The sequence below is a fragment of the Mesorhizobium sp. genome, assembly GCF_005063415.1.
Taxonomy (GTDB): domain Bacteria; phylum Pseudomonadota; class Alphaproteobacteria; order Rhizobiales; family Rhizobiaceae; genus Mesorhizobium.
This window is the reverse complement of the sequence record NZ_SUEG01000002.1, coordinates 1-45,306: the sequence shown is the minus strand read 5'-3', so window position 1 is coordinate 45,306 and position 45,306 is coordinate 1. Positions and strand designations below refer to the sequence as shown.

General features: G+C 62.2%; 38 protein-coding genes and 3 pseudogenes. 27 read left to right on the top strand and 14 right to left on the bottom strand.

From position 1 onward, the window contains the following. From E5W70_RS01270 to E5W70_RS01255, 4 genes and pseudogenes are all read left to right on the top strand, one after another. Positions 1-328, top strand: a pseudogene (locus tag E5W70_RS01270) (ABC transporter substrate-binding protein); the annotation flags it as partial. 18 nt (positions 329-346) lie between these two features. Then, positions 347-1,855 carry a sugar ABC transporter ATP-binding protein gene (locus E5W70_RS01265; protein WP_292653652.1) on the top strand — a complete coding sequence of 503 codons (1,509 nt, stop codon included), beginning with the start codon at positions 347-349 and terminating at the stop codon, positions 1,853-1,855. After that, complete coding sequence (locus E5W70_RS01260) at positions 1,852-2,817, top strand: ABC transporter permease (RefSeq protein ID WP_292653651.1); 966 nt, start codon at positions 1,852-1,854, stop codon at positions 2,815-2,817. The genes E5W70_RS01265 and E5W70_RS01260 overlap by 4 nt, the downstream gene beginning before the upstream one ends. Then, entirely contained in the window at positions 2,814-3,785 is a 972-nt protein-coding gene (locus E5W70_RS01255; protein WP_292653650.1) for an ABC transporter permease, read from the top strand. The genes E5W70_RS01260 and E5W70_RS01255 overlap by 4 nt, the downstream gene beginning before the upstream one ends. On the opposite strand, the gene E5W70_RS01250 is transcribed toward E5W70_RS01255, so the two are convergent. After that, the gene (locus tag E5W70_RS01250; RefSeq protein ID WP_292653649.1) at positions 3,759-4,700 is read right to left on the bottom strand and encodes an amidohydrolase family protein; all 942 of its coding nucleotides are present in this window, start codon (positions 4,698-4,700) and stop codon (positions 3,759-3,761) included. The two genes, E5W70_RS01255 and E5W70_RS01250, sit on opposite strands and share 27 nt — an antisense overlap. A 74-nt stretch (positions 4,701-4,774) precedes the next feature. Between E5W70_RS01250 and E5W70_RS01245 the strand changes: the two genes are divergently transcribed. The 6 genes from E5W70_RS01245 to E5W70_RS01220 all read left to right on the top strand — a co-directional run bounded on the left by E5W70_RS01245 (position 4,775) and on the right by E5W70_RS01220 (position 10,567). Further along, positions 4,775-6,094 (top strand): alanine racemase, encoded by a 1,320-nt coding sequence (locus E5W70_RS01245; RefSeq protein ID WP_292653648.1) that lies wholly within the window; start codon positions 4,775-4,777, stop codon positions 6,092-6,094. A 44-nt stretch (positions 6,095-6,138) separates the two neighbouring features. Continuing rightward, positions 6,139-6,483: a RidA family protein gene (locus tag E5W70_RS01240; RefSeq protein ID WP_292653647.1), complete on the top strand. Its 345-nt coding sequence runs from the start codon at positions 6,139-6,141 to the stop codon at positions 6,481-6,483. Positions 6,484-6,492: 9 nt separating this feature from the next. Further along, positions 6,493-7,503, top strand: a complete 1,011-nt coding sequence (locus E5W70_RS01235; protein WP_292653646.1) for a succinylglutamate desuccinylase/aspartoacylase family protein — start codon at positions 6,493-6,495, stop codon at positions 7,501-7,503. Positions 7,504-7,559: 56 nt separating this feature from the next. Continuing rightward, on the top strand, positions 7,560-8,738 hold the full coding sequence (locus E5W70_RS01230; protein ID WP_292653645.1) for a hypothetical protein: 1,179 nt from the start codon (positions 7,560-7,562) through the stop codon (positions 8,736-8,738). 270 nt (positions 8,739-9,008) lie between these two features. After that, a complete protein-coding gene (locus tag E5W70_RS01225; RefSeq protein WP_292653644.1) occupies positions 9,009-9,260 on the top strand; it encodes a helix-turn-helix domain-containing protein in 252 nt (83 codons plus the stop codon). Further along, on the top strand, positions 9,260-10,567 hold the full coding sequence (locus tag E5W70_RS01220; RefSeq protein ID WP_292653643.1) for a type II toxin-antitoxin system HipA family toxin: 1,308 nt from the start codon (positions 9,260-9,262) through the stop codon (positions 10,565-10,567). The genes E5W70_RS01225 and E5W70_RS01220 overlap by 1 nt, the downstream gene beginning before the upstream one ends. Positions 10,568-10,656: 89 nt before the next feature. Here the strand turns inward: E5W70_RS01220 and E5W70_RS01215 are convergent, their stop codons facing one another. From E5W70_RS01215 to E5W70_RS01200, 4 genes and pseudogenes are all read right to left on the bottom strand, one after another. After that, positions 10,657-11,049: a MarR family transcriptional regulator gene (locus E5W70_RS01215; RefSeq protein ID WP_292653642.1), complete on the bottom strand. Its 393-nt coding sequence runs from the start codon at positions 11,047-11,049 to the stop codon at positions 10,657-10,659. Positions 11,050-11,198: 149 nt separating this feature from the next. Next, a pseudogene (locus tag E5W70_RS01210) lies at positions 11,199-11,333 on the bottom strand (tartrate dehydrogenase); the annotation flags it as partial. Positions 11,334-11,356: 23 nt separating this feature from the next. Then, positions 11,357-11,534, bottom strand: a pseudogene (locus tag E5W70_RS01205) (tartrate dehydrogenase); the annotation flags it as partial. Positions 11,535-11,613: 79 nt separating this feature from the next. Then, positions 11,614-12,087: a phosphatidylglycerophosphatase A gene (locus E5W70_RS01200; protein ID WP_292653641.1), complete on the bottom strand. Its 474-nt coding sequence runs from the start codon at positions 12,085-12,087 to the stop codon at positions 11,614-11,616. Between the two features lie 274 nt (positions 12,088-12,361). On the opposite strand from E5W70_RS01200, the gene E5W70_RS01195 reads away from it, so the two are divergent. Continuing rightward, a complete protein-coding gene (locus E5W70_RS01195) occupies positions 12,362-12,988 on the top strand; it encodes a CDP-alcohol phosphatidyltransferase family protein (protein WP_292653640.1) in 627 nt (208 codons plus the stop codon). A 59-nt stretch (positions 12,989-13,047) separates the two neighbouring features. Here the strand turns inward: E5W70_RS01195 and E5W70_RS01190 are convergent, their stop codons facing one another. Next, positions 13,048-14,067, bottom strand: a complete 1,020-nt coding sequence (locus tag E5W70_RS01190; protein ID WP_292653639.1) for an LLM class flavin-dependent oxidoreductase — start codon at positions 14,065-14,067, stop codon at positions 13,048-13,050. 254 nt (positions 14,068-14,321) lie between these two features. On the opposite strand from E5W70_RS01190, the gene E5W70_RS01185 reads away from it, so the two are divergent. Both E5W70_RS01185 and E5W70_RS01180 read left to right on the top strand, forming a co-directional pair. Further along, positions 14,322-14,555 (top strand): AbrB/MazE/SpoVT family DNA-binding domain-containing protein, encoded by a 234-nt coding sequence (locus tag E5W70_RS01185; protein WP_292653638.1) that lies wholly within the window; start codon positions 14,322-14,324, stop codon positions 14,553-14,555. Next, a complete protein-coding gene (locus tag E5W70_RS01180) occupies positions 14,552-14,956 on the top strand; it encodes a type II toxin-antitoxin system VapC family toxin (protein ID WP_292653637.1) in 405 nt (134 codons plus the stop codon). Before E5W70_RS01185 ends, E5W70_RS01180 begins: the two co-directional genes overlap by 4 nt. A gap of 22 nt (positions 14,957-14,978) precedes the next feature. Here the strand turns inward: E5W70_RS01180 and E5W70_RS01175 are convergent, their stop codons facing one another. The 5 genes from E5W70_RS01175 to E5W70_RS01155 all read right to left on the bottom strand — a co-directional run bounded on the left by E5W70_RS01175 (position 14,979) and on the right by E5W70_RS01155 (position 19,198). Beyond that, positions 14,979-15,185, bottom strand: coding sequence for a hypothetical protein (locus tag E5W70_RS01175; protein WP_292653636.1), 207 nt, complete (start codon positions 15,183-15,185; stop codon positions 14,979-14,981). Between the two features lie 18 nt (positions 15,186-15,203). Next, entirely contained in the window at positions 15,204-16,346 is a 1,143-nt protein-coding gene (locus E5W70_RS01170) for a DegT/DnrJ/EryC1/StrS aminotransferase family protein (RefSeq protein ID WP_292653635.1), read from the bottom strand. A 253-nt stretch (positions 16,347-16,599) separates the two neighbouring features. Continuing rightward, a complete protein-coding gene (locus tag E5W70_RS01165; RefSeq protein WP_292653634.1) occupies positions 16,600-17,523 on the bottom strand; it encodes a carbohydrate kinase in 924 nt (307 codons plus the stop codon). Further along, complete coding sequence (locus E5W70_RS01160) at positions 17,520-17,966, bottom strand: RbsD/FucU domain-containing protein (RefSeq protein WP_292653633.1); 447 nt, start codon at positions 17,964-17,966, stop codon at positions 17,520-17,522. The genes E5W70_RS01165 and E5W70_RS01160 overlap by 4 nt, the downstream gene beginning before the upstream one ends. A 2-nt stretch (positions 17,967-17,968) precedes the next feature. Continuing rightward, positions 17,969-19,198 carry an ROK family transcriptional regulator gene (locus tag E5W70_RS01155; RefSeq protein ID WP_292653632.1) on the bottom strand — a complete coding sequence of 410 codons (1,230 nt, stop codon included), beginning with the start codon at positions 19,196-19,198 and terminating at the stop codon, positions 17,969-17,971. Positions 19,199-19,426: 228 nt separating this feature from the next. On the opposite strand from E5W70_RS01155, the gene E5W70_RS01150 reads away from it, so the two are divergent. From E5W70_RS01150 to E5W70_RS01105, 10 genes are all read left to right on the top strand, one after another. Continuing rightward, positions 19,427-20,443, top strand: a complete 1,017-nt coding sequence (locus E5W70_RS01150; RefSeq protein WP_292653728.1) for a sugar ABC transporter substrate-binding protein — start codon at positions 19,427-19,429, stop codon at positions 20,441-20,443. Between the two features lie 154 nt (positions 20,444-20,597). Further along, positions 20,598-21,659, top strand: a complete 1,062-nt coding sequence (locus E5W70_RS01145) for an ABC transporter permease (protein WP_292653631.1) — start codon at positions 20,598-20,600, stop codon at positions 21,657-21,659. A 2-nt stretch (positions 21,660-21,661) separates the two neighbouring features. Further along, complete coding sequence (locus tag E5W70_RS01140) at positions 21,662-22,444, top strand: ATP-binding cassette domain-containing protein (protein ID WP_292653727.1); 783 nt, start codon at positions 21,662-21,664, stop codon at positions 22,442-22,444. Positions 22,445-22,619: 175 nt separating this feature from the next. Next, complete coding sequence (locus E5W70_RS01135; protein WP_292653630.1) at positions 22,620-25,088, top strand: glycogen/starch/alpha-glucan phosphorylase; 2,469 nt, start codon at positions 22,620-22,622, stop codon at positions 25,086-25,088. A gap of 145 nt (positions 25,089-25,233) precedes the next feature. Then, complete coding sequence (gene glgB / locus E5W70_RS01130) at positions 25,234-27,447, top strand: 1,4-alpha-glucan branching protein GlgB (RefSeq protein WP_292653629.1); 2,214 nt, start codon at positions 25,234-25,236, stop codon at positions 27,445-27,447. Between the two features lie 35 nt (positions 27,448-27,482). Beyond that, on the top strand, positions 27,483-28,748 hold the full coding sequence (gene glgC / locus E5W70_RS01125; RefSeq protein WP_292653628.1) for a glucose-1-phosphate adenylyltransferase: 1,266 nt from the start codon (positions 27,483-27,485) through the stop codon (positions 28,746-28,748). Between the two features lie 3 nt (positions 28,749-28,751). Next, positions 28,752-30,197, top strand: coding sequence for a glycogen synthase GlgA (glgA, locus tag E5W70_RS01120; protein ID WP_292653627.1), 1,446 nt, complete (start codon positions 28,752-28,754; stop codon positions 30,195-30,197). A 3-nt stretch (positions 30,198-30,200) separates the two neighbouring features. Continuing rightward, on the top strand, positions 30,201-31,829 hold the full coding sequence (locus E5W70_RS01115) for an alpha-D-glucose phosphate-specific phosphoglucomutase (protein WP_292653626.1): 1,629 nt from the start codon (positions 30,201-30,203) through the stop codon (positions 31,827-31,829). A gap of 217 nt (positions 31,830-32,046) precedes the next feature. After that, complete coding sequence (glgX, locus tag E5W70_RS01110) at positions 32,047-34,053, top strand: glycogen debranching protein GlgX (RefSeq protein ID WP_292653625.1); 2,007 nt, start codon at positions 32,047-32,049, stop codon at positions 34,051-34,053. Beyond that, positions 34,043-35,671, top strand: a complete 1,629-nt coding sequence (locus tag E5W70_RS01105) for an alpha-glucosidase family protein (protein WP_292653624.1) — start codon at positions 34,043-34,045, stop codon at positions 35,669-35,671. The genes glgX and E5W70_RS01105 overlap by 11 nt, the downstream gene beginning before the upstream one ends. 16 nt (positions 35,672-35,687) lie before the next feature. On the opposite strand, the gene E5W70_RS01100 is transcribed toward E5W70_RS01105, so the two are convergent. Both E5W70_RS01100 and E5W70_RS01095 read right to left on the bottom strand, forming a co-directional pair. After that, positions 35,688-37,472: a pilus assembly protein TadG-related protein gene (locus E5W70_RS01100; RefSeq protein WP_292653623.1), complete on the bottom strand. Its 1,785-nt coding sequence runs from the start codon at positions 37,470-37,472 to the stop codon at positions 35,688-35,690. Position 37,473: 1 nt separating this feature from the next. Continuing rightward, the gene (locus E5W70_RS01095) at positions 37,474-37,953 is read right to left on the bottom strand and encodes a TadE/TadG family type IV pilus assembly protein (protein ID WP_292653622.1); all 480 of its coding nucleotides are present in this window, start codon (positions 37,951-37,953) and stop codon (positions 37,474-37,476) included. Positions 37,954-38,337: 384 nt separating this feature from the next. Here E5W70_RS01095 and E5W70_RS01090 point away from each other — a divergent pair, with 384 nt between their 5' ends. The 4 genes from E5W70_RS01090 (at position 38,338) to E5W70_RS01075 (ending at position 43,753) form a co-directional block, all read left to right on the top strand. Next, a complete protein-coding gene (locus E5W70_RS01090) occupies positions 38,338-39,930 on the top strand; it encodes a peptide ABC transporter substrate-binding protein (protein WP_292653621.1) in 1,593 nt (530 codons plus the stop codon). Positions 39,931-40,097: 167 nt separating this feature from the next. After that, on the top strand, positions 40,098-41,021 hold the full coding sequence (locus E5W70_RS01085; protein ID WP_292653620.1) for an ABC transporter permease subunit: 924 nt from the start codon (positions 40,098-40,100) through the stop codon (positions 41,019-41,021). Then, on the top strand, positions 41,014-42,132 hold the full coding sequence (locus E5W70_RS01080) for an ABC transporter permease subunit (RefSeq protein WP_292653619.1): 1,119 nt from the start codon (positions 41,014-41,016) through the stop codon (positions 42,130-42,132). The genes E5W70_RS01085 and E5W70_RS01080 overlap by 8 nt, the downstream gene beginning before the upstream one ends. Before the next feature lies 1 nt (position 42,133). After that, positions 42,134-43,753 carry an ABC transporter ATP-binding protein gene (locus E5W70_RS01075; RefSeq protein WP_292653618.1) on the top strand — a complete coding sequence of 540 codons (1,620 nt, stop codon included), beginning with the start codon at positions 42,134-42,136 and terminating at the stop codon, positions 43,751-43,753. On the opposite strand, the gene E5W70_RS01070 is transcribed toward E5W70_RS01075, so the two are convergent. Next, complete coding sequence (locus E5W70_RS01070) at positions 43,728-45,002, bottom strand: hypothetical protein (RefSeq protein WP_292653617.1); 1,275 nt, start codon at positions 45,000-45,002, stop codon at positions 43,728-43,730. The two genes, E5W70_RS01075 and E5W70_RS01070, sit on opposite strands and share 26 nt — an antisense overlap. Positions 45,003-45,306 lie beyond the last annotated feature (304 nt).

The window sequence follows — 45,306 nt, the reverse complement described above, 5'->3', positions numbered from 1 at the left end:
TGCCGTGCTCGCGCTCGACAAGCAGGGTCGCGAACAGGTGCCGATCACCGGCGAGAATGCGCGCCAGTTCCTCGAATTGTGGAAGGAAAAGGGCTTGAAGAGCTGGGCGACGATGCAGCCGAACTGGCTCGGCGCTTTCGCCACCTACACCGCCGTACAGGCGCTGGACGGCAAGGATGTGCCGGCTTTCGTCAAGATCCCGCTGCCGGTGATCGACAATTCCAACATCGACGAATATCTCGCCCGGGCTAAGGATTTCCCGGCTGACGGTTACATCTATTCGCCGTACGATGAGGATCTGTTTAAGAAGCTGCTGGCCCAGAAATAAGCCTGAAGGGTGGTAGCATTGACAACCACGGCTACGCTTCTCGCCGCGCGGGGGGTGTCGAAGTCCTTCTTCGGCAACCCCGTCCTGCGCAACGTTTCCATCGCTCTGCAGCCGGGCCGCGTGCATGCGCTGCTCGGCGAGAACGGCGCGGGGAAGTCGACGCTGATCAACCTTTTGTCCGGCGCCCTGCGCCCGGACGGCGGGGCGATCGAGGTTGATGGACGTCCGGTATCGCGCATGAGCCCCGCTCATGCGCGGCACGCCGGCATCGCCGTTGTCCAACAGGAACTCAGCCTGACGGCCAGTCTCTCGATCGCCGAAAATATCGGGCTCGGCGCCTATCCCAAGAGATTCGGCTTGGTCGATTATACCGAACTCGCCGCACGGGCCAGGGCCGCATGCGATCTTGTCGGCCTTCGCGAACCGCTGTCGACGCCGGTGGGGCATCTGTCACTCGGCCGCCGTCAGATGGTGGAGATCGCCAAGGCGCTTTACCGGCGGCCGCGCGTGCTCATTCTCGACGAACCCACCTCATCGCTATCGGCAACCGAGACAAAAACCCTCACGGACCTGCTGGAAAGGCTTCGGGCCGAGGGCATCGCCATTCTCTACATCTCACACCGGCTGAACGAAGTGATGACGCTGTGCCAGCATGTCACCGTACTGAAGGACGGCGCCTGCACGGCGGACCAGTCGCTGGAAGAAACTGATGCCGCCGGGCTGGTGCGGCTGATGGTCGGCCGCGACCCCGGCGATCTCTTTCCACGATGGCGGCCTTCACCATCGCCAGCCAGCGCCATCTCGGTTCGTAATTTTTCGGCCGGCCTGATGCGCGACGTCGATCTCGACATCAGGACGGGCGAGGTGCTTGGGATCGGCGGCCTGGTCGGGCAGGGGCAGGAAGATCTGCTGCTTGGCCTCTACGGCGCGATCCCGGCTAGGACGGCATCCGCGACCGTAAACGGTGCTTCGGGTTTGCCGGGCGGCGTGCCGAGCGCCAATGCGCTCGGCCTCGCCTATGTCCCGGCCGACCGCAAGCGCGAAGGCCTGCACCTGATCCATCCCATCATCACCAACATGATGCTACCAGCCTTCGCAAGGCTGCCGGCGTTGAAGCTGCGCAGCCGGCGTGCCGAGCGCGATATGGCGAGGGGACTCGCCGCCCAGCTTGCCATCAAGGGCGATCTCGACCGCCCGGCGCAGGCACTCTCAGGTGGCAACCAGCAGAAGGTCGCGCTGGCGAAATGGATGCCACACGATCCGCTTGTGCTTCTCCTCAACGACCCGACGCGCGGCGTCGATGTCGAGACCAAGCGTGAGATCTACATGATGCTTCGCAATCTCGCTGCCGCCGGCAAGGCGATCGTCCTGCTCAGTTCCGACACACCCGAACTGGTGCACCTTTGCGACCGCGTCGCCGTGGTCCGCGAAGGCCGCATCAAGGCCATGCTCGAGCGCGAGGCACTGAGCGAGGAAGCCATCGTCTCCGCCGCAATGGGCGCCGAACAGCAGAAAGTTGCGGCATGAGCACGGTTGTATCCTCAAGCCAAGCCGGCGCCCTCTACTGGCCGGTTCAGCTGCGCCGAAATGTTGGCGTGCGCAGCCTGTTCGCCGTGGTTCTGGCGTTCCTCGTTGCCTACGGCGTGTTGTTCCCCGGCCTCTTGACGGCGTCCGGCTTCGCCAAATTCACCCAGAGCTGGTTTCCGCTGGCGCTGGTCGCGATGGCCCAGGCGATCCTCATGCTCACGGGCGGCATCAGCTTGGCGATCGGCGCACTGGTCAGTCTCGGCGCGGTAATCGCCGCGACGACGATGATCGGGCCGCTGGGCGTTGCCGGCGGTACCGCCGCAGTGGCGCTGACCGGTGTCGGCATCGGTGCCGCGACGGGGTTCATCGTCGTGAAGCTTCGGTTGCCGGCCATCGTGGTGACGCTCGCCGGCTCCTTCATCATCGGCGGTGCTGCGTTGCTCATCCTGCCGAGGCCGGGCGGCGCCATTCCGGAGTGGCTGTCGGACCTGCTTGCCGGCAACACGCCGGCGGCATTCGTGTTGTTGGTGCTCGTCGTGCTTTTGTGGAAACTCTATCTCGCCACGCCGCTTGGGTTGAGCCTCTATGCCGCCGGTGAGAATCCGGTCGGCGCCTATCGCTCCGGCGTGCCGGTCGATGGCGCGCGGATCGCGGCCTATGCGATCAGCGGTCTGCTTTGCACAGGCGCCGGCCTGTTCGTCGCCGCGCAAACGGGTTCGGGCGATCCGGTCATAGGCTCGGCCTTCACGCTGAATTCCATTGCCGCCGCGGTGCTCGGCGGAATCGGCTTCCTCGGCGGCCAAGGCACGATGCGCGGTGCGCTTGCCGGCAGCCTGCTGCTCAGCCTGATGATCAGTGTCATGTTCTTCCTCGGCTTCACGCCAGTTGCTCAGTATGTCGCCCAAGGCCTCATCATCATCGGGGCGGTCGCCATTCCGCAATTCCGCAAGGTGCAGCAATGACAGCACGGAAAGAGAGCGCGCGCGGCAGGCGGGCGTTGACGATCCTGCGCAGCCGGCCCTTCCTCACGGTCGCTATCGTTGCCGCGGTGTGGATCGCGGCGAGCTTCGCTTCACGTGGCTTCGGCGCTTATGGTCATTTGCGCTATTTGGTCGAGTTGGGCGCGGTGATCGGCCTGGTCGCGGCGGGCCAGACCTTCGTGGTGATTGCCGGCGGCATCGACCTTTCCGTCGCGGCGATCGTCACGGTCAGTGCCGTCAGCCTCCCGCTGCTCTCATTGCAGGCGGATCCGACCGGGCTCACAGCCGTTCTTGCAGTGCTTGCGTTGACGACCGCGATAGGTCTCGTAAACGGGCTGGGCGTGGCGCTGTTGCGCGTTCATCCAATGATCATGACACTGGCGATGGCGACATTCCTGCAGGGCCTCCTGATCATCATCGCCGGCGGCAGCGCCGTGACCGCCGAGAACCCGCTGGTCCGCTGGCTCGGCAATGCGCGGCCAGCCGGTATTCCGGCAGGCGTGCTTTTGTGGGTGGCCATTTCCGTGATCGTTCTGACCACGATGCATGCGACATCCCTCGGTGCCCGGATTTTCGCGATGGGCGCCAATCCGCTTGCCGCGGCGCTGTCCGGAGTTTCCGTCGCCTCGACCACGCTCGCGGTCTACGGCATCAGCGGCTTCTGTTCGGGACTTGCCGGTATGTTGGTCCTCGGCATGAACGGCCAAGGCTATGTCGGGATCGGAGATCCCTATCTCCTCGCCTCGATTGCCGCCGTGGTGCTCGGCGGCACCTCGATACTGGGCGGGCTCGGCACCTATGCCGGTACTATCCCCGGCGCCATCCTGCTGGTCACGATCACGGCGCTGATCACCGTCGTCAACGCATCGCCCGGCTGGCGCAGTATCCTGTTCGGATCGCTGATTCTGGGGCTGCTGCTTCTCTCAGGCAGGGAGCAGGCCCGCCGATGAAATATCGTGCAGCCGGTAGATACGCCTTGCGTTGCCGAAGAACAGCGCCGTTTGCTCGTCCGCGGAAAGCTCTCCTGCAATGGCTTTGAAGCTGTCATATACTGCATCGAACGACGCATGCAGGCCGGCGACTGGGAAGTCACTGCCGAACATCGCGCGCTGCGTACCGAAACAGTCGATGCAATGCATGACAACCGGCTTCAGGCTGTCGAGTGTCCAGTCATGATCATAGGCGACCAGATCCGATATCTTGATGGCAGCGTTGTCGCACTCCGACAAAAGCCGCAGCCCTTCGCGCCACACCCGCATCCCGTACGCATCGCGATCGATCGGGCTGCCGCAGTGGTTGAGAACAAAGAGCTGGTCCGGAAAGGCCGCTGCGAGGCGCGCCGCACCGGCGAGCTGGCGCGGAAACACCATCAGGTCGAAAACCAGCCGGTGGCGCCCAAGCAGGGACAGGCCGGCACGCCAGGCCTGATCGTCCATGATGCCGTCACGGGCAGCAAAACGGCGGGCAGGATCCGGATCCCAGCTCAGTATGTCGCGCACACCGACGACACGGTCGAATGCCGCCTGCGCCTCGACCAGCGCCGGCGCTTGGCGGCTCGCCAGCGGTATGTGAACGACATAACGGGCGGCCACGCCGCGCGACTTGTCGAGCGTTTCAAGCCACCGCGTTTCGCCGACGCAGTCATCCCCGGTCCAGCCGGCTTCGACATGGACCGTTGCGACGACATTGTGCCGGCCGGCGTCGCGCAAATAATCTTCAGGAAGGTAGTTTCGCCGCAACGGGCCAAGCTCCCCCAGACCGCCGCGTTCGCCAGCCGTTGTGGCGAGCCAGGGGTGCCGGCTGAGGCCGAGATCCCAAAGATGATGGTGGGCATCGATGATCGGTCCGCGGTAAGGTGTTGGCACGCATCTCTCTCATGGTGTGGCCGGAATCGGAAATCGATCCGGACTTCATCCTGTGAAGGAAGGACTAGCATCGGATGACCGAAAGCTCACCCGTACTGTCGCTGGCGACTCGAGAAAATTTCCTCCTCGATGACCGTATCCGCGGCGTGCCGCCTGGCACCCTCGGCTTGGACAGCAGCCTTGTCGCATCTGAGCGCTGGCATCCAGCGCATGGGCGTATGTCGTTGCCGGTGTTGACCGTCGACGAGGAGGCCTTCATCGCCAATCGTGACCTGTTCCTGCGCTATGCGCGAGAACAGGGCGCCCTGATCGCCCCGCATGCCAAGACCCCGATGGCGCCTGATCTTGCCCGGTCGCTGATCGAGGCCGGAGCATGGGGCACGACCGTCGCCGACATAAGGCAGGCCACGGTGATGCTCCGAGCCGGAGTCTCTCGGCTGATCATTGCCAATGAGGTCGGCGGACCAGGTGGTGCGAACCGGCTTGCGGTTCTTGTCAGCGCCTGGCCAAGCGCCGAGTTCTACGTTTTCGCCGATTCGATCGCCGCCGTGAATGCGCTTGCCGAAGCCTGGCGGGCCAATGCGACGCTGCCGCCATTGCGCGTGCTCGTCGAACTTGGAGCGGGGAGGGCAGGCGCCCGGACCACCGGCGAAGCCGAGGCGATTGCCGACGCGATTATAGCAGCCGGCGGCCGGCTGCTGATCGCCGGCGTCGCAACCTATGAAGGTGCCGCGGCGCAGCCCGATCCTGGCGGCACGGATGAGGCGATATCCGCCCTGCTGACAATGACAGCCGACATGTTCCTGCGGCTCCGCGCCCGCGTCGGCGGCGACACCCCGCTGATCGTCACGGCAGGCGGCTCGGTATACTTCGACAAAGTGGTGGCAGCGCTTTCGCCTCTCGTTTCCAGGGACGGCAGCGCGACTCTGGTGCTGCGCAGCGGCGCCATCTTCTTCCACGACCATGGCGTCTACGACCGCTCGCTCGGCGCACTCGATGCCCGCGAGGGCTTTGCAGTCGACGGCTTCAATGCGTCCGCACGAAATTCGTTCCGTCCGGCTTTGCGCCTGTGGGCCGAGGTACTGTCGCGGCCGGAGCCCGCCCTTGCGATCTGCGGGATGGGCATGCGCGACGTGTCGTTCGACCAGGGCTTTCCAATTGTCCTGACCATCTTTCGTGCCGGCAAGCAGCTGCCGATAGCGCGTGCCGAGGTCTTCAAGCTCAACGACCAGCACGCCTTCCTATCAATTGCGTCGGGCGACGACATTGCCGTCGGCGACACCGTTGAATTCGGCATCTCCCATCCCTGCACCTGCCTCGATCGCTATCGCGTGATCTTCGGCGTCGACGCGGCCGGGTATGTCAGCCACGCTTTTCCCACCTATTTCGGCTGACCATCGTCGCGATTTCCAAAAAGAGAACCTCGAAAGGATCTGATATGATCAAGTACTTCCAGTCCGGCTCCCGCATGTCGCAGGCGGTCGTCTATGGCGGCCTCGTGCACATAGCGGGCCAGGTCGCAGAGGATCGCAAGGCCGGCATCGAGGGTCAGACGAGCGAGGTACTCTCCAAGGTCGAGGCGCTCCTGGTCGAGGCAGGCAGCAGCAAGTCGAAGCTCGTGGCGGTCAACATCTTCCTGCCGCAGATTGGCGATTTCGACGCCATGAACAGTATCTACGATGCCTGGGTGGATTCCGCCCGTTTGCCGGCGCGTGCCTGCGTCGAGGCGCGTCTCGCTGATCCTGACCTCCGCATTGAGGTCACCGCCGTCGCGGCTGTGTGAACCACCGCCATGCACACCGGCATCAGCCATTCCCTCGATTTCGATCGGGACGGCAAGACGCTCAGCCATCTGAGCATCCCGTTCTCGATAGACCGTTCGCCATATTTCCAAATCAAGGTCCCGATCTGCCTCATTCGCAACGGTGAGGGTCCGTCGCTGCTTCTTATGGCCGGCAATCACGGCGATGAATATGAAGGCGAGCTGTCCTTGGCGAAGCTGGTCCGCCGGCTCGATCCAGCGCGCGTCAGGGGCCGCGTCACCATCCTGCCGATGGCCAATGTGCCGGCGGTGATGGCCGCCAAACGCTGCTCGCCGCTCGATGGCGGCAATCTCAATCGCGCCTTTCCCGGAGATCCGTCGGGCACGCCGACAAGCCGGCTCGCCAACTTTCTCGAGACAGACCTGTTCCCCCGACACGACATTGTCTTCGACATCCATTCGGGGGGCACTTCGATGGAACATCTGACGACTGCACTCGTCGAGCGCAATGCCGATCCCGAGCGCCACAGGCGCGGCGTGGAGCTGATGCGGGCGCTCTGCATGCCCTATGGGTTCGTGGCCGACAATGGCCAGGCCTCGCCGACCTCCATGGGCGCAGCGCGCCGTGCCGGCGCCATCGGCGTCAGCGGTGAGTTCGGGGGCGGCGGCACCGCCACGGTCGACACGATGGCGATCACCGCTCGCGCGATCGACAATCTGCTGATTGCGCTAGGCCTGGTCGACGGGCCAGTTGTTGGCGCGGAGCCAATGCATTCGATGCCGACGCGACTGCTTTCGCTTTCGCGGCATAGCCAAGGCCTCTACGCCACCCGCCGCGGCTGGTTTGAACCCGCCGTGAGGGTTGGCGACAGCGTGAACGCCGGACAATTGGCTGGCTGGTATCACGATCTCGAAAGGCTCGATCTTGCCGAGGAAGCCTTGCATTTCGTCGAAAACGGCATCGTGCTTTCGCGGCGGCTGCATACAATGTGCGAGGCAGGAGACTGCCTCATGCAAGTCGCCGAACCCGTAGAAGCCTAAAGGGAAACCGCACGGCGTCTGCCTGCTGCGTCACTCTGGAGAACTGAGGATATCTTATGCAGCTTTCCATGTGGACCTACCCCTGGGATGTTCAGGATCTGGGCTTCGAGATGGTCGAACGCGATCTGGTCGAACGCGCCGGGCTCAACATGATCAGCCTTGCTGCCTCGTATCATGCGGGGCGCTTCCTTCAGCCGCGCAGCCCGCGCCGCAAAGCCTATTTCCCGGAGGACGGCACGATCTACTTCAAGCCAACCGCCGCGCGATGGGCCGACCTCGCAATTCAGCCCAAGGTGGCGGACGTGATCTCGCAGGGCGGCGACGTGCTTGGCGAGCTCGTCCGCAGACGAGACGCCAATGGGCTGGGTGTTTCGTGCTGGACGGTATGCCTGCACAATACCCGCGCCGGCATGCTTCATCCGCAGGTGGTTACCCGAAATGCCTTCGGCGATCCCAATTATTACAACCTTTGTCCCTCGCATCCGGATGCGCGCGCCTATGTTCGCGCGCTGGTCGCCGACGTTACGCACACTTACAAGCCGGACAGGATCGAGCTCGAAAGCCCGTCATTCATGAGCTTCGCCCACGAATACCATCACGAGAAAGACGGTGTCGGGCTGACCGCGGAAGATGACTTCCTTCTGTCGCTGTGCTTTTGCCCGTCCTGCCTCGCCCGCGCCGCTTATGCCGGCATTGACGGCCAGGCGGCGCGCAAACTGGTCAGAGGGTGGATCGTCGAGACCTGTGATCGTGCCGTTCCGGCACCGCGTTTTCCGGACTTTCCGAACGGTAGCTTCGATACCTTCCGGCCCTGGCCAGAATTATACGACTTTCTGCTGTGGCGGTTCGAGCCGGTGACCAGCTTGGTTGCCGAGCTGCGCGACGTTGCTGATCCGGGCACACGTGTCCTCATCATTGACCTGAAGGACGGCTGGTTGGGCGGCTGCGATCTGGCAGCTCTCGCCCAGGCTTGCGACGGCGCGATCCTGTGCGCCTACGATATGCAGGCCAGCGATGTCGCAGATCTGATGGCCACTGGCCGTGCCAGGCTCGGAGCAGAGAAATTCCTTGGGACCGGTTACCGGCTGTTCCATCCGGAAATGGCAGGCCCCGACATTCTCGCCGCCAAAGTGAAACCGGCGCTGGCGGCGGGCGTCGACGGCATCAATTTCTACAATTACGGCCTTGTCCCTGCCGCACGCCTCGATTGGGTGAGTGCCGCACGATCTGTGTGAACAATCGATCCACTGTCGATCCAATAGACCTCATTTGCCTCGAGCATTGCGCGTAATGCCGGAGAGTCGCTGGGAGGACTTCCCGCATGGATCCTCGCATCGCCTTTGGCCGGCGGCCAGCAGCCTAACTGAAAGTCGAGGCATGGCTGCGAGAGGCCACGCGGGATGGGAGGGGGTTATACGGTCGAGCGTATCTTCCAGTTTATTCGCGCGAGCGCATATTGAAATTTATCTTCGGAAGCGTATATCTCATAGCTAGAGAGGTACGCTGTGGACCAAATCGCCCGAACGCCCAAGCAACTCGGAGATGCCATCCGCCGGCAGCGCCGCAAACTCGGTCTGAACCAGACCACTGTCGGGGAGCGCACGATGCTGCGCCAAGCGACCATCTCGGCCGTCGAGAATGGTGCGCCCGGGACACAGCTCGGAACGCTTTGCGACATTCTCGCAGCGCTCGACCTTGAATTGGTTGTCCGCTCTCGGACCAGGGCAAAGTCGACCGAGATCGAGGACGTCTTCTGATGGCTCGTCCGCGGCGGCACCTCCCGCTCAATGTCTTCTTGAACAGCCGTCTCGTCGGGCGGCTGAATAGACAATCCAGCGGCGCGATCGATTTTCAGTATGATCCGTCCTGGCTTGACTGGGAGCACGCGCTACCAGTCTCGCTATCTCTGCCTCTACGTGAAGATCGCTATATCGGTGCACCCGTCATTGCCGTCTTCGACAATCTCTTGCCCGACAGCATCCCGATTCGCCGCCGTATGGCGGAGCGTGTTCATGCCCAAGGGATAGACGCCTATGACTTGCTTGCCGCTGTCGGACGGGATTGTGTCGGCGCACTGCAATTCCTGCCAGATGATGTCGAACCGGGCCCCGCCGGTATTGTCGACGGCAAACCCGTTGACGCTACCGAGATTGCTCGTCTCCTCCGCGATCTGGCATCGGCCCCCCTCGGGCTGGGCGAGGATGAGGATTTTCGGATCTCGATCGCTGGCGCTCAGGAAAAGACTGCGCTCTTGTTCTGGAAAGGACGTTGGTACAAGCCGCTGGCGACGACTGCTACAACGCACATCCTCAAGCCACAGATTGGACGCTTGCCAAATGGCATCGACCTTTCCTTCAGTGTTGAAAACGAATTTTTCTGCCTCAAGATGACAGCCGCCCTGGGGCTCCCGTGCGCCGTCGCCGCAATCGAGGAGTTCGAAGGCAATCGCGTGCTCGTAGTCGAACGTTTCGATCGCCGATGGACGAGTGACAACCGTCTCCTGCGCTTGCCCCAGGAAGACTGCTGCCAGGCTTTGTCTGTGCCTCCGTCGCTGAAATACGAATCCGATGGCGGGCCTGGGGTTCCGGCTATCCTTGGTCTGATGAAGGGAAGCGACCAACCGGAGCTAGATCAAGCTGCGGTTCTGAAGGCCGTGGTCGCCTTTTGGCTTCTCGGCGCCACAGATGGGCATGCCAAGAATTTTAGCGTCTTTCTTTCTCCCGGCGGCCGGTTCCGCATGACGCCGCTATATGATGTGATCTCAGCGCAGAGCAGCCTTAATGCGGGACAGATCAGGCGCAACAAAATGAAGTTGGCGATGGCTATAGGCGATGCACGCCACTACCTTATCGATAGCGTCATGCCGCGCCATTTCATCCAGACCGCCGCCAAGGCAGGAATTGGTCCAAAACCCGTCACGGCGATCTTTGACGAGCTGCGCCAACAGGCGCTAACGGCAATTGAACTAGTTTCTGCATCACTCCCAAAGGGTTTCCCTTCGCAAGTCGCAGATGCCATTAGCAATGGGGTCAAAGCTCGCGTGCGCAGACTGGAAGAGGTGTGATGCTGAAGATCGAGGCACAACCAGACTGATAGCCATTGGGACGGCCCAAATGATCTTCCTTAGCAGCAGCAACGCCGCGCGGGATGTAGTCAACCCACGGACTTGCCAGCCTGTAACTTTCTAACCAGGCCAATCAGCTGATTCAGATCAGCGCGTGGAAGCGCAACCATCTCGGCTGGGGGCTTGTGATATCCCGTTGTCAATTCCTCAATGGTTGCAGCACCCTTTGGTGTAAGCTTGACAAGTTTCACACGGCGATCGCTTGGCGACGGGATCCGTTCGGCGAGCCCCGCCTGCTCCAACCGGTCGACCAGCCAAGTCGCCGTCGAAAGGTCGCAGTGCCATTGAGCGGCCAATGCGCCGATCGGCTTGCCCACATCTTTGTCGAGGGTGAAGAGGGCGCGCGAGTCGTTGGGCGTCAGGCCCAATTTCTGTTGGATCGCCAACCGGTCCTGCGCGAACCGCATCAGGAAGTCAAACATCAGGCGCCAGACACCATCGATGAGCGGCGGGAGTGCGGATGCCTCATACGTTCTGGCACGACGTCCTTGCCGATGTGGTCGGCGAGAATGCTGGCGATGCCCAGGCGTTTACTCCTTTTCCTACCCGTTGTCGCCAAGTAGCACCGCGCAACCGCTTCAGTGACCTCGTCGGTGGTGGCGGTTTCGCCGAGGTCGGGCGTGTGCAGTGAGGCGTCCGCGATCACGCGCTCGACGGCGCCCATCAGGCGCTGCGCGGCAGCCGGCTCGCCGAGGTGCTCCAGCATTATCACGTCGACCAGAACGTAGTGCCGTCCTCGGGCATCATCACGCCGTTGAGCTTGTAGTTGTCCGAGCGCCAGTCGAAGTGCTGCACTTCAAAACTCGCCGTCACGCGTGGCGCAGGCGGCCAGCGCACGAAGCCCGGCCGCTACCACTTCCTTGCCGATCCCATCGCCTGGAATGGCCGCCATCCTGTAGCTTCGCATCGGTCCGGTCCCCCCTTGTGGTGCTAAACTCGCATGGACCATCGTGCCGGCCTTTGCGAGTGGAGGCCGAATGTCGCCGTTACCGCAAATGGTCAACCAAACCGTTCAGCAGGAGCAGCAACGCCCCAGCGACGACAGCCGCGGCAGCATCGTCCAGCATGATGCCGGCCCCACCCCTTACCTTGTCATGCATGATACGGATGGGCCAAGGCTTGACGACGTCGAAAAACCGGAAAGCAAGGAAGCCTGCTGCCCACCAGAGTGGGTCGAGTGGCAGCATGGAAAGTGTCACGGCGGCGCCGAAGGTCTCATCTATGACGACGATCTGTGGGTCCTCCGTCCCGGTACGGGAGATGACATGCGATGACGCCCATACGCCGACGGCGAACAGGGCCGTATAGGCAACCACGGTCAGCCAAGGCGATGCAGGTATCAGAGCTGCGGCAACAGCCACTCCAACCATTGCGCCGGCTGTGCCCGGCCATATTGGAGATAAACCCGTGCCAAGAGAGGTCGCGAGCAGGTAGGCAAACTTGGGCGAAAATTTATGCATCGAGTTTCGGCCGGCTTCCGACGGATGGCAAGCAATCATAGTCACATCGTTCGGGTGCGGCCGCCAGACCGCCGGTCGATTTGCGCCGTCAGCTTGGCGAGCACCTTAATCCGCCGGCCGCATCCGCCAAAAAGAAATCGCTGTTGCGTCGGGTTGAGAACGTTGCTGAGCCAGTTCTCCGTCTGCGTTGACCAAGTCGAACGGTGGCGACGGTGGAACAAACCCGCAAATTGCTGGTAAAGCTCGGTGAAACGACATCATCAGAGGAACCGCCATGATCGCCGGTCTCATGAAAAGTCGCATCGACCCGCTATGGGAGCAGGCCGCCGCTCCGCTGATCGGGATCGGCATGACGCCGAACCAGGTTACGGCCAGCGGGCTCGTGCTCGTCGCTTTGTCCTCGGCCGCCTACGTCTACCACCATTCAAGTCTTGCCTTTGGCCTTTGCCTGGCGTTTGCCTTCACCTTCGACGCGCTGGACGGTGCGGTCGCCCGCCGGACAAATATGAGCACTAAGGCCGGTGGCTATTTCGACGCTGTCGTCGACCGCTATCAGGAATTGGCCGTCTTTGCGGCTATCGGCTGGGTCGCCGATCTGTGGGCGATCGCAATGTTCGCGTTCGCCGGCGGGATACTCACAAGTTACGCCAAGGCGCGGACGGCGCTGGAAATCCCTGTGGAAAACCATGGTTGGCCGGATTTCTTTGAGCGAATGGAACGTCTGGTGTTCATTTGCGTGCTGCTCGCTGCCGACGGAGTCGCGAACGCCATGGGCGCGGCTTCGCCCTGGATTCTGGCGGGCGGGTTCGCGCTTTACGCAGTGCTGGCCAACGCGACAGCGCTGCAACGGATCAGCCGCGCATTTGCGATGCTGAAACGAGCCGACGGGAAGCAGCCGTGAGACCGCTAGAACGCGAGCATCGTATCGACCGCCGTGGGCTTTTCCAACAAAGTCGCGCGTCAGCGCCAGCCCAAGCCAGGGGCGACATGGGTCAGGATCGCCTCGATGACGTGGGCATTGTAGTCGACGCCGAGCTGGTTGGGGACGGTGAGCAGCAGCGTGTCGGCCTCGGCGATGGCTTCGTCGCCCTTTAGCTGGTCAATCAGGACGTCCGGCTCGGCGGCATAGGAGCGGCCGAACACGGCAAGCCTGTCTGCCTCGATATAGCCGAAATGATCTCCGCTCTGGTTGCCGCCGAAATAGGCGCGGTCGCGATCGTCGACCAGTGCAAAAATGCTCCGGCTGACCGACACCCGCGGCTCGCGCGTGTGTCCGGCCGCCTTCCAGGCATCGTGAAAAGCCCGGATCTGTTCGGCCTGCTGGATGTGAAACGGCTTTCCGCCTTCGTCGAATTTGAGCGTGGAGCTCTGCAGGTTCATCCCCAGTTTCGCAGCCCATTCTGCGGTGGCGTTTGTGGCGGCGCCCCACCAGATGCGCTCGCGCAGGCCTTCTGAGTGAGGCTCGACGCGAAGCAGGCCAGGCGGGTTGGGAAACATCGGCCGCGGGTTGGGCTGCGCAAAGCCCTTGCCCAGCAACACTTCGAGCAGCACTCCGGTGTGTCTGCGGGCCATGTCGGCATCGCTCTCGCCCTCTTGCGGGGCGTAGCCGAAGTAGCGCCATCCCTCGATCACCTGCTCCGGCGAGCCGCGGCTGATGCCCAGCTGCAGACGCCCTCCGGCGATCAGATCGGCGGCGCCGGCGTCCTCGGCCATATAGAGCGGGTTCTCGTAACGCATGTCGATCACCGCCGTGCCGATCTCGATTCGGCTGGTCTTCGCCCCAACCGCCGCCAGCAGCGGGAAAGGCGAGGCGAGCTGGCGCGCGAAGTGATGCACGCGGAAATACGCGCCGTCCGCACCCAGCTCCTCGGCCGCGACCGCCAGCTCGACGGACTGCAAAAGCGCGTCGGATGCCGTCCGCGTCTGCGATTGCGGCGAGGGCGTCCAGTGCCCGAACGAGAGGAAACCAATCTTCTTCATGAAATAGCCAGCCTAGAGGGAAGACAGGTGCAGACTATGCTTCGGCGCAGAGCAAAGCACTTCAAAAATTTTGCCCTGACGGCAATCTGTCAAAGCCGCGCCGGCCGATTTGGGAGAGAGGGCAGGGGATGAGTTCTGGCAGTGCAGAAGGCCAATGTGCGACCGTAAAATGACGGATGGATACCGATCTAGCGGTTGAAATCCAACACGACGGGTAATACCTTGTTGATTATTGGTATTACCGAGGTTCGAACATGACCACCAAAGTCACAGCCAAGGGACAGGTGACTATTCCAAAGCCGGTCCGCGAACTGCTTGGGATCGTCCCGGGCAGCAGAGTCGACTTCCGCCGCGCCGATGACGGCAACGTCGTGATTACGCGCAGTGACAAGAAGCAGCCCGCGAGCCGCTTCGCGAAATTGCGCGGCCATGCCGGCAAGGGTCTCGATACCGACGCGATCATGGCACTGACGCGTGGCGACGTGTGACGCTGGTCGACACCAACGTTCTGCTCGATCTTGTCACCAATGATCCGAACTGGGCGGATTGGTCGATCGCTCAGCTTGAGGCCCAAAGCCTGAATGGACCGCTGTTGATCAACGATGCTGTCTATGCGGAGTTAGCCGTCCGATACGGGCGCATCGAGGATCTCGACGCGTTTCTTGACAAAGCTGGTCTCGAAATCGCTTCGATGCCACGGGCAGCACTGTTCCTCGCGGGAAAGGTCTTTACCCAATACAGGAGATCGGGCGGGTTGCGCTCCGGCGTGCTGCCCGACTTTTTCATCGGCGCCCATGCCGCCGTCAATGGGCTGCCGCTGCTCACTCGCGATGTTGGTCTCTATCGTACCTATTTTCCATCACTCAAGCTGATCGCACCGAACTCGTGAATAGCCCGCCGAATAGGGTCCGCTAGGAAGGTGCCGCGAACGCGAGCACTATCGCGATGAGGATCAACAGCGGCCCCATCCATTTAAAATGCGTTCCAAAGTTGGTCCACCATGCCTGCTGTTGGCCGGGGCGAGCTTGAGAGGGGTCCGAGAAAAATCCGAAGCCGACGCCAGCCATCCACAGCCCGGCGCAGAACATGATGAACTCGTCGATGTAATCCGCGACCACGCTTCGAAGCTTTCGAATTTATGCCGCCGCTACATGCGCCGAATTCGAGCCGATATAGTTACGGATGGTTTCGATGATCCGGTCCTGGTCGGCCTCGCTCAGATAGGGATGCATCGGCAGGCACAGGATGCGCTTCGGCAGCCCTTCCGAAACGGCAAGGCCGGTCGGCGTGCGCGGATAATCGCGATAGGCAATCTGGCTGTGCAGCGGTTTCACATAGTAGATGACTGACGGAATGCCCTTTTCACCGAGATGTGCCTTGAGCCCGTCGCGTTTCGGCGTTTCGATGGCGTATTGCGCCCAGGCCGAGCGGCCGCCGCCCAGATTGCGCGCCGCCTTGACGATATCGCCGAGACCTTCGGCATAGCGATTGGCGACCGCTTGCCGCGCCACCATCTCGTCCTCGAGGATGGCCAGCTTCTCTATCAGGATCGCCGCCTGAAGCGTGTCGAGCCGAGAGTTGATGCCGACGCGGACATTGTCGTATTGCGTTTCGCCCTTGCCGTGAAAAGCAAACGAGCGCAGCTGTTCGGCCAGCGCATCGTCATTGGTGAACATCGCACCGCCGTCGCCATAGCAGCCGAGCGGCTTTGCCGGATAGAAGCTGGTCGAGCCGACGGTGCCGAACGAGCCGCACATCTTGCCGTCGGCCGAGCCGCCGGTCGCCTGCGCCGCATCCTCGATGACCATCAGGCCTTCGCGATCGGCGATGGCCATGATCGCCTCGTAATCGGCGGCGAGGCCGAACAGGTCGACGGGAATGATTGCCTTCGGCCTCAGCCGGCCCTCCGCCTTGATCATGGCGATTGCCGCCTCGAGGCTGGCGATGTCGATATTGTAGCTGTCGGCATCGACATCGACGAATACCGGTTCGGCCTTGGTCAGCGCCACCACTTCGGCCGTGGCGGCGAAGGTGAAGCTCGGCACGAACACCGCGTCGCCCGGGCCGATGCCGGCGGCAAACAGTGGCAGCAGCAGCGCATCGGTGCCGTTGGCGCAAGCGACCACATGCTTGGTGCCGATATAGGCGGCGAGCTTGTTTTCGAATTCGGTGACCTGAGGTCCGAGAATATAGCGGCCCTCGTCGACAACCCGGTCGATTGCCGCTTTCAGCCTGTCGCGAATGCGTTCGCGCTGCGCGCCAAGATCGATGAACTGCATGTCGGCCTCAAACGGTTTCAGTCAGATAACCGGCCGCTGGTAGCAGACTTGGCACGGCCGAGAAAGCCGCAGGGCAAAACCCTGAATTGCTCAAGTGTCGCAGTCTGTTACCGCTGATTTCCGATCTGCCCTCTTAAACGCGGGGAAATCCGGGCTTCGGCCGGCCTGATACAGGCTTCGCATCCCGCCCGCCAGGCTGGACGAAACATAAAGTGATCGCCGGTGAGCAGTCCATGGGCTGCGCACCAGCCGGTCAAGCGAGTTCATGCCGCCATGGTGGATTGGCGCCGGCCCGCGATACCGTCACCGCTGCGGCCTTGGCGCCGAGCGTCAGCGCCTTTTGGATGGCATCTTCCGGCAGGCTGGCGATTGCCGTCTTCGAGAGCAGACCCTGTTCGTGCAAGGAGGCAAGAATGCCGGCGTTGAATGTGTCGCCGGCGCCGACCGTATCGACCACCTCGACCTTGTCCGGTACGACGGTGACCCGGTGCTGGCTGCTGTAACCGACCGCGCCCTCGCTGCCATGGGTGACGACGATCAGCTTCGGACCGCGGTCCAGCCAGTTGCGGACGACGTCCTCATGCGAGCCGGCTTCGCCGAACCAGTTCAGATCCTCGTCCGACAGTTTCACGATGTCGGCCATCGCCATCATGTTGCGGATGCGCCTGAGGTGCTTGGCCTTGTCCGGAATGAAGTTTGGCCGGATGTTGGGGTCGAGCATCATCACGCGGCGCTCATGCTCGCGTCGCATGAACTCCTCATAGGCCGACCCGGCCGGTTCCGAGATCAGGCTGATGGCGCCGAACAGCATGGCCTCGATCTCGCTGCCGAGTTCTGGCAAATCCTTGATGGTCAGCATGCGCCCGGCGGTGTTCTCGTCGTAGAAGGTGTAGGTCGCCTGGCCGTTGGTGAGGCGCACGAAGGCGAGCGTAGTCGGGCGCGGCGAGGTGTGTGCATAGGTGGAACTGACCTTGCTGGCTCCCAGCGCCTCCCTGAGCTGGCCCCCGAACAGATCCGACGACAGGCCGGAGAAGAAGGCGGCGGGCGCACTGAGCCGGCCAAGCGCAATAGCCGAGTTGAAGACGGCACCGCCGACATAGGGCGCAAAGGCCGGCTCGCCCTGCGTCGTGGTCCGCGGCAGCATATCGATCAGGGCTTCGCCGCAGCAGAGGATCATGAAGTCTTGCTTTCCGGCGGATAGATCACGCCCTTGCGGATGATGATGTTGGCATAAAGCCGCGGCTCGCTCGTCGCGACGATCGCGTGCGCGGCCTTGACCCGTGCATAGAAGTCGGCGCCGGCAAGTGCAACCACCTTGCGGCCCGGCGCACGCCTGGCGCAGATCGCTTCCATCTCGTGGTGAACCGGATCGGCGAGCAGCGGATCGCCTTTGGCTGAGGCGCGAAACAGCGCCCGCGGCACGGCGTCATCGACCGGCAACACGCTCAGTACCGCATCGAGCACGGGGACGAGATGATGACCGTCGGCGCGGATCAGCCGCTGTGCCTGCTGCTCGGCCGGGTAGTTGCCGTCGACCAGGGCGATCTCGTCGCCATGGCCCATGGCGCGCAATATCGCCAGAAACTCCGGGCCGAGCAGCGCCGGGATGCCGATCAGCATGCTCAGGAGCTCCGGGAAATCGTGGTCGAGCCGATGAGGAAGCGCTCCGACAGCGGCAGGCTGGCGCCACCCAGCGCCCGCGCATGGATGCCGACGGTTCCCTCGCGAACGGCCGGCAGCCTCAGGCCTTCGCCGTCGATCCGGCCGATGGCCTGGATAACGGCATCGACAAGCCGCCTGCGCACGGCAAGCGGCATCCATCCGTCGATCACCGCGGCTTCGAAGTCAATGACGGAGGAGGCCGAAACGATGGCATAGGCGAGCGCCTGCGAGGCGCTGGCGATCCAGTCGTCAAGCTCGGCGCCGATCTCGCCCCAGTCCCCCGGTGATGTCCACAGATGCGAGGCTTCGAAGCCGCGCGCGTTGAGCGCCTTTTCCAGCATGGCGATCGACGCCACGTCGATCAACTGCGTCGGCCTGCCGTCCGGCCCGGGCACCGGCATCGAGCCCAGCGCGCCGGCATTGCCCGTTGGGCCGCCAAACAACCGGCCGTTCAGCACGATGCCGCCGCCGGCAAAGGCGCCGATATAGAAATAGACGAAATCGCGTGCCGCACCCGCCGCCTGGCCGAACACGAGCTCGGCGCCGCAGGCCGAGGTGGCGTCGTTCTGCAGGTAGACCGGGAATTCGCATTGCGCCTGGATGTCGGCGCGGATGTCGCGATGGCGCCATTCGTCCATGATTTCGCGCGGTGCACCGGCGGTGTCGGCCCAGTTCCACAATTCGAACGGCATAGCAATGCCAAGCCCGGCAATGCGTTTGTCTTGCGCCGGGGTGAGTTCGCCGCGCATCTTCTTCATGCCGCTTGTGACGAATTCCACCGTCTCGCGCGGGGCAGGGTAGCGGTAGGAATGCTGCAGCATCGAGCGCACATTGCCGAGGAAATCGATCAGCACCAGCTCGGCGCTGCGGCGGCCGATCTTCAGGCCGATGAAATAGGCGCCGTCGGGATTGAGCGCCATGGGTATCGAGGGCTGGCCGATCTTGCCGCGCAACGGCGCCTGCCGAACGAGCAGATCGTCCTCCTCCAGCTCGCGCATGATGACTGACACTGTCTGCGCCGAAAGGCCGGTCATGCGTGCAATGTCGGATTTGGCCAGGCTGCCGTGCTGTCGCACCAGCGACAGCACCAGCCGCTCATTGTGGTCCCGCATGCCGCTTTGATTGGTGCCGCGGTGCAGGCGGCTTTCGGCCGCATCGGGCGAGCCGTGCCTCGTAATGCCGGTCTCCACCCTGTTCCTCCCGTCGTTTCCCCTCAATGCTTTTGGTCTAGAGTGAGTGAACAATCCTGCGTTGTCAATAATAAATAAGAGTGATTTAATTATTGACAGTGCTAGCGGACTGGTGTCTCTTGAGGTCGGCGCCGACACTGGGAGACTTCGTCGGACGCGCTGCAGATGCCGGTTGGCCGGCATCCTAAATGGGTCCATGGGAGGAAAATCGTGACCACGTCAAAACTGTTGAAATCCACCGTGTTTGCCGCGGCCGGACTGAGCCTGATGGCGTTTGCTTCGACGGCATCGGCCGCCGGGGTCGGCGCCTGCTTGATCACCAAGACTGACACCAATCCCTTCTTCGTCAAGATGAAGGAAGGTGCGACGGCCAAGGCCAAGGAGCTTGGCGTCGATCTCAAGACTTACGCCGGCAAGATCGACGGCGACAGCGAGAGCCAGGTGGCTGCAATCGAGAGCTGTATCGCCGACGGCGCCAAGGGTATCCTCATCACCGCGTCCGATACCAAGGGCATCGTGCCGACCGTGAAGAAAGCGCGGGACGCCGGGCTGTTGGTGATCGCGCTCGACACCCCGCTTGATCCGATCGATGCGGCTGACGCGACCTTCGCGACGGACAATCTGGAAGCCGGCAAGCTGATCGGCGCATGGGCCGCCGCGACGCTTGGCGATAAGGCAAAGGATGCCAAGATCGGCTTCCTCGACCTGACGCCGTCGCAGCCCACGGTGGATGTGCTGCGCGACCAGGGCTTCATGATGGGCTACGGCATAGACGTGAAGGACGCCAACAAGATTGGCGACGAGGACGATGCGCGCATCGTTGGCCATGACGTGACGAACGGCAATGAAGAGGGTGGTCGCAAGGCGATGGAGAACCTTCTGCAGAAGGATAACACCATCAACGTCATCCACACCATCAACGAGCCCGCAGCTGTCGGCGCCTACCAGGCGCTCAAGGCCGTCGGTCTCGAAAGCCAGGTGCTGATCGTCTCGGTCGACGGTGGCTGCCCCGGCGTGAAATCGGTGGCCGAAGGCGTGATCGGCGCTACCTCGCAGCAATATCCGCTGCAAATGGCGGCGCTCGGCATCGAGGCGATCGCCACTTTCGCCAAGGACGGGACAAAGCCGAAGCCGACCGAAGGCAAGAACTTCTTCGATACCGGCGTCAACCTTGTCACCGACAAGCCCGCCAACGGTGTGAAGTCTATCGACACCAAGGAAGGCCTTGCCAAGTGCTGGGGCTGAGCCTGGCCTGACCGGCAACAGATCGCGAGCGGCCGGGGCTTGATCCCCGGCCGCTCCGGGTGGACGATGTGCCGATCTAAACGCAAATAGTCCCGGCGGCAGACCGGAAGGCGTGGATGGCGTCGGCGGTTGGCCGAAGCCCAGGGGAGGAAACATGGCTCAAGCACAAGAATTCGAAAAAGTTCTATCGAGCAGCGACACAAGCGTCGCCGCGTTCGACGAGCATAAATCGGCCGTCAAGCGTGCCCAGCATTTTCTGCATTCTACGCCGGCCGCGGTGCCGCTTATCGTGCTGGTTCTGGCGATCATTATTTTTGGCATTACCATCGGCGGGCGTTTCTTTTCATCCTATACGCTGACGCTGATCCTTCAGCAGATCGCCATTGTCGGCATTCTGGGCGCTGCGCAGACCCTGGTGATCCTGACCGCCGGCATCGACCTGTCGATTGGCGTGATCATGGTGATTTCGGCTGTGATCATGGGCAATTGTGCGGTCAGCTACGGTATGCCGGCCGTGCTCGCGGTGGCGATCGGGCTTCTCGCCGGTGGCGCATGCGGCCTGCTCAACGGGGTGCTGGTCGCCTACATGAAGCTGCCGCCCTTCATCGTGACGCTCGGCACCTGGAACATCGTCATGGCCACCAACTTCATCTATTCGGCCAATGAGACGATCCGCGACACCGACGTCGACGTTCAGGCGCCTCTGCTGCACCTGTTTGCCCTGAGCTTTAAGGTAGGCACGGCCGTGCTCACGCTTGGCGTCATTGCCATGGTCGTTCTCGTGTTGGTCCTGTGGTACGTGCTCAACCACACCGCATGGGGCCGCCATGTCTACGCGGTCGGCGACGATCAGGAGGCCGCGAAACTGTCGGGCATCCAGACGAAGAAGGTGCTGATGACGGTCTATGCCCTTGCCGGGCTGATCGCCGCCTTCGCAGCCTGGGTCTCCATCGGCCGCAATGGCTCGATCTCGCCTTCCGCCGCCGTGACCGACTACAATCTTCAGGCTATCACCGCGACGGTGATTGGCGGTATTTCGCTGTTCGGCGGGCGCGGCTCGATCCTCGGCACGCTGTTCGGCGCCATGATTGTCGGCGTCGTCTCGATGGGCCTCAACATGCTGGGCGCCGACCCGCAGTGGAAGGTGCTGCTCACCGGCGTGCTGATCATCGGCGCCGTGGCGATCGATCAATGGATCAGAAAGGTTTCGGCATAGCCATGACCCAGGAACCCATCCTTACCGCCCGCAGCCTGGTCAAGCGCTACGGCCGCGTCACCGCCCTCGACAATGCCGATTTCGACCTCTATCCGGGCGAAATCCTTGCCGTCATTGGCGACAACGGCGCCGGCAAGTCGTCGCTTATTAAGGCGATTTCCGGCGCGGTCGTGCCCGACGAAGGTGAGATACGACTGGAAGGCAAGCCTATTGCATTTAAATCGCCGATGGAGGCCCGCGAGGCCGGCATCGAGACGGTCTACCAGAACCTGGCGCTGTCGCCGGCGCTGTCCATCGCCGACAACATGTTCCTCGGCCGGGAGATCCGCAAGCCGGGGTTCCTCGGCGAATGGCTGCGCATGCTCGACCGCCCGGCGATGGAAAAGCGCGCCCGCGACAAGCTGACCGAACTTGGCCTGATGACCATCCAGAACATCAGCCAGGCCGTGGAAACTCTCTCCGGCGGTCAACGCCAAGGCGTGGCAGTGGCGCGCGCCGCCGCGTTTGGCAGTCGGGTGGTGATCATGGATGAGCCGACGGCGGCACTTGGCGTCAAGGAGAGCCGCCGCGTCCTCGAACTGATCCTCGACGTGAAGAAGCGCGGCCTGCCGATCGTGCTGATTTCACACAATATGCCGCATGTCTTCGAGGTGGCGGACCGCATCCACATTCACCGGCTCGGCCGTCGCCTGTGCATCATCGATCCGAAGCAATATACGATGTCCGACGCGGTCGCCTTCATGACCGGCGCCAAGGTGCCGCCGGAAGCGGCGCTGGCGGCTTGAGCAAGAACTTGAAGCCCATCGCTGAGGGACCCAAACACGCTGTTTTAAAATGCCAAATTGCCGCAGGGCAACCCGGCTCGCGGTCGCCTGAATCGATTGAACATCCGGTGGGATGCATTAGCATTGGCAGAGATGGTGAAAGCCGCATGATCCTGGCAATTTCACGAGAGGCAGCATGACGCGCGCGATGACAACCGAAGCTCCTCTGCCCACGCTCGAAAACCCGGATCCCAAGACGCTCGCCGAGGAAGTCTTGCAGGCCCTCAAATACAGGGTCGGTAAGGGCACCAACGTTGCAACACAGTACGATTGGCTCACCGCCTCGATCAAGGTTGTGCGCGACCGCATCGTCGATCACTGGATGCAGGCGACACAAGAGGCCTACGCCCAGCAGGAAAAGCGCGTCTACTACCTGTCGCTGGAATTCCTCATCGGCCGCCTGATGCGCGATGCCTTCTCCAATCTCGGCCTGATGGACAATATGCGCGAGGCGCTGTCGTCGCTTGGCGTCGACCTCGACATCATTGCCGCGCTCGAACCGGACGCTGCCCTTGGCAATGGCGGTCTTGGCAGGCTCGCCGCGTGCTTCATGGAAAGCATGGCGACCGTCAATATCCCCGCGCATGGCTACGGCATTCGCTACGCCAACGGCATGTTTCGGCAGGAGATCCATGACGGCTGGCAAGTCGAACTGCCCGAGACCTGGCTCGATCACGGCAACCCGTGGGAGTTCGAGCGGCGCGAGCGCTCCTTCGAGGTCGGCTTCGGCGGCTCCGTGGAATCGGTCACCTCGAAGGACGGCCGGCTCGAGCGGCACGTCTGGAAGCCGACCGAACATGTTCTGGCAGTCGCCTATGATACGCCGGTTGTCGGCTGGCGGGCCAACCGCGTCAACACGCTGCGTCTGTGGTCCGGCATGCCGGTCGACCCGATCCTGCTCGACAAGTTCAACGCCGGCGATCACATCGGTGCGCTCGCCGAAAGCAACAAGGCCGATGCGTTGTCGCGCGTCCTTTACCCGGCCGATTCCCACAAGGCCGGCCAGGAGTTGCGGCTCAGGCAGGAGTATTTCTTCTCCACCGCCTCGCTGCAGGACATCGTCCAGCGTCATCTCAGCCAGTATGGCGACCTGCAATCGCTGCCCGACAAGGCGGCGATCCATCTCAACGACACCCATCCGGCGATCGCCGTAGCCGAGCTGATGCGCCTGTTGATGGATGTCCACGGCATGGATTTCGATGAGGCCTGGAGCATCACCAAGCGCACCTTCGGCTACACCAATCACACGCTGCTCCCCGAGGCGCTCGAAAGCTGGCCGGTGCCATTGTTCGAGCGACTGTTGCCGCGTCACATGCAGATCGTCTACGCCATCAACGCCGAGGTGCTGCTCGAGGCGCGCGCCTCCGACCAGTTCTCGGACGAGCAGATCAGCCGCATCTCGCTGATCCAGGAAAATGGCGATCGCCGCGTGCGCATGGGCAACCTGGCCTTTGTCGGCTCGCACTCGATCAACGGCGTCTCGGCACTGCACACGGAATTGATGAAGGAGACGGTGTTTGCCGACCTCCACAGGCTCTACCCGGACCGCATCAACAACAAGACCAACGGGATCACGCCGCGGCGCTGGCTGATACAGTGCAATCCCGGCCTCACGGCACTCACCCGAGAGGCGATCGGCGACGGTTTTCTCGACGACATCAACGAGATAAAGCGGCTTGATCCTTTCGCCGAGGACGCCGCCTTCCGCGACAAGTTCGCCGCCGTCAAACGGGCGAACAAGACGAGGCTTGCCAATCTCGTTGCCGAACGGCTCGGCATCAAGGTCGACCCCTCGGCGCTGTTCGACATCCAGGTCAAGCGCATCCACGAATACAAGCGCCAGCTCTTGAACATTCTCGAAGCGGTCGCGCTTTACGACCAGATCCGCTCGCATCCGGAGCGCGACTGGATGCCCCGCGTCAAATTCTTCGGCGGCAAGGCGGCGCCCAGCTATCACAACGCCAAGCTGATCATCAAACTTGCCAACGACGTCGCCCGGGTCATCAACCGCGACCCGGCGGTGCGCGGTTTGCTGAAAGTGGTGTTCGTGCCGAACTACAATGTCAGCCTTGCCGAGATCATGATGCCGGCCGCCGATCTTTCGGAGCAGATATCGACCGCCGGCATGGAAGCGTCCGGCACCGGCAACATGAAGTTCGCGCTGAACGGCGCGCTGACCATCGGCACGCTCGACGGCGCCAACGTCGAGATCAAGGAATGCGTCGGCGACGACAACATCTTCATCTTCGGCCTGACCACAGAGGAAGTCGCCGAGCGGCGCAACAATGGTTACGATCCGCGCGTCGTAATCGAGGGATCGCCAGAATTGGCGCAGGCGCTTGCCGCGGTTTCGTCCGGGGTCTTTTCGCCTGACGATCCGGACCGTTATCGCGACCTGATCAACGGCCTTTACCAGAGCGACTGGTTCATGGTCGCTGCGGATTTCGATGCCTACGCCGCCACCCAGCGCGACGTCGATGCCGTCTGGCGCAACAGCCCGGACTGGTACGCCAGAGCGATCCGCAATGTCGCCCGCGTCGGCTGGTTCTCGTCCGACCGCACGATCCGCCAATATGCGAAAGACATCTGGCACGTGCCCGCCTGATGTGATTGCATGAGACTAGGAACAATGTGGCCCTAGTGGAGTGATTTGACCTTCGCATCCCTTGGAAGGTCAGGCGGCCTGCGACTGTCGAATTCAAAACTTCACTAGAAACACACACTTGGTGCCCGAGGAGGGACACTGCCTGATGAGCAAGCCGCGCGCGACCGTTGCGACAAGCGGGCCGGACGGACTGGCGCCAGCCGGCGATGTCGCGGCGATTGTCGCCGGCACGCATGGCGACCCCTTCGCAGTGCTTGGCGTGCATGAGGCGGGGAAGGGCTTTGTCGGCCGCTGCTTCGTCCCTCATGCCGAGTTCGTCACCGCCTATACGCTGACCGGCAAGAAGGCCGGCGAGCTGTCGAGACGCGACGATCGCGGCTTCTTCGAGGGCAAACTGTCGCTGCGCAAACGCCAGCCGCTGCGCTATCACGCCAGGAATTCCGGCGGTGACTGGTGGCTGACCGATCCATATTCCTTCGGCCCCGTGCTCGGCCCGCTGGACGATTATTACATCGCCGAAGGATCGCATCTCAGGCTGTTCGACAAGCTCGGCGCCCATCTCATCGACCATGAAGGTGCATCGGGTGTGCATTTCGCCGTGTGGGCGCCCAATGCAAGGCGCGTCTCGGTGGTCGGCGACTTCAACGAGTGGGACGGCCGCAGACACACCATGCGCGACCGCCGCGACACCGGCATCTGGGAGCTATTCATTCCCGACATCGGCGCTGGCCGCCCGTATAAGTACGAGATCATCAGGCGGGATGGCGTGAGATTGCCGCTCAAGGCAGATCCGTTCGCCTTCAAGTCCGAATTGCGCCCGGCCACCGCCTCGGTGACGGCATTGCCGCCGGCGCATGAATGGGGCGACGAGGCGCACCGGAACTACTGGCGCAATGCCGACCACAGGCGCGAAGCCGTATCGATCTACGAGGTCCATGCCGGGTCATGGCGGCTTCACGACGACGGCAGCTTCCTGTCGTGGGACGAGCTCGCCGACAGGCTGATCCCTTACGTGGTCGAGACCGGTTTTACCCACATCGAATTCATGCCGATCTCCGAGCACCCCTATGACCCGTCCTGGGGCTACCAGACGACCGGTCTCTATGCGCCGACTGCCCGCTTTGGCGATCCGGACGGTTTTGCCCGCTTCGTCGACGGTGCCCACCGAGCAGGCATCGGCGTCATCCTCGACTGGGTGCCGGCGCATTTCCCGGTTGACGAACACGGTCTGGCAAAGTTCGACGGTACCGCGCTCTATGAGCATGCCGACCCGCGCAAGGGCTTCCATCCCGACTGGAACACCGCGATCTACAATTTCGGTCGTCGCGAGGTGGTCTCGTTTCTCGTCAACAATGCGCTGTTCTGGGCAGAGAAATATCACGTCGACGGTCTGCGCGTCGATGCGGTCGCCTCGATGCTTTATCTCGATTATTCGCGCAAGGCCGGTGAATGGATTCCCAACGAGAAGGGCGGGCGCGAGAACCTCGAAGCGGTCAGCTTCCTGCAGCGTATGAACAAGGAGGTCTACGGCCACCATCCGGGTGTGATGACCATCGCCGAGGAATCGACCTCGTGGCCGAAAGTCTCGCAGCCGGTGCATGAAGGCGGACTGGGCTTCGGTTTCAAATGGAACATGGGCTTCATGCACGACACTTTGGAATATTTCTCCAAGGAGCCGATCTTCCGCAAGCATCACCACAACGACATCACCTTCGGCCTGGTCTACGCCTTCAGCGAGAATTTCGTGCTGCCGCTGTCCCATGACGAAGTGGTGCACGGCAAGGGCACGCTGCTCAACAAGATGGCCGGCGACGACTGGCAGAAATTCGCGACGCTGCGCGCCTATTACGCCTTCATGTGGGGCTATCCCGGCAAGAAGCTGTTGTTCATGGGCCAGGAGTTCGCACAGCGCCGCGAGTGGAGCGAGGCGCGCGCGCTCGACTGGAACCTGCTCGATTTTCGGCTTCACCGCGGCGTCTGGCAGACGGTGCGCGACCTCAACTATCTCTACCGCTCGCGCCCGGCGCTGCATGCCCGCGACTGCGAGCCGGAGGGCTTTTCCTGGCTGATCGTCGACGACAGCGCGAACTCGGTATTTGCCTGGCTACGCAGCGCGCCGGGCGGCAATCCGGTCGCCGTCATTTCCAACTTCACGCCGGTGCCGCGCGATAATTACCGCGTGCCGTTGCCGCAGGCCGGAAAATGGCGCGAGATCATCAACACCGATGCCACGGACTATGGCGGTTCCGGCAAGGGCAATAGCGGCGGCGTCGAGGCTCGGGCGGAAGGAGGAGGCATTTCGGCGACGATGCTTTTGCCGCCGCTGTCGACGATCATGCTCGAATTCGTCCCGGACTGAGCTATGTCTGGAGCATCTAACCTGGGAGGATTGGAATGGCTGAAATAAAACGAACACAGCCGCTGGCACGCGACGCCATGGCTTATGTGCTGGCCGGCGGCCGTGGCAGCCGGCTCAAGGAACTGACCGACCGCCGCGCCAAGCCGGCGGTCTATTTCGGCGGCAAGACCCGCATCATCGATTTCGCGCTCTCCAATGCGCTCAATTCCGGTATCCGCCGCCTCGGCGTCGCTACCCAGTACAAGGCGCATTCGCTGATCCGCCATCTGCAGCGCGGTTGGAACTTCCTGCGGCCCGAGCGCAACGAGAGCTTCGACATTTTGCCGGCCAGCCAGCGTGTGTCGGAAACACAGTGGTATGAGGGCACAGCCGATGCCGTGTACCAGAACATCGACATCATCGAGGCCTATGGGCCGGAATACATGGTCATCCTGGCCGGCGACCATATCTACAAAATGGACTACGAATTGATGCTGCGCCAGCATGTCGAGGCCGGCGCCGACGTCACAGTCGGCTGCCTCGAAGTGCCGCGCATGGAAGCCACCGGTTTCGGCGTCATGCATGTCGACCCCAAGGACACCATCATCTCCTTCATCGAAAAGCCCGCCGATCCGCCGGGCATTCCCGACAAGCCGGATTTTGCGCTGGCCTCGATGGGCATCTATGTGTTCAAGACCAAGTTCCTGATGGAGCAATTGCGTCGCGATGCGGCAGAGCCCGGCTCGAGCCGCGACTTCGGCAAGGACATCATCCCCTACATCGTCGAGCACGGAAAGGCGATCGCGCATCGCTTCGCCAAATCCTGCGTGCGCTCGACCGCCGAGAACGAGGCCTATTGGCGCGACGTCGGCACGGTCGACGCCTATTGGGAGGCCAATATCGACCTGACCGACATCACGCCGGAACTCGACCTCTACGACCGCGACTGGCCGATCTGGACTTACGCCGAGTTGAAGCCGCCGGCAAAGTTCGTGCATGACGAGGATGGCCGCCGCGGGTCGGCCGTGTCGTCTCTCGTGTCGGGCGATTGCATCGTTTCGGGCGCTTCGCTGAAGCGAAGCCTGATCTTCACCGGCGCGCGCATCAATTCCTATTCGACGCTGGAGGAGGTCGTCATGCTGCCCGACGTCCATGTCGGCCGCAACGCCAGGCTGAAGCGCGTGGTCATCGATCACGGCGTCAGGATCCCGGAGGGGCTGGTGGTCGGCGAGGATCCTGTCCTCGACGCCAAGCGTTTCCGCGTTTCGGAAAAAGGCATCTGCCTCGTCACGCAGGACATGATCAACAGGCTGGGATCGTAGTGCATGCAGGTTCTGTCGGTGGCGCCCGAGATCTTTCCGCTGGTCAAGACCGGAGGGCTCGCCGACGTGACTGGCGCCTTGCCCGTAGCGTTGGCCGGCAACGGCGTCACCATGCGCACGCTCGTCCCCGGCTATCCCCAGGTGATGGGCGCCTTCAGGAAAAAGAAGGCGGTTCAGCAATATTCATTGCTGCAGGGCGGCAAGGCTTCGGTGCATGCCGTCCAGATCGCCGGGCTCGACCTGTTCGTGCTTGACGCGCCGCATCTTTTCGACCGCCCCGGCGGCCCATACGGCAACGCGACCGGCGCCGATTGGCCGGACAATTGGCGGCGGTTCGCGGCCTTGAGCCAGGTAGGCGGTGATATTGCCGGCGGCGCGATCTCAGGCTACCTGCCCGATATCGTCCATGCCCATGACTGGCAGTCGGCGATGACGCTCGCCTACATGCGCTACGGCAAGGCGGTCGGCACGCCGTCGATGATCACCGTGCACAACCTCGCCTTCCAGGGCCAGTTCGGCGCCGGCATTTTTGGCGAGCTTGGCCTGCCGGCACCGGCGATGGCGCTCGACGGCGTCGAATATTATGGCGGCGTCGGCTTCCTCAAGGCCGGCCTGCAGGCCGCCTGGGCGATCACCACGGTCAGTCCTACCTATGCGCAGGAAATCCGCTTGCCCGAATTCGGCATGGGCCTCGACGGCCTGATCAACATGCGCTCCGTCGATCTCCATGGCATCGTCAACGGCATCGATACCGAGATCTGGAACCCGGAAACCGACAAGCATCTGGTCTCCAATTACACGGCAAAGACGCTTAAGGCGCGAATGCCCAACAAGGCCGCGGTCGAGGACCGTTTCAGCCTCGATCGCGATGATAGCCCGATCGTCTGCGTCGTCAGCCGGCTGACCTGGCAAAAGGGCATGGACATACTGGCGGCGGCCGTCGATGGCATTGTCGCGGCAGGTGCACGGCTGGCAATCCTTGGGTCTGGCGACGCTGGGCTGGAAGGCGCGTTGCTTGCCGCCGCAGCCCGCCATCGTGGTCGCATCGGCGTCGTCGTCGGCTATGACGAGGGACTCTCCCACACTATGCAGGGCGGCTGCGACGCCATCATCATCCCGTCGCGCTTCGAACCTTGCGGGCTGACACAGCTTTACGGCCTGCGCTATGGCTGTGTGCCGGTCGTCGCCCGCACCGGCGGCCTTGCCGACACGGTCATCGATGCCAACGAAGCCGCCATCTCGGCCGGTGTGGCGACCGGTTTCCAGTTTGCCCCCGCCAATGCCGGCGCCTTGCTGCACGCCGTCCGCCGCCTTGTCGAGGCGCATGCCAATCCCGCGGTGTGGACGTCGATGCAGCGGCAAGGCATGAAGGCCGACGTGTCGTGGGACAAAAGCGCCGAAAAATATGTCGAACTCTATCGCTTGCTGCTTTCGAAAAGGGCTGCCTGACTGATGATCCGCACTATCGCCACCAAACCCTATCCCGACCAGAAGCCCGGCACCTCCGGGCTGCGTAAAAAGGTCCCGGTGTTCCAGCAGGAGCACTATGCCGAGAACTTCATCCAGTCGATCTTCGACGCGCTGGACGGATTCGAGGGAAAAACCCTGGTGATCGGCGGCGACGGCCGCTTCTATAACCGCGAGGTCATCCAGAAGGCCATCGCCGTGGCCGCGGCAAACGGCTTCGGCAAGGTGATGGTCGGGCAGGGCGGCATCCTGTCGACGCCGGCCGCTTCGCATGTTATCCGCAAATACAAGACCTTCGGCGGCATCATCCTGTCGGCCAGCCACAATCCGGGTGGCCCGCATGAGGATTTCGGCATCAAGTACAATGCCGGCAATGGCGGCCCGGCGCCGGAAAAGCTGACCGACGCGATCTTCGAAAAAACCAAGGCGATTTCGAGCTTCAAGATCGCCGATCTCGGGCCGGTCGACATCGACACGATCGGCACGGTCAAGGCGGCTGACATGACCGTCGAAATCATCGATCCGGTCACCGACTATGCCGAACTGATGGAAAGCCTGTTCGATTTCGATGCCTTGCGGGCGCTGTTCAAATCGGGCTTCCGCATGCGCTTCGATGCCATGCATGCGGTGACCGGCCCCTACGCCAAGGAGATCCTCGAAAGCCGGCTAGGTGCGCCGAACGGCACCGCCCGCAATTTTATCCCGCTGCCGGATTTCGGCGGCCACCATCCCGATCCCAATCTGGTGCATGCAAAACACCTCTACGACGAGATGATGGGGCCGGATGCGCCAGACTTTGGCGCCGCCTCCGATGGCGATGGCGACCGCAACCTGATCATCGGCAAGGGCATTTTCATCACCCCGTCGGATTCGGTGGCCATGCTCGCTGCCAATGCCCATTTGGCTCCGGGCTACAAGGCCGGGCTGAAAGGCATCGCCCGTTCGATGCCGACCAGCGGTGCTGCCGACCGGGTCGCCGAAAAGCTCGGCATCGGCATCTACGAGACGCCAACCGGCTGGAAGTTTTTCGGCAATTTGCTCGATGCCGGCATGGCAACGATCTGCGGCGAGGAGAGTGCCGGGACCGGCTCCAACCATGTCCGCGAAAAGGACGGCCTGTGGGCCGTGCTTTTGTGGCTCAACATCCTTGCCGTGCGCGGCGAAAGCGCCAAGCAGGTCGTCACCCAGCATTGGGCGGCCTATGGCCGTAACTACTATTCGCGCCACGACTACGAGGAGGTCGAGACCGATCGCGCCAATGCGCTTGTCGACGAGCTGCGCGCCAAGCTTGGCTCGCTGCCTGGCGCCAGCGTGCGCGGCATGACGATCGCCAGCGCCGATGATTTCGCCTATCACGATCCGGTCGACGGCTCGGTCAGCAAGAACCAGGGCATCAGGGTGTTGTTCGAAGGCGGCTCACGCGTCGTCTTCCGCCTGTCAGGCACCGGCACCTCGGGCGCGACGCTACGTCTTTATGTGGAGCGCTACGAGCCGGACAACAGCCGCCACGATCTCGACACCCAGGAGGCGCTTGCCGACCTGATTGCGGCCGCCGACGATATCGCCGGGATTCGCAGCCATACCGGCCGCGCCAAGCCGAGCGTGATTACGTGAGCTTGGAGCGGCGCGCCTTTCCTTCTCCCCTTGTGGGAGAAGGTGGATCGGCGCGAAGCGCCGAGACGGATGAGGGGTGTTGGAAGGAATGCCGTCCGCGCCAAGCTGGAGCACCCCTCATCCATCCCCTTCGGCGACACCTTCTCCCACAAGGGGAGAAGGGGGAGCTAACCTGGCAACGCCTCAAACTGTCTACGACCTGCTGCAGTGAGCGCGCGTGAGCCAGCTCGGCGCAACCATCACCAAGGAAGGTATCCGCTTCGCCGCATGGTCCTCGTCGGCTCGGCGCATCTGGGTCTCGATTTTCGACGAACACGGCAACCGCGAGATCGACCGGCTTGAACTCCGGCCCGAGGGCGACCGCGTGCATACGCTTTTTGTTGCCGGTCTCGCTGCCGGCACCCGATACGGGTTCCGCGCCGACGGCGACTACGCGCCGGAACACGGTCTCTGGTTCGATCCCGACAAGCTGCTGGCCGATCCCTATGCCGTCGAGATCGACAGGCCCTATGCCTATGACGGCCGGCTGGCCGCGCGCCGGGGCAATGGGGCCGACACGGCGTCGCTGATGCCGAAGGCCATTGCTGGCGCCTTGCCCGAACCCTTGCCCGCCTTGCCGCCTTTGTTTCGGTCCGGCGGCCTCATCTACGAAGTGCCGGTACGCGCCTTCACAAAGCTGCATCCGGACATTCCCGAGAAGCAACGCGGCACCATTGCAGCCCTCGCTCATCCCCTTGTTATCGAGCACCTGCAAAAACTCGGCGTCGCAGCCATTGAGTTGATGCCGGTGACTGCATCGATCGACGAACGGCATTTGCCGCCGCTCGGTCTGCGCAACGCCTGGGGTTATAATCCCGTGACCTTCATGGCGCTCGATCCGCGACTGGCGCCCGGTGGTCTGGCCGAGTTGCGCGCCACGGTTGCCGCGCTGCGTGAGGCCGGCATCGGCACCATCCTCGACCTGGTGTTCAACCACACCGGCGAAAGCGACCGGCTCGGCCCGACATTGTCGCTGCGCGGGCTCGACAACCGCGCCTACTACCGGCACGAGGCCGACGGCGCTCTGGTCAATGACACCGGAACCGGCAATACGCTCGCCTGCGACCATCCTGTCGTCCGGGAAATGGTCCTCGACGCACTTCGTCACTTTGCCCAGCGCGCCGGTGTCGACGGGTTCCGCTTTGATCTGGCGCCGATCCTCGGCCGCGTTGACGGCGTTTTCGACGCTGATGCGCCGCTGCTGAACGCCATTCGCAACGACCCTGTTCTTGGCGACCGGGTGCTGGTCGCCGAGCCCTGGAACATCGGACCGGATGGCTATCAGCTCGGCAATTTTCCGCCGCCCTTCCTCGAATGGAACGACAGATACCGTGACGATATCCGCCGCTTCTGGCGCGGCGACGGCGGCATGATCGGCACGCTGGCGACGCGGCTTACCGGTTCGTCCGACGTCTTTTCCAAAGCAGGCCAGACAACGAGCCGCAGCGTCAATTTCATCGCTGCACATGACGGCATGACGCTGGCCGATATCGTTGCCTATGAGCACAAGCACAACGAGGCCAATGGCGAACAGAACCGCGATGGTCACGACGACGACCTGTCCTGGAACAGTGGCGTCGAGGGCCAGGCCGACGACCGCGCGATCGTTACGGCCCGTTTCGATGACCTGTGCGCGCTGCTGGCGACGCTCTTTGCCTCGCGCGGCACGATCATGCTGACGGCCGGCGACGAGTTCGGCCGCACGCAACGCGGCAACAACAACGCCTACGCGCAGGACAATGACATCACCTGGCTCGACTGGGCCGGGCGCGACCAGGCGCTCGAGCAGTACACCGTTCTGCTCGCCAAGATGCGTCGTGCCGTGCCGGCGCTTTTGGACGCAAGCTTTCTCACCGGCGAGCCAGCGGCCGGCTCGGAAATGCCAGACGTTGCCTGGCTGACTGAAACCGGCGTGACGCTCGACGAGGCAGCCTGGCACGATGCCAGGCGGCACCGGCTGGTCATGCTTCTCGGTAGCCGTGAGAACAGTCGCCTTGCAGTGATCATCAATGGCGACCGCCGGGCCTGCATGTTCACGCTGCCGGAACGGGCGGGTTTTCATTGGCGCCCAGCCATCGAAACGAATTCTGGCGATATCTCACGGCCGGTGCCTGGGCGAACGGTCATGTTCATGATCGAACGCAGGACCGCGCAGGCGGGCGCAGAGGAGAGCCATGATGGCTGACAATGCCGAAAGGTGGCGCGGCTGCGTCATCTACCAGATTTACCCGCGTTCCTTCCAGGACACGACAGGCGACGGCAGCGGCGATCTCAGCGGCATCACCTCGAGGCTGGCCCATGTCGCATCGCTCGGTGTCGACGCGGTCTGGTTGTCGCCTTTCTTCAAGTCTCCGATGGCCGATATGGGTTACGACGTTTCGGATTACCGCGCCGTCGATCCGATGTTCGGCACGATCGAGGACTTCGACGCCATGATCGCCGAGGCGCACCGGCTCGGCCTGAAGGTGATCATCGACCAGGTCTTGTCGCATTCGTCGGATCGGCACGAATGGTTCATCGAAAGCCGCACGAGCGGTGACAACCCCAAGGCCGACTGGTACGTCTGGGCCGATGCGAAGCCCGACGGCACCGCCCCCAACAACTGGCTGTCGCTTTTCGGCGGCCCCGCCTGGGAATGGGACGCAACGCGCAGGCAATATTACCTGCATAATTTCCTGGCCTCGCAGCCGGACCTTAATTTCCACAATCCGCAGGTGCAGGACGCCTTGCTGGAAACGGTGCGGTTCTGGCTCGACCGCGGCGTCGACGGGTTTCGGCTGGACACGGTCAACTACTATGTCCACGACCGCTGGCTGCGCAGCAACCCGCCTTTGGCGGAAAGCGTCGCCGGCATCAATACGGCAACCAGCACCTATCTTTACCAGGAGCATCTGTTCGACAAGAGCCAGCCGGAAAATCTGGCTTTCCTCAGGCGCTTCCGGGCCTTGCTTGACGAATATGAAGGCCGCGCCGCGGTCGGCGAGATTGGCGACGAAACCCGTTCGTTGCAGACACTCGCCGCCTATACCGGCGGTGGCGACAAGCTCCAAATGTCCTACACCTTCGACCTGCTCGGCCCGCAATTCTCGGCGGCGCATGTGCGTGGCTGTGTCGAGGCCTTCGAGAGTACGGTGTTCGATGGCTGGGTTTGCTGGGCGTTCTCCAACCACGATGTCGTGCGCCATGTCAGCCGCTGGACAAGGCCGGGCGGCGATCCGGACAGGGTGGCGAAATTCTCGATCGCGCTGCTTTCCTGCCTGCGCGGATCGATCTGCCTCTATCAGGGCGAAGAGCTCGGGCTGGAGGAGGCCGAACTGGCGTTCGAGGACTTGCGCGATCCTTTCGGCGTTCGCTTCTGGCCGGCAATCAAGGGGCGGGATGGGTGCCGAACGCCGATGGTCTGGGATGCTGGCGCCGACAATGCCGGCTTTTCGACCGGCAAGCCGTGGCTTCCAATCCCGGCAAGCCATCGCTCCCGGGCGGTCGACGTCCAGGCCGGCGAGCAAACATCCGTCCTGGCGAGCTACCGGGCGATGCTGGCCTTGCGCAAGCAGCATCCGGCGCTGGTTCGAGGCTCGATTCGGTTCCTCGATGCCGAAGGCGACGTCCTTGCTTTCATTCGCGAAGGCGGTGACGAAAAGCTGCTCTGTGTCTTCAATTTCGCCGACGAGCCCGCCGGTTGGCAATTGCCGCCGGATCTGGATGCGATAGAACCGATAGATCTTGGCGGTGCTGACGGGGTCTTGCAGGAAAGAACTCTGTCGCAGCCGCCGCTGGGCTGCTTCCTCGGCCGGATCGGCTGAGCTCTATTTCATCATCTCATTGAACGAGCACGGAGCGCCCGCAAGTCGCGCCGACAACCCGCACATCGGCCTCGCCCACATGCACACCAAGCGCCGCAAGCACGTTATAGACCAGTGCGTCGACAGGCGCCGTCACGCCGTTCAGAACCGTTACCACCGCCGGCTTCACCGTTCCGAGCAGGGCCGTCACGTCCAGCCCGAGGCCCAGCGCATTGACCGAGAGCGAGAGGCCGCTGACCAACGATGTCGTGAGCGATTGCGTCAGGTTTTTTGTGGCGACAGTTTTTATCGTCTTGTTGGCGATATCGGTGCTGTCGAACGTCAATGTGGTCGGATCGTTGTTGGTGATGGCAAGTGATGAAGAACCCTTCACATCGAGCAGATTGAGGGTAAGCAGCAGAAGCTTCACGCTTACTTGTGCAATCGTGGCATCGGAGAACGACTGCGGATTGTTGAAATCGGCGAAGGCCGATGGGTTGTTGTCGGCGTCCCTGGCGGCAAGGTGCAGCGAGGCCACGCCTGGCTGCGCGGCGATCGAGACCTTGATGCTATCCGGCCGGCCCGTCGGGCAGCTGATGTCGGTTAGCTTAGCTTCCGCATAGGCGACTTCGACATGCAGAGGCAGGTTGACGGACAGCAGACTGATGCCGCCGCCGAGATTGGAATTGCCGACGCCGACTGTGGTGACCAGCTTGATTCGTGTCTGCGCGGTGCGCACCACGGTGCCTTTTTCGCCGACGGCCAGCCAGGGTGAATATTGCATCGGTTCACCGATGGCGATGGCGAGCGTGGTGGAGGTAAGTCCCGGAATAGTGGCGCCGAGATCGACCTGGACCTGGTTTGAGCCATTGGCCAGCGAGGCGGCGGCACCCAGCATGCCCATCGCGCTTGCGTCGACGGAAAAGCCAGGAGACTTTTGTCCGAGGCCGAGCTTGCCGATCGAGCCAAGATCGACAAGATGATTGAGGGGTATCTTGACCGTGTTGGTGGCCCTGGACGCGATCGTCTGCAGCACAAGTTTGCTGGCGCTGCCCGACCCGGACGCATTGGCCATGGCGGTCGCGATCTGGCCTACCGTCGCTTTTGACGCCAGCACGTCGGAATAGCTGACACCTGTCAGTTGCAACTGCACGGCAAGGGCATCGACGAACGAAAGCACGTTGACATCGGCCGAGATCAGCGCGTTGTAGTCCATGACGCTGAGCGAGATGTTGGCGCCCAGCAACTTGCTGAGAAGCGCGTTGAGGATGCCGCCATTGACGCTGAGGAGCCTGGACCCGACCGAGAACATCGCTTGCGGGGTCACGCTGGCAATGGCTTCGGTGCCGACAACCGGAGTAGGGATGAGCGAACTGGCGAAATACCGGGCGGGGATTTTTTGCAGAGTGACGCGAACGGCGTTGTAAGGCGTTTTACCGGCCTCGAAGCGCTTGTCGACACCAACGGAGGACACCGCTGAGTATCGGCCGCCGGTGACCGACACGACGGTTTTTCCAACCGTGGGAACGATTGTCTGACCTGGCTTTTGAACAGTGATGCCGGGCATTCGGTTGTCGCTGAGCGTCGTTACTGCCGCGGCTTCCATATTGTTGATGTTCGATGCCGCGGTGATCGCCGCCAGATCGGTCATGGCCTGGGCTTCCCTGCGCTCCGTGTAGATCGAACCTTCGTCAACAGCGAAGGCCGCCAGCCCCAGCGCGAATGGCGCTATCAGCGCCGTCATGACGGCAAAGTTCGCCTTCACGTCACCAAACATCGAGCGCCCGATCCGGTCGATGCTCCTCACCAAGCAATGTGGCATTTCAGATGCCTCCAATCCTGATGGTCGATCTGCGCGAGATCGTGGTTTGCGGCATTGCAAGGCTTGGCAACAGGTTCCAGATCGGCAGGTTGCTGGCATCGTACTGGATCGACACGACGAACTGATTTCCGTCGGCCGTGCTGTCCGTCGCCTGATAGGTCAGCTTGCCGGAATCGACGAACGGGTATCCACTGGCATTGTTTTTGACGAAACTCGCCACCAGCGCCTGGCGCTCGGTTTGGTTCAATCCGGCAATTGCAGTGCGGGCGGCATCGGCGGCGATTTGCTGCAAGGAGTTGCTTGCACCAAAATAGATACCGTATGCAACCATTCCGAGCAGGAGCAGGATAAAGACCGGTGAAAGCAGGGCGAATTCGACCGCAGAAGTTCCAGATTCTTCCCCAATCAGGCGTAGCTTTGTCCTTAATTGGCGTATGTTTTTTGCCGCTAATGAGACAGTTTTACTGTCTGTCTTATTCATTGCCCTTGTCCACGGAACTTAAGAGAGATGTGCCGAACCCGCCCCAATATGTAACCCATGGTTGACTAAAAACTAATTAATACATTCTCGCAAACTGAAATGATCCGCCAGATTATCTCCCACGGACGGGCGTTTTCTGGGCGATGAAACGCAGCCAAGGCCATGATTTCGACCATTGATTGGCAGCTCGCAAGGCGACTGTCCCGGCGCCTTACTTTGGGTGACCCCGAGAGTCTGTTGAAATAAAAAATCTCCACGTTACTGTTTGGCCACCAGCTGCCGGAAAGGGAACCGGCTGCGCGCTCGAAAGGAACCAGCCAATCGGTTTCGGGGCGTCAACACTTAGAGACGTGGCTGAAGGGCGACGTCATTAGGGAGAACTCCATGCTGAAACATGTGCTGAAGGCGACGGTACTCGCCACGACCATGGTCTTGGCCGCCGGTACGTTCTACACGCCGGCTTTCGCCGAAACTGTCTACAACCGCGGGGCCGCCGCCGAAGCGGAGACGCTCGATCCGCACAAGACCTCGACGGTCTACGAAGCCGATATCATACGCGACCTGTTCCAGGGCCTCGTCATGCATGACCAGAAGACGAACCTCATTCCGGGCGCCGCCGAAAGCTGGACGGTGTCCGACGACGGCACTGTCTACACCTTCAAGCTGCGCAAGGGCGGCCTCTGGTCGGATGGCAGCCCGGTGACGGCGGACGATTTCGTTTATTCGTTCCGTCGGCTGGAAGATCCGGCCACCGCTGCCGAATACGCTTCCATGCTCTATCCAGTGAAGGGTGCCGAGGAAGTCAACACCAAGAAGGGCAAGCCGGAGGATATGGGCGTCAAGGCGATTGACGCAAATACCCTCGAAGTCACGCTCAAGGCGCCAACCCCTTACTTCCTGGAGATGCTGACCCATCAGGCGACCTATCCGGTTAACAAGGCGTCTATCGAAAAGCTTGGCGCCGACTGGATCAAGGCAGGCAAGCTGGTCTCCAACGGGGCCTTTACAGCAGCGGAGTGGATTCCCAACGACCATCTGAAGCTGGTCAAGAATCCGAAATTCTGGGATGCCGCGAGCGTCAAGTTCGACGTGGTCAACTACATCCCGACCGAGGATCGGTCGTCTGCGATGAAGCGCTTCGAGGCCGGCGAACTCGACAGCTACGGTGACCTGCCGACCGAACAGCTCGCCGACCTCAAGGCCAAATTCGGCGACCAGGTCCGTGTCGGACCATATCTCGGCACCTACTATTATGCGATCAAGACCGACAAGGCGCCGTGGGACAATGTCGAACTGCGCAACGCCATCTCGATGGCGATCGATCGCGACTTCCTCGCCGAAAAAGTCTGGCAGAATTCGATGCTGCCCGGCTATTCGATGGTGCCTCCGGGCATCGAGGGCTACACGCCGGCACTGGCCAAATACGCCGACATGTCGCAGATCGACCGCGAGGATGAAGCCAAGAAAATCCTGGAAAAGCTCGGCTATACGCCCGAGCATCCGTTGAAGATGGAAATCCGCTACAACACCTCGGAAAACCACAAGAACACCGCTGTCGCCATCCAGGAACAGCTGAAGCCGCTTGGCGTCGAGGTCAGCCTGCTCAACACCGATACCAAGACCCACTACTCGTTCCTCGAGCAGAAGGGCGACTATGACGTCGCGCGTGCCGCCTGGATTGCGGACTACAAGGATCCGGAAACCTTCCTTGGCATCTCCCGCAAGGCCAGTGGCAACAACTATTCCATCTACAACAGCCCGAAATACGAAGAGGCCATGGACAAGGCCGCCGCCGCCGGCGGCAAGCCCGAAGAACGCATGAAGGAACTCGCCAAGGCCGAGCGCATCCTCGTCGATGAGGTCGGCAACATTCCGATCCTCTACTATAGCTACCACGACATCGTTTCCTCGAAGCTGCATGGCTTCGACGACAATGTGATGGACATCCATCCGTCCCGCTTCATCAGCAAGGACTGATCCCTTAGCCAGGCCGTCGCGCAACTCAATGCGCAGCGGCGCTGGTTTGCCATCGCATCGACCCCGGGAACCGGATTCGGTTTTCGACAATGTCGGCGCGAAGATTTGAAGGCTAGAGCGCAATCGTCCAGCTGGACGCGCGCTGCTCTGGATCAAGCGGGGCATCGATGCTGCGTTACGTATTCCGGCGGCTGCTGACCGCCATCCCGACGCTATTCGTCATCGTGACCATAGCGTTCTTCCTGATACGCGTCGCACCGGGCGGACCGTTCAACCAGGAGCGGGGCCTGAGCCCCGAGATCAGAGCTAATCTCGAAGCTCAGTTCGGCCTCAACGACCCGCTCTGGCTGCAGTACCTCCATTATTTAGGCAATCTTCTGCGCGGCAATTTCGGCCCCAGCTACAACATGCCGGATTTCACCGTCGGCGAGCTGTTCAGGGAAGGCCTGCCGATCTCGATCCAACTCGGCGCTTCGGCGCTCGTTCTGGCGCTGCTCCTCGGCAGCGTGCTCGGCACTGTTGCCGCGCTCAACCAGAACAAGCTTGCCGACTATTCGGTGATCGCGCTGGCGACCGCCGGCAGCACCATACCAACCTTTGTCATCGCCCCGGTAATCCAGCTTGTATTCGGATTGACCTGGAAGCTGCTGCCGATCGGTGGCTGGGGCGATGGAGCCCTCATCAACAAGGTCGGCCCGGTGCTGACGCTCGCTCTGCCGCAGATCGCGATCGTTGCCCGCCTGATGCGCGGCTCGATGATCGAATCGCTGCACTCGCATCACATCCGCACCGCGCGCGCTCTCGGCCTGTCCGACTGGTCAGTCGTCGTCAAGCATGCACTGCGCGGCGCCATCCTGCCGATCGTCTCCTTCACCGGTCCGGCAGCTGCAGCCCTTCTCACTGGCTCGATCATCGTCGAGACCATCTTCTCTATCCCGGGCATCGGCCGCCATTTTGTCGTTGCCGCGCTCAACCGTGACTACACACTGGTGATGGGGACGGTGGTGGTCATCGCGCTCTTCACCATTGTCTTCAACCTGATCGTCGACGTCCTCTATGGGGTCGTCGATCCGAGGGTGCGCTATGACTGATATCGCAGTTGCCGCACCGGTCGTCGGCCGGTCCCTGTGGGGTGACGCCTGGGCACGCCTCAAGGCCAATCGCGCGGCCATGTTCAGCCTCTATTATCTTGCCTTCATCGCCGTCATCAGCGTGTTTGGGCCTTATTTCGTGCCGCACCAATACACCACCATCTATGCCGACTATGTCCGCACGCCGCCGAGCTTCTCCGCCTATCCGAAGGCCGACATGATCGAAGGCGCTCTCGACGAGGCCATCAGGCGCATGCGCGTCGACATCAAGGAGTGGCGGCAGGAGGGCAGCCGTGTGTTCGTTACCGTCAGATCGTCCAAGCCGATCGACGACCGCAACATTCGCTACCTTGATCGTTCCGATACCTTCGATGCCACAAAGATCGAGAGCAAATCGCCGGACGGTCTCGAAATGGTGATGAGTGCCGCGATCAGGCAGCAATATTTCCTGTTCGGCACCGACAATACCGGCCGCGATCTCCTGTCCCGAACGCTGATGGCCGGGCGCATATCGCTGGCCATCGGCCTGCTTGCCGGGATTGTGGCCGTGGTCATCGGCGTGCTCTACGGCGCCACTGCCGGCCTCGCCGGCGGCAGGGTCGACGAGGTGATGATGCGTGTCGTCGACGTGCTCTATTCTTTGCCGTTCATCTTCTTCGTCATCATGCTGGTGGTGTTCTTCGGCAGGAACTTCGTGCTGATGTTCCTGGCCGTCGGCGCGGTCCTGTGGCTCGACATGGCGCGTATCGTGCGCGGACAGGCGCTGTCGATCCGCCGGCAGGAATATGTCCAGGCGGCGGAGGCGATGGGCGTCGGCCAGCGCGGCATTCTGCTGCGCCATGTGATCCCCAATTTGCTCGGGCCTGTGGTGATCTACATGACGCTGCTGGTGCCGCAGGTCATCATCCTGGAGAGTTTTTTGTCGTTCCTCGGGCTCGGCGTCCAGGAGCCGATGACCAGCTGGGGCGTGCTGATCTCGGTCGGCGCCCAGAACATCGGCTCGGCCAACTGGCTGCTTTTGTTCCCGGCCTTCTTTCTCGTGTCCACGCTGTTCGCGCTGAATTTCGTCGGCGATGGGCTGCGCGACGCGCTCGACCCGAAGGATCGTTGAGATGGCTGCTCCCGAAACCATCCTCAGCGTCAAGGACCTTCGCGTCCGCTTCCGCATCCTCGATGGTGTGGTGGAGGCGGTGAAAGGCATCAATATCCACGTCAAATCAGGCGAAACCGTCGCCGTCGTCGGCGAATCCGGTTCCGGCAAGAGCCAGACGATGATGGCGGCGATGAGCCTGCTCGCCTCGAACGGCGAAGCCACCGGCACCGTCGATTATCGCGGCCGCAATCTTTTGACCTTGAGCAAGCCCGAGCTCAACAAGATCCGCGGCCGCAAGATCAGCATGATCTTCCAGGAGCCGATGACGTCGCTGGACCCGCTCTATTCGATCGGCAACCAGCTGATCGAGCCGATCCGCAAGCATCGCGGACTTGGCGCCGCCGCGGCGCGCGAGGAGGCGCTCAAGCTGCTGCGGCTGGTCCATATTCCCGATCCGGAGCGGCGGATGAAATCCTATCCGCACGAGTTGTCGGGCGGTCAGCGCCAGCGCGTCATGATTGCCATGGCGCTGGCCAACGACCCCGATATATTGATCGCCGACGAGCCGACGACCGCGCTTGACGTCACCATCCAGGCGCAGATCCTCATGCTGCTCGCCGAACTGCAGCGCAAGCTCGGCATGGCGATCGTCTTCATCACCCACGATCTCGGCATCGTCAGGCGCTTTGCCGACCGGGTCTATGTGATGCGCTATGGCGAAGTGGTCGAGGAGGGCGAGGCGGAAGCGATCTTCGCCAACCCGCAGCACGCCTACACAAAGATGCTACTCGCCGCCGAACCGACCGGCACCAAGGCGCCGCCGCCTCCGAATGCCCCCGTCCTGCTTGAAGGCAGGAACGTCGAGGTGACCTTCAAGATCGGCGGCGGATTTCTTGGCGGAGAACCGCTGATATTGCGCGCTGTCGATCGCATTTCGATCCGGCTGAAACGCAACCAGACCATCGGCATCGTCGGCGAATCCGGTTCGGGAAAATCGACGCTCGGCCGCGCCTTGCTGCGGCTCCTGCCCAGCGACGGCATCATCCGGCTTGGCGACCGCGACATTTCCCACGCCGACCGCCAGGCGATGCGGCCGCTGCGGCGCGAATTGCAGCTGGTCTTCCAGGATCCGTTCGGCTCGCTGTCGCCACGCATGACCGTCGGCCAGATCATCACCGAGGGGCTTCTGGTCCACGAGCCCAATCTGTCGGGCAGGCAGCGCGATCTCCGCGCCGTCGATGCCTTGCTCGAAGTCGGGCTCGACCCAAATACGCGCAACCGCTATCCGCATGAATTCTCCGGCGGGCAGCGGCAGCGCATCGCCATTGCGCGCGCCATGATACTGAAGCCGAAAGTGGTGGTGCTGGACGAGCCGACCTCGGCGCTGGACCGCTCAGTGCAGAAGCAGATTGTCGAATTACTGCGCAAGCTGCAGGCCGACCACGAGCTGTCCTATCTGTTTATCAGCCACGATCTCGCCGTCGTGCGCGCCATGGCCGACTACATCATCGTCATGAAGCAGGGCAAGATCGTCGAAGAGGGGCCGGCCGAGGCGATCTTCGGCAATCCGCAGGCAACCTACACGCAGACACTGATGGCCGCGGCCATCGATATCACGCGATTTCGCCTGAGCGCATAGCCTTGCTGGCGATCTGCCACATATCGACGTCGCACAGCACAGGCCACATGGCGCGGGTATAGCGAAGCACATGTGGGGTGACATCGTCGCCGAGCCCGGCTTCCACGCGGCAGGTGCGGAACGCCTTCTCGATGCGCTTTGTCGGTTCGCCCAGGCTGCCATGGACGACCGGCCCGCAGTCGCAATCGATACGCTTCCAGCGGCGCATATGGGCGATCAGCCGTGGCGGCAGTCGCGCCGGCGGACGCCATTTCTTGCTTTCTTTCGTGTGCTGATCTTTGCAATAGAGCACGCCGCGGCCAAGGTCTGGCCAAGCTCCTGCGGCCTCGCCATCCCAATTGAGTTGCAGGATTGAACGATGTCGACAGCCAGTGTAGAGCCCCACAATGATAAAGCGGCAGAGATGAGCGTAGTGACCGTGCTTCCGGCGCAGCCGCAATGCCACGCGCAGCAGTCCCGCTGCTTCCTCGCGCGTCAGCCAGCGCTCGCGCGCTGCTGGTTTGTCTGGCAAGGTGACGGACGGCTTCGCATCGAGACCGTATTCCTTGGCGCAAAAGTTGATCGCCGAGCGGAGGTCCTCAAGATCGCGACGCGGGCCTGACGTAAAGTCCTTGTCTTGCCACGCCGGGAGTAACGCACGGCGGGTCTCCATCGCCGCGACGTTGAGCTTGGCGATTCGCTCACGCTCTACCCGATTGCGCTCGCGCGAACGGTGCTCGATATAGGCGCGGCAGCGATCTCCACTGATGCTGGCGACCGGCTCGGTGCCGAAGAATTCGTTCAGAAAACGCATCCTGGCGAGAAATTCCTTGCGACCGGCAATCTTGGCCTGGCGCGCTTCGGTATAGGCGGCGAGGATGTCACCGACAGTCAGGCGGCGCGCATCGGTCTTGGAGATCGGCTGCTGATATTTGTCGGCGGTGGCAGGCCCGAGTTGAGGGCGCAGCATACCTGCGCCGCTAGACACCGCTCCCGTGCGGGCATGATGAGGGGTCGTCACGATGGTCTCCTTATTCGCTGCGAACTTGTTTGTCCTGCGGATGGGGATCATTAGAAGAGGCAACAAGACCGGCTCTGCAACAAGCAAAATCGGCGATAGCGCTGCGAGATACAAAGACTTGCGAAATGCGGCGGAGGAATCGCACCGGCTTGGCTTTCCCGCCGGACGATGAGTTTTGGTGAGTTCCCGGAGGGTAGCTGACAGCCGCATCAAAATGGTGGCACGGGCTATCCCATGTTGCGGTTGCAACTGAGGTATAAATCTCACGCCGGCCTTCACGGGACGACTTGGCATTGCGAAGCAGGGGTCAGGTGCCTTGGAAATCTAGCTTTTTGTCGGTGACGAACATCCGCTCGCGTCGGCAGTAGCCGCGATCCGATGCCACTGCGAGCTCCGCTTAGCCTCTCCTCGGCCAAAACCCTCTTTTTGTCGAATCTACAGGCGCAACTTGGAAGAGCGCCTACGGGCCCTGAGCCATGCCTCCCGGGGTGGACAATGTTGAGCGACCCGAGACATAGGTGACGTTTTGTACCGGACACATGGGTAACACTTT

What these genes read in the sequence shown, in the direction of transcription:
- E5W70_RS01260 (WP_292653651.1), top strand. Translation starts at nt 1,852, where the DNA reads ATGAGCACGGTTGTATCCTCAAGCCAAGCCGGCGCCCTCTACTGGCCG.
- E5W70_RS01255 (WP_292653650.1), top strand. Translation starts at nt 2,814, where the DNA reads ATGACAGCACGGAAAGAGAGCGCGCGCGGCAGGCGGGCGTTGACGATC.
- E5W70_RS01245 (WP_292653648.1), top strand. Translation starts at nt 4,775, where the DNA reads ATGACCGAAAGCTCACCCGTACTGTCGCTGGCGACTCGAGAAAATTTC.
- E5W70_RS01240 (WP_292653647.1), top strand. Translation starts at nt 6,139, where the DNA reads ATGATCAAGTACTTCCAGTCCGGCTCCCGCATGTCGCAGGCGGTCGTC.
- E5W70_RS01235 (WP_292653646.1), top strand. Translation starts at nt 6,493, where the DNA reads ATGCACACCGGCATCAGCCATTCCCTCGATTTCGATCGGGACGGCAAG.
- E5W70_RS01230 (WP_292653645.1), top strand. Translation starts at nt 7,560, where the DNA reads ATGCAGCTTTCCATGTGGACCTACCCCTGGGATGTTCAGGATCTGGGC.
- E5W70_RS01220 (WP_292653643.1), top strand. Translation starts at nt 9,260, where the DNA reads ATGGCTCGTCCGCGGCGGCACCTCCCGCTCAATGTCTTCTTGAACAGC.
- E5W70_RS01215 (WP_292653642.1), bottom strand. Translation starts at nt 11,049, where the DNA reads ATGTTTGACTTCCTGATGCGGTTCGCGCAGGACCGGTTGGCGATCCAA.
- E5W70_RS01200 (WP_292653641.1), bottom strand. Translation starts at nt 12,087, where the DNA reads ATGCATAAATTTTCGCCCAAGTTTGCCTACCTGCTCGCGACCTCTCTT.
- E5W70_RS01195 (WP_292653640.1), top strand. Translation starts at nt 12,362, where the DNA reads ATGATCGCCGGTCTCATGAAAAGTCGCATCGACCCGCTATGGGAGCAG.
- E5W70_RS01190 (WP_292653639.1), bottom strand. Translation starts at nt 14,067, where the DNA reads ATGAAGAAGATTGGTTTCCTCTCGTTCGGGCACTGGACGCCCTCGCCG.
- E5W70_RS01185 (WP_292653638.1), top strand. Translation starts at nt 14,322, where the DNA reads ATGACCACCAAAGTCACAGCCAAGGGACAGGTGACTATTCCAAAGCCG.
- E5W70_RS01170 (WP_292653635.1), bottom strand. Translation starts at nt 16,346, where the DNA reads ATGCAGTTCATCGATCTTGGCGCGCAGCGCGAACGCATTCGCGACAGG.
- E5W70_RS01165 (WP_292653634.1), bottom strand. Translation starts at nt 17,523, where the DNA reads ATGATCCTCTGCTGCGGCGAAGCCCTGATCGATATGCTGCCGCGGACC.
- E5W70_RS01160 (WP_292653633.1), bottom strand. Translation starts at nt 17,966, where the DNA reads ATGCTGATCGGCATCCCGGCGCTGCTCGGCCCGGAGTTTCTGGCGATA.
- E5W70_RS01145 (WP_292653631.1), top strand. Translation starts at nt 20,598, where the DNA reads ATGGCTCAAGCACAAGAATTCGAAAAAGTTCTATCGAGCAGCGACACA.
- E5W70_RS01140 (WP_292653727.1), top strand. Translation starts at nt 21,662, where the DNA reads ATGACCCAGGAACCCATCCTTACCGCCCGCAGCCTGGTCAAGCGCTAC.
- E5W70_RS01135 (WP_292653630.1), top strand. Translation starts at nt 22,620, where the DNA reads ATGACGCGCGCGATGACAACCGAAGCTCCTCTGCCCACGCTCGAAAAC.
- glgB (WP_292653629.1), top strand. Translation starts at nt 25,234, where the DNA reads ATGAGCAAGCCGCGCGCGACCGTTGCGACAAGCGGGCCGGACGGACTG.
- glgC (WP_292653628.1), top strand. Translation starts at nt 27,483, where the DNA reads ATGGCTGAAATAAAACGAACACAGCCGCTGGCACGCGACGCCATGGCT.
- glgA (WP_292653627.1), top strand. Translation starts at nt 28,752, where the DNA reads ATGCAGGTTCTGTCGGTGGCGCCCGAGATCTTTCCGCTGGTCAAGACC.
- E5W70_RS01115 (WP_292653626.1), top strand. Translation starts at nt 30,201, where the DNA reads ATGATCCGCACTATCGCCACCAAACCCTATCCCGACCAGAAGCCCGGC.
- E5W70_RS01105 (WP_292653624.1), top strand. Translation starts at nt 34,043, where the DNA reads ATGATGGCTGACAATGCCGAAAGGTGGCGCGGCTGCGTCATCTACCAG.
- E5W70_RS01100 (WP_292653623.1), bottom strand. Translation starts at nt 37,472, where the DNA reads ATGCCACATTGCTTGGTGAGGAGCATCGACCGGATCGGGCGCTCGATG.
- E5W70_RS01095 (WP_292653622.1), bottom strand. Translation starts at nt 37,953, where the DNA reads ATGAATAAGACAGACAGTAAAACTGTCTCATTAGCGGCAAAAAACATA.
- E5W70_RS01090 (WP_292653621.1), top strand. Translation starts at nt 38,338, where the DNA reads ATGCTGAAACATGTGCTGAAGGCGACGGTACTCGCCACGACCATGGTC.
- E5W70_RS01085 (WP_292653620.1), top strand. Translation starts at nt 40,098, where the DNA reads ATGCTGCGTTACGTATTCCGGCGGCTGCTGACCGCCATCCCGACGCTA.
- E5W70_RS01080 (WP_292653619.1), top strand. Translation starts at nt 41,014, where the DNA reads ATGACTGATATCGCAGTTGCCGCACCGGTCGTCGGCCGGTCCCTGTGG.
- E5W70_RS01075 (WP_292653618.1), top strand. Translation starts at nt 42,134, where the DNA reads ATGGCTGCTCCCGAAACCATCCTCAGCGTCAAGGACCTTCGCGTCCGC.